We start from the raw sequence: 57,146 nt of genomic DNA, 5'->3' as shown, positions 1-57,146 counted from the left end.
TCGACCGGCTGGGCAAGGACGAGCGCAGGAAGATCCTCCTCCAGGCGCCCTGAACCTCACATCTGGATGGCCTTGACCTCCAGGTACTCCTCCAGGCCGAAGTCCCCCATCTCGCGCCCGACGCCGGAGTGCTTGTAGCCGCCGAAGGGCGCGAGCGGGTTGAACCGGCCGCCGTTCACGGCCACCTGACCGGTGCGCAGCCTGCGGGCCACGGCCAGCGCCTTCTCCTCCGTGCTCGCCCACACCGCCCCCGACAGCCCGTACGGCGTGCCGTTCGCGATCTCCACGGCCTCGTCCTCGGAGCCGAAGGGGATGACCGACAGCACGGGGCCGAAGATTTCCTCCTGCTCGATCGCCATGCCCGGGGAGACGCCCGCGAAGACGGCGGGCTCGACGAAGTAGCCGCGGTCCATGGGGTTGTCGGTGCCGCCGATCACCAGGCGGGCGCCCTCCTCCTGCCCCCGGTTGATGTACCGGATCACGCGGTCGCGCTGGGCGGCCGACACCAGCGGGCCGAGGCGGGTGCCCTCGGCGAACGGGTCGCCCGGCGTGTACGACGCGGCGATCCCGGCGGCCAGCCGCACCGCGTCGTCGTACTGGTCCCAGTGCACGAGCATCCGGGTCAGGGCCGAGCACGTCTGGCCCGAGTTGATGTAGGCCCCGGCCACGCCCGCCTTGACCGCCGTCTCCAGGTCGGCGTCGGGCAGGATGACGTTCGCGGACTTGCCGCCGAGTTCGAGCGCCACGCGCTTGACGGTCTCGGCCGCCAGCGCCGCGACCCGGCGCCCGGCCCGCGTCGAGCCGGTGAAGGAGACCATGTCGACGTCCGGGTGGGCGGCGATGGCCTCGCCCACGACCGGGCCGTACCCGCTGACCAGGTTGAACACGCCTGGCGGCAGCCCGACCTCCTGGAAGATCTCCGCCAGCGCGTACGCCGCGAGCGGCGCCACCTCGCTCGGCTTGAGCACGACCGTGCAGCCGGCCGCGAGCGCCGGGGCGGCCTTGCAGATCACCTGGTGCAGCGGGTAGTTCCACGGCGTGATGGCCCCCACCACGCCCACGGGCTCCCGGACGATCATCGAGTTGCCGACCTTGCCCGCGTCGAACTCGTAGCGGCCGAGCAGCTCGGCGTACGACGCGAGCACGCCCGCGGGCATGAGCGTCTGCACCTTCAGCGCCAGCGCCAGCGGGGCGCCCATGTCCGTGGCGATCGTCGCGGCGACGTCGCCGGCGCGCTCCTTCAGCAGCCCCGCCGCGGCGGCGAGAAGACCCGCCCGTTCCGAGGGCGACGTGGCGGACCACGACGGGAAGGCGGCGCGGGCGGCGGCGACGGCGGCCTCGACGTCCGCGGGCGTGCCCGCCGGAACCCGGTCCACCACCTCCTCCGTCGCGGGGTTGACGACGTCGATGCCCTCACCCGAGGAGGAGGGGACCCAGGCCCCGTTCACGAACAGCTGACGCATGTCCTTCATCCTCGCAAGTCAGCTGTCATATGGCGAGCGGCCGCACCCGCTCGATCTCGGTTCCCGTCAGGAGGACACGGAGACGTTCCGATCAGGTGAAGATCGGGTCGCGGGTCCGGGAGCGCTTCAGCTCGAAGAACCCGTCGGTCCCGGCGACCAGCAGCACGCCGTCCCACAGGCGGGCGGCGGCCTCGCCGCGCGGGATGGGCGACACCACGGGCCCGAAGAAGGCGTTCCCCTCCACGGAGATGACCGGCGTGCCGACCTCCTGGCCGACCAGGCCGATGCCCTCGGCGTGGGAGCGGCGGACGGCCTCGTCGTACTCGTGCGACTCCAGCGCGGCGGCCAGTTCCCGGTCGAGTCCGGCGGCGGCCAGGGCGTCCTCGATCGTGGCCCGGTCGCGCTCGCGGCCCTCGTCGTGGAAGCGCGTGCCGATCTGCGTGTAGAGCTCGCCGAGCACCTGCTCGCCGTACTTGTCCGCGGCGGCGGCGAGCACGCGCACCGGGCCGATCGTCTTCCGGGTGCGCTCGCGGTACTCCTCGGGGATGTCCTTGTCCTCGTTCAGCACGGCGAGGCTCATGATGTGCCACCGGACGTCGATGGGGCGGACCTTCTCCACCTCGAGGACCCAGCGGGACGTGATCCACGCCCAGGGGCAGGCGGGGTCGAACCAGAAATCGACCTGCGTTCGCTCGGACACTGTGCCACCCTCTCACCGGAATGTGATTCCATCGATCGTCAACCCTGGGACATTTCCTGCTATTCCAGGTAGGGCAGATCTCGAATCCCGAACTGTCGCCGTGACATGGCAGGATTCAGGCAATCCCTTTCGCGACGGGGCGGCGGGGATCGGGGGAGAGAATTCGCGATGAGGAGCAGGTGTGGCAGGCAATCTCACACGTGACGAGGCTCGGGAGCGCGCCCGGCTGCTCGAGGTCCAGTCCTACCGGGTCGAACTCGACCTGACCGAGGGCGACGAGCGCTTCGAGAGCATCACCACGGTCCACTTCACCTCCAGCCGGCCGGGGGCGGACACCTTCATCGACCTGCACGGCGCGCACGTGCGGAAGGTCGTCCTGAACGGCGGTGAGCTCGACGTCGACGCCTACGACGCCGAGAAGGGGCGCTTCCCGCTGCCGGGGCTCGCGGAGCACAACGAGCTGCGGATCGACGCCGACGCCGGCTACATGCGCACGGGCGAGGGCCTGCACCGCTTCGTCGACCCGGTCGACCAGCAGGTCTACCTGCACAGCCAGTTCGAGACGGCCGACGCGCACCGGATGTACGCCTGCTTCGACCAGCCCGACCTGAAGGCGACCTTCGAGCTCACCGTCCTCGCGCCGGCGAGCTGGGAGGTCGTGTCGAACGCCGCCCCCGACTCGGTCGAGCACCTGGAGGAGCACCACGGGCGCCACGGGACGCTCCAGGAGGCCCGTCGCTGGCACTTCCCGCCCACGCCGGTCATGTCGACCTACATCACCGCGCTGATCGCCGGGCCGTACGCCGTGGTCCGCGACGAGCACGACGGCATTCCGCTGGGCATCTACGTGCGCCGCTCGCTCGCCGAGCACCTCGACCCCGACAACATCTTCGAGGTCACCAAGCAGGGCTTCGACTTCTTCCACCGCGTGTTCGGCCTGCGCTACCCGTTCGCGAAGTACGACCAGCTGTTCGTGCCCGAGTTCAACGCCGGCGCCATGGAGAACGCGGGCGCCGTCACGTTCCTGGAGGACTACGTCTTCCGCTCGCGCGTGACCGACGCCATGGTCGAGCGCAGGGCCGAGACGATCCTGCACGAGATGGCCCACATGTGGTTCGGCGACCTCGTCACCATGCGGTGGTGGGACGACCTGTGGCTGAACGAGTCGTTCGCCACCTACATGTCGGTGCTGTGCCAGGCCGAGGCCACCCGCTGGGGACAGGGCGCCTGGACGACGTTCGCCAACGTGGAGAAGGCCTGGGCCTACCGGCAGGACCAGCTGCCCTCGACCCACCCGATCGCGGCCGACATCCCCGACATGCAGGCCGTCGAGGTCAACTTCGACGGCATCACCTACGCCAAGGGTGCGTCGGTGCTCAAGCAGCTGGTCGCCTACGTGGGCCTCGACAACTTCCTGGCCGGCGTCCGCGACTACTTCAACGAGCACGCCTGGGGCAACACCACCCTGCAGGACCTGCTGTCCGCGCTGGAGCGCACGTCCGGGCGCGACCTGTCCGCCTGGTCGAAGGAGTGGCTGGAGACCTCCGGGGTCAACACGCTGCGCCCGTCGTTCACGACCGACGGCGAGGGCCGCTTCCTGTCGTTCGAGGTGCTGCAGGAGGCCACGGCCGAGCACCCGACGCTGCGCTCGCACCGCGTCGCGATCGGCCTCTACTCGCTGCGCGACGGCGTGCTGGCCCGCACCCGCCGGGTCGAGCTCGACATCGTCGGCGCCCGCACGGCCGTCCCCGAGCTGGTCGGCGAGGTCCAGCCCGACCTGGTGCTCCTCAACGACGACGACCTGACGTACGCCAAGATCCGGCTCGACGGCCGCTCGCTGGAGACGCTGGTCAACGGCGGCATCTCGGCCTTCCAGGATTCGCTCCCCCGCGCCCTGTCGTGGTCGGCCGCCTGGGACATGACCCGCGACGCCGAGATGGCCACCCGCGACTACGTCCGCCTGGTGACCTCCGGCATCGACTCGGTCCGCGACATCACGGTCCTGCAGACCGTGCTGCGCCAGGCCCGCCTCGCCGTCCAGCAGTACGCCGACCCGGCGTGGCGCGAGACCGGCCTCGCCGAGCTGTCCGCCGCGCTGCGCGGCCTGGTCGCGGGCGCCCAGCCGGGCTCCGACCACCAGCTCGCCTATGTCAACGCGTTCACCGCCGTCGCCACCTCGCCGGAGGACCTCGCGTTCGTCAAGGCCATCCTCGACGGCGAGTCGGTCCCCGAGGGCCTGGCCGTCGACACCGACCTGCGCTGGACGCTCACCCACGCGCTGGTGTCGGGCGGCGTGCTCGGCGCCGCGGACATCGACGCGGAGCTCGCGCGTGACCGCACGGCCACGGGCGAGCGCTCGGCGGCGATGAGCCGGGCCGCGATCCCGACGCCGGACAACAAGGCCGAGACCTGGGCCGCGATCGTCGGCGGCAAGCTGAGCGGCGCGCTGCTGCGCTCGACCATCCTCGGCTTCATGGACCCGCACCACGTCGACCTGCTCGAGCCGTTCGGCGACAGGTACTTCGACGAGGTCGGCCGCATCTGGGGCGAGTGGACCTCCGACTCCGCGCAGAACTTCGCGATCGGCTGCTACCCGGCCCTGCTGATCCGCCCCGAGACGGTGGCGCGCACGCAGGACCGCATCAGCGCCGACCAGCCGCCGCACGCGCTGCGCCGGCTGCTCCTCGAGGGCGCGGACGGCGTGAGCCGCGCGCTGCGGGCCCAGGCGAAGGACGCCACGGCCTGACCCCGCTTCCTCAACGAGGGCCCGGCCTGCGCGCCGGGCCCTCGCGGCGTCTCCCGGGCGCCTGTTGGGAAGGTGTTGTGGCAGGTGAAAGCACCGCGCAAGCGCGGTGCAAGCCCCTCGCGGTGGGATGAGGACGCCGGGCATCCACACCGTGGGCCGCCCGGGTCCGCCGTCCCCAGGAGGCCACCGTGATCTCAGCACTCGTCGCCGGCGCCGTCGTGGCCGCCCTGACCGTGATGCTCGTCTCCGTCTACAACCGCCTGGTCCGCGGCCGCAACGCCGTGGACAACGCGTGGGCGCAGATCGACGTCCAGCTCAAGCGGCGGTACGACCTCATCCCCAACCTGGTCGAGACCGTGAAGGGCTACGCGGCCCACGAGCGGCAGACCCTCGACGCCGTGGTCGCGGCTCGCGCGCAGGCCATCGGCGCCCGCGGCCCGGCCGACCGCGCCGCCGCGGAGAACATGCTGTCGGGCGCGCTCAAGAGCCTCTTCGCCGTCGCCGAGGCCTACCCCGACCTCAAGGCCAGCCGGAACTTCTCCGAGCTCCAGGAGGAGCTCGCCGCGACCGAGAACCGGATCGCCTACTCCCGGCAGTACTACAACGACGCGGTGCTGACCTACAACAACGCGATCCAGACGGTCCCGGCGAACATCGTCGCGGGCATGACCGGGTTCATCCCCCGCGAGTACTTCCAGGCGCCGGGCGAGGAACGCGGCCCCGTCCAGGTCCGGTTCTAGCCATGGCCTGGTGGCTCGCGGCCGCCGGCGCCGCCGGCCTGTGGCTGCTGCTCCTTCTCGCGCTCGCCGTCGCGACGCGCAACCCCGAGGTCGAGGCCGGGCCGCCCACGGGCGAGCTGGCCGAGCAGTCCCCCGCCGTGGTCGACCTGATCACGGGCGGCTGGCGGCTGTGCGACGAGGCCCCGTCGGCGACCCTGCTGGATCTGGCCGCCCGGGGCGCGGTGCAGATCGAGGAGATCGGCCCGGAGCTGTCCCTCGTACGGCTGCGCCGCGACGAGCCGGCCGGTCTGCGGCCGTACGAGCGGCTGGTGCTCGAGCACGTCCGCTCACTGGCCGTCGACGGCGTGGTGGCGACCGGCGCGCTGGCCGAGGGCTCGCGCAACCTCGGCCGCTGGTGGAAGAGCTTCCGCAGGAAGGTCATCACCGACGCCCGCGAGCAGGGCCTGTCGCGGCCCCGGTGGAGCAGGGCGCACGCCGCGCTCCTGACGGCGGCGGCCGTCGTGCCGGCCGCCGCGACCGGGGCCGCGGTGACCTTCACCGACAGCAGGCACGAGGGCGGGCTGGGCGCGGCCATCGTGTCGTTCGCGCTGCTCGTGAGCCTGATGAGCAGGCTGAACGGCGAGCGCGGCACCGAGCGCGGCGCCCGGGCGGCGGCCCACTGGCTCGGCGTGCGCGAGCACCTGGCGGCCACGGGGCGGTTCGCCGAGCAGCCGGCGGCGTCGGTCACGATCTGGGGACGCCACGTGGCGTACGCCGCAGCCCTCGGCCTCGCCCCTCGGGCCGTGACCAGCCTGCCGGTCAGCACACCCGCCGACGACAGGCGGGCCTGGTCCGACTACGGCGGCATGTGGCACGTGGTTGAGGTGCGGTACCCGTCGCGGCTGCTGTGGGGCCGCAAGCCGCTGCCCACGATCGGCCGGGGCCTGGCCGCCGGGTTCTTCGCCGGCTTCTGGACCTGGATCCTGCTGATCGTCGCCTCCGCGTTCGACCTGTGGCCCGACGGGCTCGCGACGCCGGGGGCGCTGCTCGTGGGGGCCGCGATCGCCGCCCTGCCGATCGTCTACGCCGTCTCCGACCTCGGCACCCCGGCGACCGTCGAGGGCCAGGTCGTACGGCTGCGCCGGTTCCAGTCGGGGACGAAGGGCGACGACAACCCGAAGTGGACGTACTGGTGCGCCGTCGACGAGGGCCGCTCCCGGGAGGTGCGCGCCCTCGGCCTGGACGGGGAGATGTGGCACGGCCTGCACGAGGGCGACCGGGTGCGGGCGCTCGCCGGGCGGCGGCTGGGCTGGATCAGGCGGATCGAGGTCGTGGAGCGGTCGCGGACGGCGGGGGCCGAGCGCTACGACGACAGCGGCGAGCACCTCGTCGACGCCCCGGAGAACCTCGGGCAGGTCAAGGTCCTCCCCGGCCTCAGAACGGGCCGTGGCGGGAGCGACCTGCCGCGGCCCGCGGACCTCGTGACGCCGGCCGACCTCAAGCGGGCCCTGGGCATCGACGTGACCGGTCCCGTGTCCTACGACGGCCCGCCCCCCGCGCCGCCGTGGCTGGAGGTGGCGTCGTGCCGGTACGAGTCCGGGGCGGGCGTGCGGGTCGACGTCCACGCCGCCGCCGGGCTGCGGTCCCGCTACCTGATGGTCCTCGGCCACCTCGCGACCCGGACGCGGGGACGGCCGGTGCCCGGGGTCGGCACCGGCGCGATGCTGTACCCGGGCCTGGTGTCCGCCCAGACGGGCAGGGGCACCTTCGCCATCGCCGTCTCGTCCCCCTCCGGGCCGCCGCCGCCCGGCCCGCTCATCGACCTGGCCCGTACGGCGGCCGCCCGGCTGTCGGAGGCGTGACAGGGCCCGCCGGCTACCACACGGGCGGCCTGCGGTCCCCCCAGAACCCGCCCACGGACTGCTCCACCTGCGACGACAGCGAGATCAGCGTCCCCTCGTCGCCGAACCTGCCGGCCAGCATGACCCCGATCGGCAGGCCGTCCGGCGTCCAGTAGAGGGGCAGGTTGACCGCGGGCTGGCCGCTCACGTTGTACATCGCCGCGAACGGCGCGAAGCGCTTCATCCGCTCGAACGTCTCCTCAGGCGAGTCGACGTCCTCGAACCAGCCGACCGGCACCGGCGGCTGCGTGACGGTCGGGGTGAGCACCGCGTCGTACTCGTCGGTCACGAGCATCGCGAACCGGGTGGCGAGCTGCAGGGCCGACTGGGCCTGGAGGAACTCGGGCGCCGTGACGGCGTCGCCCCGCTCACGCAGCCAGGCGGTCAGCGGGCGCAACTTCGGCTCCAGCTCCGGGGCGACCGGATGCATGCAGGAGAAGCTGAACCACAGCTTCACGAACTCCGGCACCATGTCCGCGCCGAACGGCGCGGAGATCTCCACGACCTCGTGCCCGAGCGACTCCAGCACCGCCGACGCGCTCTCGTACGCGGCCAGCACGTCGGGGTGGACCTCGGCGCCCGGGACGACGGGGGTGGCGTACCGCGCGATCCGCATCCGGCCCGGCTCCCTGCCGACGTAGGCGGAGAACGAGCCCAGCGCGGGAGGCGGCGCCCAGTAGAGGTCGCCGGGGTTGTTGTGGGCCATGACGTCGAGCAGCGCGGCGGCGTCGGCCACGGTCCGGGTGATCGGCCCGTTCGTGGACAGACCGGCGAGGTCGGGCACGATCGGCGCGAACGAGATCCGGCCGCGGGTGGGCTTGATGCCGTACAGGCCGCAGACGGAGGCGGGGATGCGGATCGACCCGGCGCCGTCGCTGCCCTGCGCGGCGGGCGCGAGACCGGCGGCCACGGCCGCGGCGGCGCCGCCGCTCGACCCGCCGGCCGACCGGGACGGGTCCCAGGGCGTGCGGGCGGGCTCGTTCACATAGGTCTCGGTGTAGCACGGCAGGCCGAACTCGGGCGTGCTCGTCTTGCCCAGCATGATCGTCCCGGCGTCCCTCAGCCGCTCGACCACGCTGTCGTCCACAGGCGCCACGAAGCCCTCGTACGTCGCCGAGCCGAAGTAGATCGGCACGTCCTTGACGAGGTTGAGGTCCTTGATGGGGACGGGCACCCCGAGCAGCGGCGGCAGGTCGGCGGGGTCGGCGGCGCCGGCGAGCCGGGCCTCCTGCTCGCGGGCCTGTGCCAGCGCCCGGTCGGCCGTCACGGTGACGAACGCGCCGACGCCGGGGCCGAGCCGCTCGATGCGCTCCAGGTAGTGCTGCGTGATCTCGACGGGGGACAGTTCCCGCTTTCGTACGGCGTGGGCCTGCTCGAGAGCGGTAAGATCATGAATGTGCGCCACGCTACTGAACGGTAGGCCCCCTGGACGCAGATATCTAGAGAGGATACCCGTGTCCGGGCCCTGCGAATCGGCAGAAGCAGGCCACAAAAGTATGAACCATCCAACACTAGGCAAGGCACTGACGGCTCAACTACCGTGAGTGATGTGGATACCGGTCTAGCGCCAGAAGACGGTCACGATACGTCACCAATCTGGGTGAGTGACCACACGTCGGAGCGGGCGGAGAGCCCCTCGACGCCCGCTGACGCCCCAGCGTCTACGACGACGTACGCGCCAGTGGAACGCGCGTCCCTCCGCACGCTGCTGAGGGATCCGCGGTACCGCCATCTGCGCCGCCGCACGCTGGTCGCGGTCGCGGCCGCCGTCGTCTTCGGCGTGCTGCTGGGAAGCTGGCGGCTCGGCCTCACGGCGGGCGTCCTCGCGTTCATCGCCGACGCGATCTACCGCGCGCGGACGGTGTCGTCGGTGCCGGCCTGGCGGCGCGCCTCGGCCGCCGAGCGGCGCACCGAGGGTCAGCTCCGCAAGCTGGAGCGCAGCGGGTACCGGACGCTGCACGCGCGGGCCATCCCGGGCAGCGAGGCGCAGATCGACCACCTCGTCGTCGGGCCCACCGGCGTGTACGCCGTGGACTCCGAGAAGTGGGACAAACGGCTTCCCGTGCGGGTGCAGTCGCACCGCAAGCTGTTCCACGGGCCGTTCAACCAGAAGCCCAGGCTCGACGAGGCCCGGTGGGAGGCCGCCCAGGCCAGCGACCTGATCAGCAAGGCCCTGGGCCGGGAGATCACGGTCGTGCCCTCACTGGCGATCTACGGTCCGGCGATCCCCTGGCGCATCCTCAACATCCGTGACGTGGACGTGTTCTCCGGCGGGCTGGTCCGCAGGTGGATCACCAAGCGGGAGCGGTCCCTCACCACGGCGGAGATCGAGTCGATCCATCGGGCCGCCGAGCGGGTGCTGCCGCCGCGTTATCCCGAGTAGTGGACTGCCGGTCTCGGCAGGCGGGCGGTGGTCGTACCATTTGAAGACTCGTAGTCTTCGGATGGGAGTCCGCCCATGCCCGCCCTCAGGTCTCGTACGGTCACGCACGGCAGGAACATGGCCGGTGCCCGGGCCCTGCTCCGGGCCACGGGCGTAGCCGGCGGAGACCTCGGCAAGCCGATCGTCGCGGTGGCCAACAGCTACACGCAGTTCGTCCCCGGTCACGTGCACCTGCGCGAGGTGGGCGACGTGGTCTCGGCCGCCGTGCGCGAGGCGGGGGCCATTCCGCGGGAGTTCAACACGATCGCCGTCGACGACGGCATCGCGATGGGCCACGGCGGGATGCTCTACTCGCTGCCGTCCCGCGAGCTGATCGCCGACGCGGTCGAGTACATGGTCAACGCCCACTGCGCGGACGCGCTGATCTGCGTCTCCAACTGTGACAAGATCACGCCCGGCATGCTGCTGGCGGCCTTCCGGCTCAACATCCCCACCGTCTTCGTGTCCGGCGGCCCGATGGAGGCCGGCAAGATCCCGGGCAAGAAGCTCGACCTCATCGACCCCATGATCGCCGCGGCCGACGACAGCGTCTCCGACGCCGAACTGCTGGAGCTCGAGGAGAACGCCTGCCCGACCTGCGGGTCCTGCAGCGGCATGTTCACGGCCAACTCGATGAACTGCCTCACCGAGGCCATCGGGCTGGCGCTGCCCGGCAACGGCACGATCCTGGCCACCCACAAGGCACGCAAGACCCTGTTCGAGGACGCCGGCCGCGCGGTCGTCGACATCACCCGGCGCTACTACGAGCAGGACGACGAGTCGGTGCTGCCGCGCAGCATCGCCACCCGCGACGCCTTCGAGAACGCCATGGCCCTCGACGTCGCGATGGGCGGCTCGACCAACACGATCCTCCACCTGCTCGCCGCCGCCCGCGAGGCCGGCGTCGACTTCGGGCTCAAGGAGATCAACGAGCTGTCGCTGCGGGTGCCGTGCCTGTGCAAGGTCGCCCCGGCCACGGCGAAGTACCACGTCGAGGACGTGCACCGCGCCGGCGGCATCCCCGCAATCCTGGGCGAGCTCGACCGAGGCGGTCTGCTGCACCGCGACGTCCACAGCATCCACGCCTCCTCCCTGCAGGAGCACCTGGCCGCCTGGGACCCGAAGTCTCCGCAGGTCACCGACGAGGCCATGGAGCTGTGGCACGCCGCGCCGGGCAACGTCCGGACCGTCAAGGCCTACTCGCAGGACGCGCGGTGGGACGACCTCGACCTCGACCGCTCCGAGGGCTGCATCCGCGACGTGGAGCACGCCTACACCCGCGACGGCGGCCTCGCCGTGCTGTACGGCAACATCGCCCAGGACGGCTGCGTGGTGAAGACGGCCGGCGTGGACGAGTCGATCTGGCGGTTCTCCGGCCCGGCCGTGGTGTTCGAGTCGCAGGAGGACGCCGTCGACGGCATCCTGGCGAAGCGGGTCAAGGAGGGCGACGTCGTCGTCATCCGCTACGAGGGCCCCAAGGGCGGCCCGGGCATGCAGGAGATGCTCTACCCGACGAGCTTCCTGAAGGGCCGCGGGCTCGGCAAGGCGTGCGCGCTGATCACGGACGGCCGGTTCTCCGGCGGCACGTCGGGCCTGTCCATCGGCCACGTCTCCCCCGAGGCCGCCGAGGGCGGGATCATCGGCCTGGTCGAGGACGGCGACATCGTCGAGATCGACATCCCGGGCCGCTCGATCGAGCTCAAGGTGCCCGAGGACGTGCTCGCCGCCCGCCGCGAGAAGGTGGTGCGGGAGCTCGGCGGCTACCGTCCGCGCGACCGGCGCCGCCCGGTCTCCGCGGCGCTGCAGGCGTACGCCGCGCTCACGACCTCCGCCTCGACCGGCGCCTCTCGCGACCTGAGCCAGCTGTCCCGGTAGGGAGAGCCGGACCGGGCCGCATCCGTTGCGGTAGCGGGCGGCGCGACCGGCCGGCGCCTGGTTGGCGCCGGCTCCCGGTCGGTGCTGGGCCGGTCGCGCCGGTGGAGTGGCGGCGGCGGGACCTGGACGGGCTGGTGCGTTAGCCAGAACTGGCCGTCAGGACAGGCCTTTTTCCGAGAACGCGTTCGGAAAAATGTCGGTGCTCGTCGTTATGGTCGAGGTATGGCCAACGTCACACGGCACTCGCTGACAGCCGAGGAGCTCGCCGCCCTCGCGCTGTCGCTCGCCCACCTCGGGGCGGGCCCGCAGTCGGTCACGGCCCGCCGCGGGCTGCGCCACGCCTTCGCGCACCTCGACCTCAACGACGACGTCATCGCCACGACCCTGCAAACGCTGACCACTCCGCTGCCGACCGACGTCGCCCGGCGCGCCCGCGCCGTGGCCAACGCCATCACCGCCCGGCTCGTCGTCCGGATCCAGTACCACGACGCCGACGGCCGTCTCACGGTCCGCGACGTCGAGCCGGTGACCTGCCTGGTCCACGGCGAGTTCTGGTATCTGGTGGGCTGGTGCCGCATGCGCCGGGGAATCAGGGCCTTCCGCTTCGACCGCATCGTGGCGGTCGAGCCGACCGACCTGCCGAGCCGGCCGCATCTCCCCCAGCGCTACCTGCCCTTCCAGCGGCGGGCCCGTCCCGGCGCCGCCTCCGGCCCGGGCTCCGGCGGCGACTTCACCCCCGCCGTCGCCTGACGTGGTGAGCCTCGGCCCCGGGAAGCAGCCCCCTCCGGGGCCGGGCTCACCGCCCTCGGCGTTCCCCTCGCCCCCTACCGGGGAGACGGCGCCATCCAGGTCGCGTTTCCCGGGCCAGGTGTGCCGGGGCGGTCAACCGGCGCAGCAGCCGCCGCCGCAGCACCCGCCGCCCGAGGAGGCCCGGGGGGCGGGGCCTGCGCCCGCCTTGCCGGTGACGGCGACCGTCGACAGCAGCTTCACCGTGTCGTCATGCCCGGAGGGGCAGGTCGCGGGGGCGTTGGCCTCGGCCATGGGCCGGTTGAGCTCGAAGGTCGAGCCGCATGCGCGGCACCGGTAGTCGTAGCGTGGCATGCCCTCTAATGTACGGCCGGACCGCCGCCGGCCGCAGGGCCCCTCCCCTACGGGCGGACCGCGGTTTCAGGCGAAGTGGATCGTGGCGTAGTCGTCGACGGGGCGGTAGCCGAGCTTGCGGTAGATGGAGTTCGACGTGGGGTTGGCGAGGTCGGTGAACAGCAGCACCTCGTCCGCCCCCTCGTCCAGCGCCTTACGGGTGGCCGCGTGGGTGACGGCCGCGCCGTACCCGTGACGGCGCAGGTCGGGCGGCGTGTAGACGGGGCCGACGCGGGACATGGCGGCGATGGGCGCGGAGACCCCGGCCAGCGAGACGGGCCGGCCCTCGTCCTCCCACCAGAGCAGTTCCTCGCGGTTGACCCGCGCGGCGACGACGGGGGTGGGGTCGGCGCCCGCCTCGACGTGCGCCTCCTGCTGGAAGGCCCGGAACCAGCCGACGGCCTGCGGGATCTCGTCGGGCGGCACTGTCCGCGCCTTTCCGGGCGCGGCCGCCGCCTCCAGCGTGCCGAGCCGGAACAGCCGCTCCGACCTCCGCTCGCGCTCGGGCCGCCACCAGGCCCGCGCGAACGCCTCCGCGGCGGCGAGCGGGCCGCTCACCCCCGGGATCACCTGGTCCCGTTCGATCAGCGTGGCCGCCAGCGACGGCAGCGTCCCCAGCGGGACGTCGGCGAGGAGCAGCGGACGGGGCGGCGTGTGGAGGACGGCCGCCACCACGTCGCCGCCCTCCTCCAGCCACCCCAACAGCGGGTCCTCGACGAACTGGCCGCCGCGGATCCCGCGTGACACGGTCAGCGGGACCGTGTTGCGCACGGGATCGCGCAATAGCCAGGGCTCGGCCACCTCGGCGAACTCGCCGGGGTCCGACGTGAACCTCCAGGTCATGTCACATCAGGCCGCGGGTTCCAGGTAGGGCGCCCACTGAGGGTCTCCGTCGAGCTGCGCGCCGATGAGCCGCCAGTGGGCGCCGTGTGGCACCACCAGGGGGACGTGCAGCGTCCACCCCAGCTCCTCCAGCAGACGGTCGGCCTTTCTGTGGTTGCACGGCATGCAGGAGGCGACGCAGTTCTCCCAGGTGTGAGGGCCTCCCCGAGACCGGGGAATGACGTGGTCGATGGTCTCCGCCCGCTGTCCGCAGTAGGCACAGCGGAAGTTGTCCCGGCGCATAAGCGCGGCCCGGGTGAGCGGGATGCGCGTCCGGTAGGGGATGCGGACATAACGGCGAAGCCTGATCACCGACGGCACGTCCAGCGTGCGTGTGGCCGAGCGCAGAACCGCGCCGCGCCCGTCGCGGTGGACGACGTCCGCCTTCTCCCTCAGGACCAAGATCACGGCCCGGTGCAGGGAGAGCGTGGTCAGCGGCTCGTAGGTGGCGTTCAATAGCAGGACTTGGCGCATCAGCCGGCCTCCACAACTGCCTCGGCTGTGCGCCATGGTTGTGGTCCCGTCTGCTGGGACCCGGATGCTTCCGTCACAGGGACCTCCGCCGGACGGCCCAGCGGATCGTCACCACGGCACCGCCCTTCACCAAAGTGTGGCCTGTTGAGCGGCCTGTCCGCCACCCCATAATGAGGCCGATGGAGCGGGCAGCAGGGACGCCTGGTGCTTCTATGCCCAGGGGATCATCCCTTTACTCCCGTCTTGGCCGGGTACGGCCGAAGGGACGCCGCACTGCCCCGGCTGTTTTAAAGTGCCAGCATGACGCGACTGCCGTATCCGCCCGCCCGCCGTGACGAGATCGTCGACGTGCTGCACGGGACCCCCGTCCCCGACCCGTACCGGTGGCTTGAGGATCCGGACGCCCCGGAGACCAAGGAGTGGCTGGACGCGCAGGAGGCGCTGTTCCGCGGCGCCGAGCTCGACGGCCGCGAGCACTTCCGCGCCCGCGTCGCCGAGCTGCTGCGCTCGGGCTCGGTCGGCACCCCGGTCTGGCGGGGAGAGCGCCGCTTCTTCACCCGCCGTACCCCGGACCAGGAGCACCCGGTTCTGTACGTCGCGGACGAGGACGGCGAGCGCGTGCTGCTCGACCCGACGGCCCTCGACTCGTCCGGGCTGACGACGCTCGACTCCTACCAGCCGAGCAAGGAGGGCGACCGGCTGGCCTACCAGATCTCGGTGGGCGGCGACGAGGAGTCGAAGCTCTACGTCATCGACGTCGAGAGCGGCGAGGTCGTCGAGGGGCCGATCGACCGGTGCCGCTACTCCCCGGTCGCCTGGCTGCCGGGCGGCGAGGCGTTCTACTACGTCCGCCGGCTGGCGCCGGCCCTGGTCCCGGACGGCGAGGAGCAGTTCCACCGCCGGGTCTACCTGCACCGCGTGCGCTCGCCCGCCGACGACGACGTGCTGATCTTCGGCGAGGGGCTGGAGAAGACCAACTACTACGGGGTGGCGGTCTCCCGCGACGGCCGCTGGATGTGGATCTCCGCCGCCCGGGGCACCGCCCCCCGCAACGACCTGTGGCTGGGCGACCTGTCGGCGTCCGCACCCGAGGCGCCGGCCCTGGTCACGGTGCAGGAGGGCGTCGACGCGCAGACGGCGCTCCACGTGGGCCGCGACGGCCGGCTCTACGTCTTCACCGACCTCGACGCGCCGCGCGGCCGCGTCTGCATGACGTCGCCGTCGGAGCCCGGCGCGGACAGCTGGCGGGACCTGATCCCGGAGGACCATGAGGCCGTCCTGTCGGACTTCGCGATCCTCGACGACCTGCCCGAGCCGATCATCCTCGCCGGCTGGACCCGTCACGCCATCTCCGAGATCACCGTCCACGCGCTGGAGACGGGCGAGCGGACCGGCGAGGTTCCGCTGCCCGGGCTCGGCTCGGCCGGCGGCATCGTCGAGCGTCCCGAGGGCGGCCACGAGGCCTGGTTCAGCTACACCGACACCATCACCCCCACCGCGGTCTACCGCTACGACGCGCTTACCGGCGAGACCACCCTGTGGGAGGCGCCTCCCGGGGCGATCGAGGTGCCCGAGGCCCGGACCGAGCAGATCGTCTACCGGTCGCAGGACGGCACCGAGGTCCACATGCTGGCCATCTCACGCGAGGGCTCCGGCCCCCGGCCCACGATCCTCTACGGGTACGGCGGCTTCGGCATCTCGATGACCCCCGGTTTCTCGGCCACCGCGCTCGCCTGGGTCGAGGCGGGCGGGGTCTACGCGGTCGCGCAACTGCGGGGCGGCGGCGAGCAGGGCGAGCAGTGGCACCGCGCCGGCATGCTCGGCCACAAGCAGAACGTCTTCGACGACCTGCACGCGGCGGCCGAGCACCTCATCGCCACCGGCGTGACCAGCCCGGACCGGCTCGCCATCTCCGGCGGCTCCAACGGCGGCCTCCTCGTCGGGGCGGCGCTCACCCAGCGGCCCGACCTGTACGCGGCCGTCGTCTGCGCGGCCCCGCTGCTCGACATGATCCGCTACGAGAAGTTCGGCCTGGGCGCGACCTGGAACGTGGAGTACGGATCGGCCGACGTGCCCGAGGAGTTCGGCTGGCTGTGGGGCTACTCGCCGTACCACCGCGTCCGCGAGGGGGTCTCCTATCCCGCCACGCTGTTCGCGGTCTTCGCCTCCGACACCCGGGTGCACCCGCTGCACGCGTGGAAGATGGCGGCGGCCCTCCAGCACGCGCAGGCGGGCGACCGGCCGATCCTGCTCCGCAACGAGACCGAGGTGGGCCACGGCGCCCGGGCCGTCAGCAAGTCGATCGAGCTCGCGGCCGACCAGCTGGCGTTCCTGGCCCGGCACACGGGCCTTGGGGTCACCGGGGAAAGATGACGGTCTTGTGGCCGTCCAGCAGCACCCGGTGCTCGGCGTGCCAGCGGACGGCCCGGGCCAGCGCCTGGCACTCCACGTCGCGGCCCATGGCGGCGAGGTCCTCGGCCGAGTGGGTGTGGTTCACCCGGGCGACCTCCTGCTCGATGATCGGCCCCTCGTCCAGGTCGGCCGTGACGTAGTGGGCGGTCGCGCCGATGAGCTTCACCCCGCGCGCGTGCGCCTGGTGGTACGGCTTGGCCCCCTTGAAGGACGGCAGGAACGAGTGGTGAATGTTGATCATCCGGCCCGCCAGCTTGGCGCACAGGTCCTCCGAGAGCACCTGCATGTACCGCGCGAGCACCACCAGGTCGGCCTGGTAGTGGTCGACCAGGGCGAGGATCTCCGCCTCCTGCCGCGGCTTGGTCTCGGGCGTGACCGGCAGGTGGTGGTACTCCACGCCGTACGACTGGGTGAGGGGCCGCAGGTCGGGGTGGTTGGACGCCACGCCCGCGATCTCGATGGGCAGCAGCCCGGACCGCACCCGGTAGAGCAGGTCGTTCAGGCAGTGGTCGAATTTGCTGACGAGCACCAGCGCCCGCGTCCGTACGGCGAGGTCGAAGAGCTGGAACTCCATGCCGAATTCGGGGGCGAGCCCGGCGAAGGCCGCCCTCAGCTCGTCCAGCGACAGCTCCGCCGCGAACTGGACGCGCATGAAGAACCGCACCGCGACCGGGTCGCCGAACTGCTGGCTCTCGATGATGTTGCACCCGTGCCGGGCCAGCAGCCCGCTGACGGCGGCGACCACCCCGGGGCGGTCGGGGCAGGACAGGGTCAGCACATACTCAGCGCTCATGCGTCGATCCTCGGCGGGGAGTGTCGTTATCGCTCCAAGCGTAGGGCCACCGGCCGCGGGATATGGAGGCGATGATGGCGGACGGCCGTCCGGCGGCCCGGGTGCTGTGCGTGGACGGCGAGGGCCGGGTGCTGCTGCTGCGCTGGCACGACCCGGTCGCGGACCGGACGTTCTGGGAGCCACCGGGCGGCGGGATCGAGCCCGGCGAAACGGATCTCGACGCGGCCCGCCGCGAGCTGTGGGAGGAGACCGGGCTGCCCGGCGAGGCGGTCGAGGACCTCTGGACGCCGGTCGCGCGGGACTTCCACTGGCTCGGGGTGCACTACGTGAAGACCGAGCGCTTCTACCTGGCCCGCTTCGACGCCACGCCGCCGGTCGCGTCGGCCGCGCTCACGCCCGGTGAGCGCGGCACCTACCGGGGCCACGCCTGGCACCCGCGCGCGGCTCTCGCCGCTCTTCCCGAGCCCGTCGAGCCTCCCGGCCTCCCCCGCGTCCTCGACGTCCTGCTCCGCGGCGCGTCCTGACGTCCGGCCAGGCCATGATGAGGCCGGCCGGGCGCCCTGGGGTCAGCCGCCGTCGTGGTGTTGGACCGGTCGGCCGTGTCGTGACGTCCGGCCGACCGTCCCAAGGGTCAGCCGGCCTTGTCGTGGCGTTCGAGCGCCTGGCTGATCTCGGCGTCGTCGGGCGCGAGCGCGTGGGCCCGGCGCAGGTCCTGCTCCGCGTCGAGGTCCCGGCCCAGCACCGCCAGGGCCGTCGCCCGGTTGTAGTAGAGCGCGGCGTCCTCGCCGAGTTCGAGGGCCCGGGTCAGGTCGTCGACCGCCCCGGCGGCGTCGTCGGTCTCGAACCGCAGGATCGCCCGGTTCGCCCAGGCCGAGCCGAGCGCGGGGTCGGCCGACAGGGCCTCGTCGAACGCCGCCCGCGCCTCCGCGAACCGCCCCGCGGCCGTCTCCAGCTGTCCGAGCACGCCCAGCAGGTGGGCGTTGCCCGGGTCGAGGCCGAGCCCCGTCTCGACGTCCCGCCTGGCCGCGTCGTGCTCGCCGAGCATCTCCAGGACCCCGGCCCGGTTCACGTACGCGTTGACGTACTCGGGGTCCAGCTCGATCACATGGTCGAGGTCATCCCTGGCCCGGGCGAGGTCGCCCTCGGCCAGGCGCAGCTCCGCCCGGTTGTAGTACGCCTCCGGCAACGGCGGGCTCACCCGGATCGCGGTCTCGTAGTCGGCCAGCGCCTCGTCCGCCCGGCCCAGCTCCAACAGGAGGTTCCCCCGGTCGAGGTAGTGGTCCGGGAAGGCCGGGTCGATCGCGATGGCCCTGTCGAGGTCGCGCAGGGCGTCGGCGGGCCGGCCGGTCCTGGCGAGGAGCTGGGCCCGGTTGGCGAACAGCACCATCCGGTGCACCGGGTGCGCCTGCGGCGGCAGGTCGCGCTCGGCCAGGTCGATGGCCGACTGCACGAGGTCGAGGGCCCGGGCGACCCTGCCCTCGCGCAGCTCGATCAGCGCCCGCCCGTTCTGGTCGAACCCGAGCTTGAACGCCCGCTGCCGCCGGTCCGGCAGCAGGGTCGAGATCGCGATGGCCTCGTTGATCCATCCGCGCGCCCTCGGGAGGTCCCGCTCGGCCGGCACCGGGTTGCGCGCGTCGAGCATCGCCGTGCCGTACGCCGACGCGGCGTGGACCGCGGGGTCGACGCTCACCCGCCGCGCCCGCTCGTACAGCTCCAGCGCGCGGTCCCGGTGGCCGAGGCCCGCCAGCGCGGTGGCCGTGCGCTGGGTGAAGCGCCACCACAGGTCGGAGCCGGGCTCGGCGAGCCGCAGCCCGCGCAGGCCCAGGTCGGCCACGGCCTCCAGGAAGCCCTCGGCGACACAGTGGTCGACGGCGGCCCACAGCGAGCGCAGCGCGGCCGCCCGGTCGCTGCCGTGCTCGCGGTGGTACGGCAGCGCGCCCAGGTCGTACTCCGGGCCCAGCTCCGCGGCCCGCGCGTCGTGCAGGCGCGCCCGCTCGCCGGGGGGCAGCGCGCGGTACGCCTCGTGCGCCACCGGGTCGTCGCCGGTGCCGTCCGATGCCACGTAACCCCCGGCGTCCCCGTCCGGCGTCTCCCGGACGGGCGCGTCGACCGGCCGCGCGGCCCCCCAGGGCGGCTCCGGCGACCCGACCGCCAGCGTCAGGTCGCTCACCCGGCGGCTCAGCACGCGCAGCAGCTCGCGGTCGGTGGCGTCGGCCTCGTGCAGGTTGTCCACCAGCAGAGCGCGCGGCCCGGGGAGGCAGTCGCGGACGAACTCGGCGATCCCGTTGGCGACACGGAGCGTGCGGCGCGGGGCGGGCACCAGGATGCGCTCGTCCTCCGGCAGGCCCGCCTCGATCGTCTCGCGGCGGGCCAGAACCAGCGGACGCAGGTCCGCCGCGGCGGACCGGATCTCGATGTCGTGCGTGGCCACCAGCTCAGGGGAACGCTCCAACGCATCCGGAACCAGCGCGCGCAGGATCGCTCCGCCCACCGTGTAGGGACCACGCAGCCGCCGATGCCCGTTCACCACGGGCGTCAGGAGGGGAGGCAGCTCCAATGTCCGGAGCGCCGCCACGCGGTCACGGGAGAGTCTCCCCCTGACCCAGATGTGACGAGGCCGGTCCCTCACCCCTTGTGGATGACGCTGGAGGCGCCGGTGAGCTTCGCGGTGCCGGGCTTGCGGATAATGATCTTCTTCATTGCGGCTCTTCCCCCACTCGGGCGAACAGGACAAGGCACAAGTATTGATTCAGATCAGCTATCCGCCAAGGCCTGGAAGCACTATCTACCGGGAGAAAAGCGGTGAAACTACACCATTTAGGGGTTTCTCCAGATAAAGGACGACCATGTCCCCGCGCGCTTCGCGCCGTAACTCCCGCCAGCCCGATTTTCGGTACAGCTCCAGGGCCGCCACCTGTCGCAGGGTGGTGTCCCCGCAGAGCAGGGAGTAGCCGAGCTCCCGGGCCCGTTCCTCCAGCACCTGCATGATCTGCGCGCCGTAGCCGCGTCTCTGGTGGTCGGGGTGGACGCGCAGACGGCACATTTCGGCCGTCCGGTCGTCGATCCTGCGCAGCCCGCCCATGGCCACGATTCCGGCCTCGGGCAGCTCGCCGACGAGGAACTCGCCGCGGGCCGCCAGGTAGATCTCGGTGATGCGCGGGAAGTCGTCGTCGTAGTAGACGCCGTCACCCGGCGAGATGCCGACCTGCGCCAGACCGACCTGGTGCAGGGACCACACGGCGTCGAGGTCGGACCACCGGTATCGGCGGATCCGCAGCGTCGGGGTCACGCCCGGCTCGCCTTCCCCGGTGGCCGCGCGGACGACGGGGTCTCCCTGTGCCGGCACGCGACCGCCCGGCACCCGGCCTGTGGCCGCCGGCGCCGGGCCTCCCGCCATGGATCCTCCTCGCACCCGCTCTCCTCGCCCTGACTCACGCGATGTCCTCGCCCAGCTTCGGCGGCACCGCCAGCGGGCCCGGCTGCAGCGCCTCACGGAAGGCCTCAAGCCGAGGGGTGTCGCCGTACTTGGCGTGGATGTCCTTGACGAGCTCGTACGCGGGCTTGAGGATCAGCTCGGTCCGGTACTCCTTGTCGACCATGTCCAGGGCCTCCTGTCCCATCTGGAGGGCCGCCTCGACGTCGCCCTCGATGAGCCGGCACCGGGCACGGTCGAACCGGATGAGCGTCTGGTCGAGCAGGTCCTCGTTGGAGTACTTCCCGAGGGCCTGCTCCAATATCACGTCGGCCTCAAGTGTCTGCCCGAGCTTCACCAGGACGTCACCTTGGTAGAAGTACAGCTGCCGCTCGGTGTAGCCGAAGGCCGCGTCCTCCTGGTCGTTCGCGCTCATCTGCTGGAAGGCGGCCCTGGCCCGGTGGAGGGCCCGTTTGGCCTGCTCCACGACCTCGTGCCGGGCGCCGTTGTTGCCCGCCAGCATGGCGAGAGCCCGGGCCTCGACCACGGGGGCCATGGTCCGCGCGGCGCACGGGGTGTGGCCGGCGAGGTCGCGGCTCTTCTTGGCCAGCGTGAGCGCCTCGCGCGGGTCGCCGTAGTAGAGCGGGACGAGGGCCTCGCGGGCCGTCACCCAGGCGCGCAGCGCGCGGTCGCCGGTCTCGTCGGCGGCGGTGCGGCCGGTGCGGAAGAACGACCGGGCCAGGCGCTGGTCGCCGAGGTCTATCATGATCATCCCGGACAGGCCGGCCAGCTGGGCGGCCATCCGGCACAGGCGTTCCTGGACGTCGATCGGCTGGCGGCGTTCGAGGGCCTTGCGCACGGCCGAGAACTCCAGCATCACGTCGCACAGGAGCCGTAGAGGGGGGGTGTTCATGTACTGACGGCCGAAGCCGTTCGTGGACTGCTCCCACTGGTCGAGCATCGCCGGTGAGACGGTGGCCGTCACCATCGTGTCGTCCATCCGCCGCCGCAGGTTCTCGACCGCGCCGAGCACCTGGCTGTCCAGGCTCGCGGCCCCCGCGGTGCCGGCGAGGAGCGTCAGCAGCGTCCTCCGTAGCACGTTCTCGTCCTCCTCTCCCCCGTTCGCGGAGGGGTAGCCGCTGTCCAGTGGGACCGGCGCTTCACGCGGTTCGGGGGAAGTGTCAGGTCTGTCGTCTTGTGGGTCTCCGCCGCCCAGGACGCCCGTGACCACGTGTCCGCGGCCGCAGATACACGGACCGTCGAATCCAAGGGCCAAGGGTTCGACCCGGTAGACCGAACACAGGTAGTGGAGATACTCCGGACCGGGGCGCTTCATGCCCGACTCGTAAGCGGACAGTAGCGTCTCCCCGATGCCGGGGACGGGCTTTCCGTCCCTCTCGAAGAGGGCGCGGACCTGCTCGATGACATCGGCGAGGGCGATGCCGTTCGAGAGGCGATGGGCCTTGATCCTAGTGGTCCCGAACTGTGTCTCGCAGACTTCATGGATTTCTTCGGCGATCTGAGCCAGGCTCCGCCCGGTCGCGAGTCCACGCGCCCTGACTCGCCGGGCGATCTCCGTCTCCCTGTGTTGCCTGCCGGACATTCCGGCCCCTCTCTCGAGCCGGCCGCACTCGCAGCCCACGTGTATCCCGACCGGTCCCGTTCGGCGACGGAGAGTGACCCTGTCGTCGCACTCCGCCGACACCATAATGATGGACCACGCTTGGCCCGGCCAAGTACCCACTTTGAACGTGCTGACTAAGGATCGTCTCCTGATAGGGGTTTTCTTTCAACCAACTTGGGTTTTCCTCCACCGGCCGGTGTTCACACCGCGTTGACCGGATGAGTTCAGTGAGTCATCTTTGGCGGACCAGGACGAACGAGCAGGGGTTCCAAAGCAGACATTCAGGCCTCAGGCAAATGAAGGAGGAACTCAAGGTGGGGGAGGACGATTTCCGGCGATTGGAGCGTCTGGTGGCCGAGCTCGACGCCCGCGGCCTGATCGCGCGGGTCGTGCGCGCCCCGTCGGGCCGGGCGTACGTACGCGTGATCAACCCGAACGCGACCAGCCTCACGGAGAACGTGGTCTGCCAGTCGTCCGACTACTGGTGGTCCTGGGGTGAGCGCATGCACCGGGCGGACGACCCGGCCGGCGCCGCCACCAAGGTCGCCCGTGTGCTCGCCGCGGTGAGCGAGTAGGAAAGGCGGCGAACCGGGTGAAGTGCAGTAACCGCGGGAACGCCGCACCCACCGCGGCCTCTCGGGGCCGGTGGGATGCCCGGTGCGGAGCGTTCCTGGGCCGTGCCGCCACGGCCCGCCGGGAACGCTGTGGCATCCCGCCGGCCCCGCGATCGGGCCGGCCACCGTACCGCGCGGGCGCATCCTCGCCGCGCCGCCCCTCCACCGCCGGCCGTCACAGGTCGGCCGCCTCCGAACGGCTCGGCCGGGCACCTCACCACCTCCCTTCTTCACCGCGGACCCGCCGTCCGCGCCGTACGGCCTGAGATCCGCCGCGTGCGGGACGACGGTCCCGCACGGGCGTACTGAAAGGACTCCGTCCGGGCCCGCCGCGCAGGCGGGCACCGGGCGGGCACCGGGGGGATCCCCCTCTCGGAGAACGGTCAGGGACACGCTTCCGGGTGCGTGCCCCGGCCCTGCCACCCGTCACTGGAGCGCTCTCGGCCCGCCCTCCGCGGCCCCGGGCGGAAAGCGCTCCCGTCTTCCCCGGCGATGTGACGGAGGCCGGTTCAGTCGGCAGTATGGGCTAGGTTTCTCACCTGCCCGCCCACAGAGCCGATCCGAGGGGGATCCACCTCGTGTTGCCGCTGACGCCCGCGACACCCGCTCCTTCGCCCGATGTGACGTACCACCCCGAGCAGACCTTGCAGGCGGCGGTTCTGGCCTGCGAGAAGAACGAGGGTCTGATCTGCACGATCATCAACACGTCGTTCCCTCAGGCGAAGCTGCCGACGTGGGTGCCGGTGGTGGCGGGAGTCGTGGACGTCCTGCTGGTCCTCGCCCTGATCCTCGCCGGGGCGCTCATCGTTCGGAAGGTGACGCACCGGCTGATCACCGGGCTCACGCTCCGCGCGAGCGAGGGCGTCCTCCCCGAGCGGCTGCGCAACAGGGCCTTCATGTCAGGCACGGGGAACGGGGAGGCCGCGACTGCGATCCTCACCGAGCGCCGCAGGCAGCGGGCCGAGACGATGGGGTCGGTGCTGCGGAGTCTGGCGTCCGTCCTCATCCTCGGCACGGCGGCGCTCATGATGCTGCAGCGGCTGGGCCTTCCCCTCGCGCCGCTGCTGACCAGTGTGGGCATCCTCGGCGTCGCGGTCGGCTTCGGGGCGCAGGAACTCGTCAAGGACTTCATCGCCGGCATGTTCATGCTGCTGGAGGACCAGTACGGCGTGGGCGACGTCATCGACACGGGCGTGGCGACGGGCACCGTCGAGGCGGTCACGCTGCGGATCACCCGGCTGCGGGACGCCGACGGCAAGGTCTGGTACGTCCGCAACGGGACGATCAGCCGGATCGGCAACGAGTCCCAGGGCTGGTCGCGGGCGCTGGTCGACGTGCCCGTTCCGTACGCGGCGGACATCGCGACCGTGCGCGACCTGCTCAAGAGCATCGCGGTGGACCTGTGGGAGGACCCCGACTACCGGGACGTCCTGATCGTGGAGGAGCCCCAGGTCTACGGCCTGGAGCAGGTGTCGGGCACCTCGATCATCTTCCGGGTCAGCGTGAAGACCGCCCCCGCCCGGCATCTGGAGGTCGCCCGGGAGCTGCGGCTGCGGGTGAAGCGGGCCTTCGACGAGAAAAGCCTCACATTCGCGGCCTGACCCTACCGTCCGGTAACTGTCCTAGGCTGAAACGGTGACGAGCGAGGAGACCCTGTCCTTCTACGAGGCGATCGGGGGCGAGGAGAGCTTCCGGCTGCTGGTCCACCGGTTCTACGAGGGCGTCGCCGAGGACCCGCTGCTGCGTCCGCTCTACCCGGAGGAGGACCTGGCGGGCGCCGAGGAGCGGCTGCGCATGTTCCTCATCCAGTACTGGGGCGGCCCCAACACCTACAGCCAGCAGCGCGGCCACCCCCGCCTGCGCATGCGGCACGCGCCGTTCGTCATCGGCGAGGCCGAGCGCGACGCGTGGCTGCGGCACATGGGCGACGCCGTACGGTCACTGGAGCTGCCTTCCGAGCGCGAGGAGCAGCTGTGGAAGTATCTGGTCTACGCCGCCCACAGCCTGGTAAACGCATAAGTCACGACGTCAGCGGGCAGCCAAGAACCCATGGAAACGACCCCCTGGTGGCGCGACGCCGTCGTCTACGAGATCTATGTCCGCAGTTTCGCCGACGCCTCGGGTGACGGTACGGGTGATCTGGCCGGGATCCGGAGCCGGTTGCCGTACCTGGCTGAGCTCGGCGTCGACGCGATCTGGCTGACCCCGTTCTACCCCTCCCCCATGGCGGACGGCGGGTACGACGTGGCCGACTACCGCGACGTGGATCCCCTGTTCGGCACGCTGGCGGACTTCGACGCCCTGGTGTCCGACACGCACGCGCACGGCCTCCGGCTGATCGTGGACATCGTGCCGAACCACAGTTCGTCCGCGCACCCGTGGTTCCAGAAGGCCCTGGCGTCCCCCAAGGGCTCGGAGGAGCGCGACCGCTACATGTTCCGGGACACCTCCCCGTCCGCCGCCCAGACGGGCCGCAAGGAGCCGAACAACTGGCTGTCCACCTTCGGCGGCCCGGCGTGGACCCAGGTGCCCGACGGGCAGTGGTACCTCCATCTGTTCGCGCCCCAGCAGCCCGACTTCAACTGGCGCAACCCGGAGGTCCGGGAGGAGTTCCTCGACATCCTGCGGTTCTGGCTTGAACGGGGCGTGGACGGCTTCCGCATCGACGTCGCCATGGGCCTCATCAAGGCGGAGGGCCTGCCGGACACCGATCCCGGGTTCCGCTCCCGGTCGCCCATCTGGAGCCAGCCGGAGGTGCACGACATCTACCGGGATTGGCGCAGGGTGCTCGACTCCTACCCCGGCGAGCGCGCGGCCGTCGGCGAGGTCTGGACCGACTCGGCGGAGGATCTCGCCCTGTACGTCCGGCCGGACGAGCTGCACCAGAGCTTCAACTTCGCCTGGCTGGAGGCGCCCTGGTCGGCCACCGCGTTCCGCAAGGTGGTCGACGACACGCTCCGCTCGATGTCCTCGCCGACCTGGGTCCTGTCCAACCACGACGTCGTCCGCCATGTCACCCGGTACGGCGAGGGGTCGCTCAACCCGTCGGCCGGTGTCGCTCGGGGACGGGCCGCCCTCCTCGCCATGCTTTCCCTCCCCGGGTCCGCATATCTCTACCAAGGGGAGGAACTCGGACTGCCCGAGGTGAAGAATCTTCCCCCGGAGGCGCGGCAGGACCCCATCTTCAGCCGCTCCAACGGCGAGGTGCTCGGACGCGACGGCTGCCGGGTGCCGCTCCCGTGGTCCGGCACCCAGGCGCCGTACGGCTTCGGGCCGGGCGGGTCGTGGCTGCCGCAGCCGGCCGACTGGGCGGACCTGACGGCCGAGCGCCAGGCGGCCGATCCCTCCTCGACGCTCTGGTTCTACCGGCACGCCCTCGCCACCCGGCGCGAGCTCCGGGGGACGCTGCCCGGCACGATCAGCTGGCAGGACGCCCCCGGCGACGCCCTGTTCTTCCGTCGAGGGCCGCTGACCTGTGTGATCAACTGCGGCGAGGAGGCCGTCCCGCTGCCGCCGCACGACCGGGTGCTGATCTCCAGCGGCCCGCTCGACGGGACCACGCTTCCCCCCGACACCGCCGCCTGGCTCGTCCAGGAATGATCCCGCCGTCCCTCAGCCGGGCCGGTCGGATCCCCTTCGGGTTCCGGCCGGCTTCGTGACTCCGCTCGCGGCCGCAGGGGCGGCGGGTGGTGGATGTGGCGGCTGGACGCCGATGCGGGGGGAAAGATCATCCCTGGGCGCTGACAGCCGCCTGCCCGACCGTCTCGGGGGTACGGTCCGGCCGTCCCCGCACGGCGAAGACGCCGATGGCGAACAGCGCCGCGAAGAAGACGCCGTCAGGCACCAGGAACCAGGCCCCGGGGAGCCCGAGAGCGCCGAGGATGCACGAGACGATCAACGCGACTCCGATCCACCACGGCAGCGTCCGCGCCCTCAGCACAGCGATGCCGAGGCAGATCGAACCGACGACCAGCGCCAGGAGCGCGACACCCTCGAAGACCGCGAAACCCGGCGGTTCCTGTGCCGGTATGCCGCCGTGGCCGACCAGGTACGGCTTGACGAACGCCTCAGTGGTGCCCTCGCCGACGTTGAGCATCACCAGTGCGGCGAATATGCCGGCGTAGCCGACGATGTGCAGCTTCGGCGCACGCCCGGCGAAGGTGAGGATCACCGGCAGCCCCAGCGCGATGACGACGTCCCCGACCAGCGCGATCCCCTCGAACAGCGGCCAGTTCTGGTATCGGAACACCTCGTCGCCGCTGCCCGGCGCGAGCAGGTTGGCGGCGAGGTAACCCGCCAACGCGACGATCGTGCCGACGACGAGCGCCCCTCCGGCAAGGCGTCTCACGTTCACGGTCATGGTCTCCTCCATGGTCTGCAGCGCCGGGCGCTGTGCGCGATGCCGTCCGTCGGCGGCGCGTCCTCAGCGTCGGCCCTGCGCACCCGCGGCGTCGTCGTACCGGGGTCGGCACCGGTCGATACCCCGGTCGCGAACCACGGCGCCGGAAATGCGACCTGCGGATGACGCCACGCGAGCGTGCCCGTAGGTAACTTGCGGGTGTGATGGACGTGACAGACCCGGCCCAGGCCCGGGTGGAGTCGCCCGCGCGTGCGTGGCTGCGGCACAGGGCGGCCGGGCTGCTCCCCGACGCGTTGCTCGCCCTTGCGATCACCGGCTTCGCCCAGGCCGACCTCGCGTTCCATCTCGACAACTCGACGCCGTACGGCCCGACGCCGGCCGTGGTCGCCTCCACGCTGGTGGCGACCATGATCCTGGCGTTGCGCCGGGTGACGCCGCTCGCCACCGCCGTGATCCTCGCGGTCGCGATCGCCGGGCCGATGCTGGTGACGCCGCTGACGGTCACGCTGTGGGGCGACTTCCTGCCGATCCTGGTCGCCACCTACTCGGTGGCCCGGCACAGTGTGCCGGCGCGGGCCTTCATCGGCGTGGCGGCCGTCGGCGCCGGCTTGGTCGTCGTGTTCCTGCGCAACCCGGAGTCCGGCACCGTCGGCAACATCCCGTTCGTCGCGGTGCCGCTGGCGGTGTGCTTCGTCGCCGGCCGGGTCCTGCGTGCCCGCGCTCACAGCCACTCCGACGACCGCGCCCGGGCCCGGCGGCTGGAGGCCGAGCGCGAGGAAGCGATCCGGGTCGCGCTCGCCGACGAGCGCGCCCGCATCGCGCGCGAGTTGCACGACATCGTCGCCCACTGCGTCAGCGTCATGGTGGTCCAGGCGGGCGCCGCCGAGGCCCTGCTCGACCGCGACCCGCAGAAGGCGCGAGCACCGCTGCGCTCGGTCCAGGAGACCGGGCGGCAGGCCGTCGGCGAACTCGGGCGCATGCTCGGCCTGCTGCGCGGGGAACGGGCCCGGCTCGCGCTCAAGCCGCAGCCGGGGACGGCCGACCTGGCCGAACTGGTCGACCACATGACCGCGATCGGCCTGCCGGTCGAGCTCACCGTGGAGGGCTCGGGCCGCCCGCTCCCACCCGGCGTGGACCTGACCGTGTACCGGATCGTGCAGGAGGCGCTCACCAACGTGCTGAAACACGCCGGGCCGACCACCGCGCACGTCAGGTTGCACTACGACGACCAGTCCGTACGGGTGAGCATCCGCGACACCGGGCGAACAGGCGGGCCGGGCAGGGCCGACACCAACCGGGTCGGGCACGGCCTGATCGGGATGCGCGAACGGGTCGGGCTCTACGGTGGCTCGCTCGAGACAGCGGACACGCCCGGCGGTGGCTTCACCGTGACCGCGCGGTTGCCGCTGGAGGCGGGCCAGCGATGATCAGGGTCTTGCTCGTCGACGACCAAGCCCTCGTGCGCGGCGGTTTCCGCTCGATTCTGGAGGGCCAGGACGATATCGAGGTGGTCGGTGAGGCGATCGACGGCGTAGAGGCCATTGACCGGGGGTCCGTGCTGCAGCCCGACGTCATCCTCATGGACATCCGCATGCCGCGCCTGGACGGCATCGAGGCGACGCGCCACCTTCTGAACGGCGGCACCTGCCGGGCGCGCATCCTCATGCTCACGACGTTCGACGAGGATGAGTACGTCTACCAGGCGCTGCGAGCCGGGGCGAGCGGCTTCCTGCTGAAGAGCGCGCCGCCGCGCGAACTGGCCGGGGCCGTCCGCACGGTGGCCGCGGGCGAGGCACTACTCGCACCGGAGATCACCCGGCGAATGATCGAGGACTATGTGCGCCGCCCCCGGCCGGGCTCCGACCACCCAGCCGGGCTCGAGACGCTGACCCCGCGCGAACTCGAGGTGTTGAGGCTCATCGCCCGAGGCCGCTCCAACGCGGAGATCGCCGCGGAGCTCTACCTCAGCGGGCCGACGGTCAAGACCCACGTCACCCGCATCCTCGCCAAGCTGGGTCTGCGCGATCGAGTCCAGGCCGTGGTCTTCGCCTACGAATGCGGCCTCGTCCATCCCGGCCGCTGACCACCGGCCCCGCCACTGCGCCGGGGACGCCCGGTACGGCGGAGCCGGCCGGATCCCCTTCGGGTTCCGGCCGGCTCCGTAGTCTCGCTTGCGCCCCTGGGCGACGGGGTCGCTAGTCGCGGGTGAGCTTGCGGTAGGTGACGCGGTGGGGACGGGCGGCGTCGGCGCCGAGCCGCTCGATCTTGTTCTTCTCGTAGTCGGCGAAGTTTCCCTCGAACCAGAACCAGTTGGAGCCCTCTTCCCACGCCAGGATGTGGGTGGCGATGCGGTCGAGGAACCACCGGTCGTGCGAGGTGATCACGGCGCAGCCCGGGAAGTCGAGCAGCGCGTTCTCCAGGCTGGACAGCGTCTCGGTGTCGAGGTCGTTGGTGGGCTCGTCGAGCAGCAGGACGTTGCCGCCCTGCTTGAGCGTCAGGGCCAGGTTGAGCCGGTTGCGCTCGCCGCCCGACAGCACCCCCGCCGGCTTCTGCTGGTCGGGGCCCTTGAAGCCGAACGCCGCGACGTACGCCCGGGACGGCATCTCGACGTTGCCGACCTTGATGTGGTCGAGCCCGTCGGACACGACCTGCCAGACGTTCTTCTTGGGGTCGATGCCGCCGCGGCTCTGGTCGACGTAGGAGATCTGGACGGTCTCGCCGACCGTGATCGCGCCGACGTCGGGGGTCTCGTCACCGATGATCATCCGGAACAGCGTGGTCTTGCCGACGCCGTTGGGGCCGATCACGCCGACGATGCCGTTGCGGGGCAGGTCGAAGGACAGGTCGTCCATGAGCAGCCGGTCGCCGAAGCCCTTGCTGAGCTTCTCGGCCCGGATGACCGTCGTGCCCAGGCGCGGGCCCGGCGGGATCTGGATCTCCTCGAAGTCGAGCTTGCGGTACTTGGCGGCCTCGGCGGCCATCTCCTCGTAGCGCTGGAGGCGGGCCCGGCTCTTGGTCTGGCGGGCGCGGGCGTTGGAGCGCACCCACTCCAGCTCCTCCTCCAGGCGCTTCTTGCGCTTGACGTCCTTCTGACCCTCGACCTTGAGGCGGGCCGCCTTGGCCTCCAGGTAGGTGGAGTAGTTGCCCTCGTAGGGGAAGCAGCGGCCGCGGTCGAGCTCGAGGATCCAGTTGGCCACGTTGTCCAGGAAGTACCGGTCGTGGGTGACGGCCAGGACGGTGCCGGGATACTTCTCCAGGTGCTGCTCCAGCCACTGGACGCTCTCGGCGTCGAGGTGGTTGGTGGGCTCGTCGAGCAGCAGCAGGTCGGGCTGCTCGAGCAGCAGCTTGCACAGGGCGACGCGGCGGCGCTCGCCACCGGACAGCTGGGTGACGTCGGCGTCGGGGGGCGGGCAGCGCAGCGCGTCCATGGCCTGCTCGAGCTGGCTGTCGAGGTCCCACCCGTTGCGGTGGTCGAGCGCCTCCTGGAGGCGGCCCATCTCGTCGAGCAGCTCGTCGCTGTAGTCGGTGGCCATCTGCTCGGCGATCTCGTTGAACCGGTCGAGCATCGCCTTGGTCTCGGCGACGCCCTCCTCGACGTTGCCGAGCACGGTCTTGGACTCGTTGAGGGAGGGCTCCTGCTGGAGGATGCCCACCGTGAAACCGGGCATCAGCCGAGCCTCGCCGTTGGACGGCTGCTCCAGGCCCGCCATCATCTTGAGCAGCGTCGACTTGCCCGTGCCGTTCGGGCCCAGGACGCCGATCTTGGCGCCCGGCAGGAACGACAGCGTGACGTCGTCGAGGACAACCTTGTCGCCGTGCGCCTTGCGCACGCGCTGCAGCGTGTAGATGTACTCCGGCATGCTCTCAAGCCTAGGGGATCGCGCCGGTTGCGCCGTCCGCTCTTCGGGGAGGCGGGGCGACCGGCACGGCCGGAAGGCAGATGCGGTCCCTGCCCAGTTCCTTGGCGCGGTAGAGGGCGAGGTCGGCCGCCGCGAGCAGCTCGATCAGGTCCTCTCCGTGCACGTTCATGATGGCGACCCCGGCCGAGACCGTGACCGTGACCATGGCCTGCTCCGCAGAGACCGCCATCCGGCCGACCCGCCGGCGGAGCCGCTCGGCCACCCGGCGGGCCTCGGTGACGTCGGCGCCCGGCAGGAGGACGACGAACTCCTCCCCGCCGAAGCGGCCCACGACGTCGTACTCGCGGAGCTGGCTGCGCAGCGTGGTGGCCACCTGGATCAGCACCTGGTCGCCGACGAGGTGGCCATAGGTGTCGTTGACCCGCTTGAAGTGGTCGATGTCCACCAGGACGAGCGCGAGCGGCACCCCGGTCCGCTGGGCCCGGATGATCTCCGTGTCGGCCTCGCGCTGCCAGGCCGCCGCGTTGAGCAGGCCCGTCTTGGGGTCGGTGCGGGCCGCCGCCTGCAGCTGCGCGTGGAGGAGGCTGCGCTGGAGCAGCACGACCGGGGGCAGGACGAGCAGCAGCAGCGCCAGGTTGAGCCCGCAGACGACCGCGACGACCACGCCGAGGCACAGCTCGACGGCGTCGAGCAGGACCCGCTCGCGGTCCCACAGGACCTCGCCCCACCGGCCCTCGGGGTCGGCCGCGTGCGCGGCGACCGCGATCAGCGCGGTGTTGAGCACGGTGAACAGCACCGCGCAGGCCGCGGCCACGGCGATCGGGCCGCCGCTGCCGCCGTACAGCTCGTCGGGGTCGTGGACCCAGCGGTGGAACACGGCCGAGGCGGCCCCCGCCGCCAGGCCGATCGCGGCGGCGCTGAACACCCGCCGGTACACGACGGTCGCCCGGACCCGCAGCTGCAGCAGGATCTGCAACGGGATCGGGGCCAGGACGGCGTAGAGCGGCGGCAGCAGGAACGCCGCCGGGAGCCACCACGCCGACAACAGGTCGCGGGACACCCCGGCCGGCATGCCGAGACGCCGGGTGGCCTCGATGCAGACCGCTCCGCAGCCCGTGAGGGCGGCGAACATGACCAGATCCGGCACGACGAGGGGGGTCTGGCGCGCGAGGACCACGATCACCGCGATCGCGAGCGCGACGACGGCGCCGAGGTAGACGACCAGGGTGGCCGGCTGGGCCAGCAGGGGCCACCGGCCGCGCGAGTAGATCGGGTCACGCGTTCTGGCCGAGGTCTGACTGGGCGCCGTCATTCCGTCCCCCAACGCAACCATAAACAGCGTCTCACGATGTGTAACACAATAGTTGCGGAGTGTGCGGCGCGCGACGGGAACCGCTACCTTTACACGGTGGCCATCTGGATCTGATGGCCTACGAGCGGGTCTACGGCGATTTGCGCGGCGACCCGCTCTGGTGGGAACCCGCTCCCCGGAGCGGGACGTTGGGAAAGGAGCAGCCATGGTGCGGGGCATCATCTGGACCTGATCAGGGTGCTCTTGTAACGACGCGGGCCTCGCCATCGGCCGACCCCGGACTCCCGTCCCGGGAGGCCGGCACCAGACGGCCGATGCCCCTCCACCGCGTGCCCGCCCGCCGCACCCGTCACCCGCACCGGCGCCTCCTTCCCACCCAGGATCTTCCGAGTCCCCTTGCTCCCTTGTCGCCTCTCCGCGACCCTGCAAGCTCGCCGCCCCCCGCTTGACGCCGCTCCTCGGCCTCCCCAGCGCCTCGCCGCGGCCCCTACCTATGCCGGGGCCGACGAGCCAGAAGTTCCGGGCGGCCGGGTCTGGCGGGCCGGGCTCGGCCGCCCGCCAGAACCGGGGGCTCAGGCCGCCAGAACCGGGGGCGCCTCAGGCCGCCAGAACCGGGGGCGCCTCAGGCCGCCAGGGCGCGGGGAATCCAGGGAACCCCGTCGTCCTCGGCGTCGTCCGCCGTCTCCCCGGCGCCGGCCGTCCCGGCCGGGGCCGCCGGCCCGTCCCCCGCCTCGGCCCCGTCCGCATCCCGCCGGTCGCCGGGCGCCCGGCCGGCAGCCGCCGCGATCTCGCCCGCGGACGGCCCGTCTCGGTCGTCGTCGCCGTCGGCGAAGCCGTCGTCGGCCCCGCCGTCCCCGGGGACGCCGAAAGGCAGCCGCAGCTCGTCCACCGAGCGGGGAGCCGCAGGAGTGGCAAGCTCCCACTCCTTCGTCGCGTCCTCCATGCCCTGGCGGTCGTCGTCGGTGGGCGCGGCCCCGGCGAACGCCCGCAGCGGCTTCTCGAAGCTCGTGATCCCCCACTTGAGGTCGTGGCCGACCGAGCTCGCCTCGATCTCGGCCCAGAACCGCTGCTCCCCGTCGCGCTCGAACTGCTTGATGCGCAGCTTGCCATAAACGACGACCGGGTGGCCCTTCCTGATCGACTGGTGGACGTTGTCCCCCAGCCCCCGGTAGCAGCGGACCGTGTAGTACGTCGTGTCCCTCGTCTGCCAGGTGTTGGTCTGCTGGTCGAGGACCCGCCTGTTGACGGCCATCCGCAGCGAGGTGACGCGGGATCCGTCCCTGAACTGGTACTGCCTCGGGTCGTCGGTGACGTTCCCGCTCAACGTGACGTGGATGTCGCTCATCGCCTGTGCCTCCCCGGCCCGGACACTCGCCGGGCTCGGACGACACACTGGCCTCCGCGGCACGACCGCCACGGCGCCGAACGCGATTCTGTGGACAGCTACCGGCGAGCGGCCGCCATGGCCCCGAAGAACTCGTTGTACCGGTTCAGCTCGCGTTCGACCGGCGTGACCACCATGTCCTGGGCCACCGCGCCGACCCGGCGCCGCATGTCGCGTTCGAGCCGGTCGCGCTCCTTGCCCGCCCCCAGCACCACGAAGTTCCTGCTCGCCACCGCGGACAGCAGTCCGAGCCCGAGGACGCTGACCATCATCAGCCCCACCCACGGCAGCACCGCCACGTCGCCGAGGATCTCGGCCGGGGGCCGTCCCGCCTTGAACACGCCGTACGCGAGGATCGAGCCGGCCCAGGCGAGCCCGGCGACGAACATGGCGACGAGCAGGTACTGCCAGATCTTCAGCAGCCACCACCAGCCGGGCACCCGGTCGAGCGGCGGGGCGACCTCCGCGAGCTCCTTCGACAGCGCCCCCGACAGCTCCGGCGAGCGCGACCGGGCGGCCTCGCGCACGCCGTTCTGCCACACCTCCGGCATCCCGCCGGACAGCCCGTCGCCCAGGGCCTGGACGGCGTTGTCGACCTCGGCGGGCTGCGCGCTGACCGAGCTGCCGACCAGGGTGCGGATGTCGTCCTTGACCCCGCCGAGCCGCAGGCTGCTCAGCGGGTCGGGCCGCAGCCTCGCGGCCCAGCGGGCGTACGGCCAGCCGACCCAGTCGACCGAGCGCACGCCGTACACGTTCTCCATGGCCTCGCCCAGCGCCGAGACGCCGACGGCGTCGCAGAGCGCGTCGGTCAGCCCCGCGCGCCGGGCGCCGTCCACGGCCGGCTCGACGTGCAGGACCTCGGGCATCTCCTTGGCCAGCCGTGCCATCAGGCGGTCGAGGTCGGCCTCCAGCCGCTGGTAGGCGGCCCGCCGGGCGGCGACCGAGTCGGCCAGCACCGCCTTGAGCCCGTCGATCCCCTTGCCGGTGGTGGCGGACGTCGCGACGACCCGGGGGTGGGCGACGCCCTCCCGGCGCAGCAGGTCCTCCAGGTCGGCCACGCACTCGGCCTGCTCCTCCGGCGTCAGCCGGTCGGCCTGGTTGAGCACGAAGACCGTGACGTCGTCGTGGCCGGTCAGCTCCGCGACGTACCGCCGGTGCACCGAGGCGTCGGCGTACTTCTGCGGGTCGAGCACCCACACCACCAGGTCGGCCACCTGGATGAGCCGGTGCGCCTCGGGGTCGGTCAGCGCCCGGATCGAGTCGTGGTCGGGCAGGTCGAGCAGGATCAGCCCGTGCAGCCGGCCCTCGCCCCTGTCGAGCGCGCTCGCGCGGGCGAACCGGTGCCGCCACTGGATCTGCAGCCAGTCGAGCAGCGGCGCGGCGCCGTCGAGTCCCCACACGCAGGCGTGCGTACGGGCGGTGGTGGGCCTGCGCACCCCGATCGGCGACAGCTCCAGCCCGGACACGGCGTTGAACAGCGAGGACTTACCGCTGCCGGTGCCTCCGGCGAGGGCGACCACGGTGTGCTCGGGCGACAGCTTCAGCCGGTCGCCCGCCCGCAGGAGCAGCTGCGCGGCCTCCGTGAGCAGAGCCGGCTCGACCCGGCCGGAGCCGAGCTCGACGATCCTGGACAGGGCCGCGAGCCGGGACCCCAGCCCGAACTGCGCCTGGGCGGTGCTGACAGCGCTCATCGATTCCCCACCGTCGTTGCGTGAGTGCCCGCGCGACGGTCCGGTTCCGTCATCGCGCGACCTCGAGGTTGTACGTCGCCTGGTACAGGCGGGTGGCGGCGGCCTCGTCCGGGATGCCGGCGCTGTCGAGAGCGTCCACGTACCGGAGCGTCTCCTCGTCGAACAGCAGGCCGATCCGGGCGCGCAGGTCGCTCCTGGCCTTGGCGCTGATGCTGCGCAGCGACTCGGCGCCGAGCAGGCCGCGCAGCAGCCGCTGGGGCAGCGCGCTGGTGCCCGAGCCGACGGACACGTCCGCCGTGCCGTAGCCGAGCAGGCCGACCGTGAAGATCAGGGACAGCGACTCCACGTCGAACGAGATGATCTTGGCGACCGAGCGCTTCGTCACGCCCTCCGTGCGGATCAGCTCGGTCACGTGGTCCTGCCAGGAGGTGATGGTGCGGGAGGTCCTGCGCATGACCTCCTCCGAGGGGCGGCCGAGGCCCGGCGTCGCCGCGAGCCGGTCGCCCGCGCCCGCCCGCTGCCGCCACCGCGCGACGACCTCCTCCGCGGCCCGCTGGGCGGCCGAGGTGATCACGGACTCCAGGCCGGTGCGTAAGGAGGCCTTCAGTGCCCGTACGCGCTCCGGTCCCTGGTGCGAGCCCTTCGACCCGCGGCGCAGCTGCAGGGTCCGCATGAGGTCGCCCGATCCGGCGAAGTCCTGCCAGCGGGCCAGCACCTCGCCGCGCAGCAGCGAGCCGTTCCTGGTGGCCTCGTCGATCTCCGCCAGCGCGCCCGTGTACGCCGCGTCGACGTCGGAGCGCAGGTCGGCCCGCAGCGCCACCTGGGTCTCCAGGTGCCGGGCCAAGGCCGGCAGGCGGCTCCGGAAGCTGTTGAGCACGCCGTTCAGCGTCGCCTGCACGGCGGCCGTACGGCGCTCGTCGTCCACGGACAGCTCGGCCAGCCACATCCGCAGCTCGGTGATCTCGATCTCCGGCAGACGGCCGTCGCGCACGCTCGTCTCGTTGACGACGAAGCGCTCGACCTCACCCATGCCGTACTCGTCGAGCATCCGGCCGAAGTGCTTGACGATGACGTCGCGCGACCTCGACGGCACCCGGGACAGCACGATCACCAGCCGGGCGCCGCGCTCCTTGGCCCGCCGCAGCAGGCCCCAGGAGGGCGCGTCGGCGTACCGGGCGGCGGTGGTGACGAACACCCACAGGTCGGCCGCGTCGAGCATGCGGTGCGCGGAGTCGTGGTGCGCCTCGACCACCGAGTCGATGTCGGGCGTGTCGAGCAGGGCCACGCCCTGCGGCAGCCGGGGGGTCGGGACGACCACGACGCTGTCGGTCCCGGCCCCGTCCGCCGGCTCGTCGAGCCGGTTCAGGCCGCCGAGCAGGTCGCCCTTGGCGAACCAGTCGCGGTCGTCGGGGTGGCAGGCCAGGACGGGCACCGACGTCGTCGGCCGGCGTACGCCCGTGGCCGTGACCTTCTGCGCGGCCAGCGTGTTGACCAGGGTGGACTTGCCCGCGCCGGTGGAGCCCGCCACCACGATCAGGGCGGGGGCCGTGCTCATGTGGACGCGGGGGATGACATAGTCGTCGATCTGGGCCAGCACGGCCGCCTGGGCCTTGCGCGCCTCGTCGGACCCGGGGACGTCCAGCCCGAAGTGCAGGCCCTTGACGGCGACGCGGAGCTGGTCGAGGGCCTTGGTCAGCGCCTCGGATACCGGGTCGGGCAGCGGCATCTCGCGGATCCGGCCGGTGCTCCCGCCCGTCTGGCCTGCCGGGGCGCCGCCGTCGTCCCCGGCCGTCTCGTTCTCAGCCGTCTCAATCTCAGCCGACTCGCCCCCGGCCGTCTCGCTTTCTGCGGCGTCGCGGCCGGTGCCGACCTCGTCGTCGCCATCGCGGCCGGGGACCTCGTCGCCGTCGCCCGCCGGCGCGGCCGCGTCTCCGGCGGCGTCGTCACCGCTGCTCGCGGCGGTCTCGCTCTCGGCGGCGGGCGCCGTCCCTGTCTCCGCGGCCGGTATGTCCGCGCCGTTCCCGGCGTCCCCTCCGCCGCGGTCACCGCCGCTCCCGCCAGCGTCCTCAGGCCCGGCCGCGGCGACCTCGGGACCGGCCGCGGCGTCGGCGCCGGCCTCCGGTACGTCCTCGTCCCCAGCCTCCGCCCCGGCGTCCGCGGCGGACCCGTTTGGCGCGGGGCGGCTCTGGGACGTTCCACCGTCGTCGCCGTCCGCGGAGGCGGGATCGTCGCCAGAGCCGGCGGGCTCGGGGGCCGGATCGCCGTCCTGGATGGGACGGAACGTGATCGTCTGCTCCCCCGGCGACTCGGGCTGCTCCTCGATGACCGGCTCCTCGGTCACGGCGTCGCCGGATTTCCTGGCGGGCTTGTGGTCGGGGGTCTTCCTGGCTGCCGATTTCACGGGACCCGCTCCGCTCGCACCATTTCGATCTCCTGGCCGACTGTGACGACCTCACCGACGATCACGATCGCCGGGGGCCGAACCCCGGCCGCGGTCACCCGTTCCGCCACCGTGGAGAGCGTGGCGGTAACAGCTCGCTGGGTGGGAAGAGTACCGTCCTGTACCACCATTACGGGAGTTTCCGGCGAACGTCCGTCTCGGAGCAGGGTCTCGGCGATCTCCCGGATGCGTTCGACCGCCATCAGAAGTATCAGGGTTCCCTTTGATCTCGCCAGTCCCGGCCAGTCGACCGTCGACCTCGGGTCGTCCGGCGCCACGTGGACCGAGATCACGTGGAACTCCTGGCTGACCCCGCGATGGGTCACCGGGATCCCGGCCGCACCGGGGACGGCGACCGCGCTGGTGATGCCGGGAACCACGACGACGGGGATGCCGGCGCGGGCGCAGGCGATCATCTCCTCGCCGCCGCGGCCGAAGACGAACGGGTCGCCCCCCTTGAGCCGGACCACGAACTTGCCCTGCCGGGCGTGCTCGACGAGCAGCTCGTTGATCCGCTCCTGCGACAGCGACCGGCCGTACGGGACCTTGGCGGCGTCGATGAGCTCGACGTCCGCGGGCAGCTCGTCGAGGAGGGCGCGGGGGGCGAGCCGGTCGGCCACGACCACGTCGGCCTGGGCCAGCAGCTGGCGCCCCCGGACGGTGATCAGGCCCGGGTCGCCGGGGCCTCCGCCGACGAGCGCGACCCCCACGGGCTTGGTGCGGTGGCGCCGGGCCTCGACGGTGCCGTCGCGGAGCGCCCCGACGATCGCGTCGCGGATGCCGGCGGCCCGCCGGGGGTCGCCCCCGGCGGTCACGGCCACGCCGACCTCGTCGACCCTGCCGCTCGCCGGGGTCCACGCGGCGCTGGCGTCCTTGTCGTCGGCGCGCACGCACCAGATCCGCTTGGCGTCGGCCTCGGCGGCGACGGCGGTGTTGACCTCCCGCTGGTCGGTGCAGGCGTGCACCAGCCAGGCGCCGTCGCAGTCGCCCACCTGGTACGGCCGGCGCTCCCAGGTCACCCGGCCGTCGGCGATGAGGTCGTCGAGCGCCGGGGTGACGCCGGGCGAGATCAGGGTGACGGAGGCCCCGGCGTCGAGCAGGGCGGGGACGCGCCGCTGGGCGACGCGTCCGCCGCCGACGACGAGCACACGCCTCCCGTTGAGGCGGAGGCCGAGCAGGTAGGGCGCCATGACCCCAGTCTCCCTAATGCGTCAAGCGTGCCTTGTTAGGACGCAAACCTACCCGGTGGTCTCCGGGGGCATTCACCAGATGAGACTTATCCGTCCTGGACGGCTCAGCCGTCCTTGTCGGCGACGCCCGCGGAGTCGAAGGTGGCGACGTCGTGCATCACGCGGACGGCGGCGCTGACCAGCGGGTGGGCGAGCAGGCCGCCGGTCCCCTCGCCGAGACGCAGTTCGAGGTCGACGAGCGGGCGCAGCCCGAGGTGCGTGAGCGCGGCGGCGTGGCCCGGCTCGGCCGAGCGGTGCCCGGCGACGCAGTGACCCACCGCGTCGGGCGCGAGCGCGGCGGCCACCAGCGCGGCCGACCCGGCGATCACGCCGTCGAGGACGACCGGCACCCGCGCCGCCGCCCCGCCGAGGACGAACCCGGCGATGGCCGCGTGCTCCAGGCCGCCGACCGCGGCGAGCGCCCGCAGGGCCGCGTCCCGCCCCTCCTGTACGGCTCCCGCCTCCGGGATGCCGTTGACGCGCAGGGCCCGCCGGACGACCTCGATCTTGCGGAGGTGGGTCTCGTCGTCGATGCCCGTGCCGCGCCCGGTGACCGCGGCGGGCTCCCGGCCGGCGAAGGCGCAGACCAGCGCCGCGGAGGCGGTGGTGTTCGCGATGCCCATGTCGCCGGTGATGAGACAGCGGTTCCCGGCCGCGACCAGGTCGCGAGCCGTCCGCACGCCCACGGCCAGCGCCTCGGCGGCCTGGTCGGGCGTCATCGCGGCGCCCTGGGACAGGTCGGCCGTGCCGTACGCGACCTTGCGGGAGACCAGGCCGGGGGCGGGCGGCAGGTCGGCCGCCACGCCGACGTCGACGACCGTGACGGAGACGCCGGCCTGCGCGGCGAACGCGTTGGCGACCGCCCCTCCGGCGGTGAAGTTGGCCACCATCTGCGCGGTGACCTCCTGCGGCCAGGGCGACACCCCCTGGGCGTGCACGCCGTGGTCGGCCGCGAAGATGGCGAGCGCGGCCGGGACCGGCATCGGCGGCGGGCAGACCCCTGCGATCCCCGACAGCTGGACCGCCACGTCCTCCAGGACGCCGAGCGAGCCGCGCGGCTTGGTCAGCCGGTCCTGGTGGGCGCGGGCCTCGGCGATCGCGCGGGCGTCGATCGGCCGGATCGCGTCGATCGCCTCATCGAGGGGGGTCATCGGTCACTCCTTAGACGGCGCTGGGGACTCCTGGCTGGGCGAGGGGGCCGGTCCCCACGCCGCCGGGCCCATTGTCCAGCTTCGCCTCCATCTCCGTTTCGATCTCGGCCTCCACGGCCTCGAGATCGGCCTCCAGGCCGGGGTCGACGTCCAGGCCGCCGTCGAGGTCCGGGACCGCCTCCCGCGGCGACACGGGGACGCCCGTGCGGATCTCGCGGACGGCCGGGCGCGGGCGGACCCGGGCCGGTGCCGAGGACACGCCGGCGCCCGCCAGGGCCTCCTCGTACCGGTCGATGACCACGTCGGCCAGGCCCTCGCAGTCGCCGATGACCTCGGCGCAGCGGATGTCGAGCCCCTCGTGGTTGGCGCCGTACGCGAGGGCCTGGGCCCAGATGCGCTCCAGCACGGCCCCGGCAAACAGCACGTACGGCAGGACTATCACGCGCTTGGCCCCGAGCCTGCGGCAGCGCTCCAGGCCGCCGGGCACGCCGGGCCGGGCGTGGGAGACGTACGCGGTCTCGACCGTGAGCAGGTCGGGGACGTGGGTCTCCCAGAACAGCCGTGAGACCCGATGGACCTCGGCGTTCACGGCGGGGTCGGTGGACCCGTGACCGACGAGCACCACGGCGGTCTCGTTCGGGGCGATCTCGACGGGCGGCTCCTCGGTGACGAACCGGGGCATCTCGGCGCGGGCGTCTGCGAGCCGCTCGGCGAGCAGGCGCAGCACCCGGGGGTCGGGGCCGAGCGAGCGGCCGAGGTCGTACTCCAGCGTGGGGTGGCGCTCCTGCTCCAGCGCCATCGTCCCGGGAACGTCCCCGAGCGCGTTGCGGTCGCCGGTGAGGCTGAGCGGCACCGCGATCAGGTGGTGATGCCCCCTGGCCACGAGGGAGGCGATCGAGTCGGCGAGCGGGGGGCGCGCGTTCGTGATGAAGCCGCCGCTCACCTCGGCGGGCAGCCCGTCGAGGCGGCAGCGGAGGCGGTGCACGAACCGGCCGAACTCGGCCACGCCGGTCTCATCGTGGGTGCCATGGCCGATGAGCAGCAGCGGCGGTTTCATCTAGCTGATCTCCCATGCCTTGACCTGCGAGTTCCTGATCCGGCTTGGCGAGGATAGCCCCGCAGGCCCAATCATGGGCGTCCCTTGACCCTCCAGCCCAGGTGAAAGGGCAATTCTTTACCTATTGCCATGAAATTTCCCCGTTCAGGACGCTATAGATGATCGCGTCGGCCCGGCCGCCCGCGACCGGGAGGGCCTGGCGCAGGATGCCCTCCTCGATGAACCCGGCCCTCCGCGCGACCGCCTGGCTGGCGAGGTTCCCCCGCGCGACCAGCAGGTGCACCCGGTGGAACCCGAGGCTGAACAGGTAGGCCGCGACCATCCGCGTGGCCTCGGCGGCATACCCGTTCCCCCGGGCCCACGGGGCGAGCCAGTACCCAAGTTCGGCGTCGCCACGCTCGTGGTCCTCCCGCTGCACCCCGATCGCCCCGGCCAGGCGCCCCCCGTCGCGCGGCTCGATCGCGAAGTGGCCACCATAGCCCGGCCCCGCCGAGTGCGCGAGCCGCGTGCACCACTCCAGCGCCCGCTCCAGGGTGTAGCCGGCGGCCCACGTCATCCAGCGGTTGATCTCGGGGTCGTCGCGCACGGCGTCGACGATGTCGAAGGCGTCGCGCCGGGCGAAGGGGCGCAGCACGAGGCGGTCGCTCTCGATGCGCCGCTGGAGCCCCGGGCGGCCGTCGCCCTGCAGCAGGCCGAAGACGAGCAGGTCGTGGGGGCCGTCGTCCTCGAACCCGGCGCCGCGCAGCAGTCCCTCGCGGGTGAACCCCGCCTTCTCCGCGACCCGGACCGACGCCACGTTGTCGGCGTTCGCCCGCAGCTCGACCCGCCGCAGCACGCCCTCGCCCAGCAGCCGTGAGGTGAGCCCGCGGACGGCCTCGGTGGCGTACCCCCGCCGCCGGTGCGCCGGGTGGACGCCGTAGCCCACTTCGGCCGTGCCCGCGCCCCACTGGGCCTTGAACAGGCTGATCGAGCCGACCACACCCTCCTTGGAGAACATCGCGAGATGGATGCCCTGGCCGGACCGCCACAGCTCGTGGACGCCGTGGGACAGCCACTGCCCGATCCCCGAGGCGTGGCCGGGCGCGCCGGGCGGCAGCGCCGTCGTGTGCGCGCCGTCCGCGATCACCTGCCGGACCTCGGCGACGTCGCGGGGGCCGAACGGCCGCAGGACCAGCCGCTCCGTGGTGATCGTCAGCTGCTCGTCGAACACCGCATCACTCCATGAACTCGGCGGATCCGTCGCCCGCCATCGGTAGAGCACCGTACGCCCTTCTGCCGGGGTCCATGTTTGGGGCAGAGGGGCCGGGTACGAGCCACGACAGTGACCCTAATCGGGAGGTGAGGTCATGAGCATCCAACGCGGGAGCGACAAGCACGGCCCCCGTCTGGACGAGGAGCAGAAGCACGAGACCCAGGGCATCGTGCAGGGCGCGGGCAGCAGCCGGGCCGAGGAGTGGCGCGAGCCCGAGCCCACCCAGCAGCCGGAGGACGACCTGACCCCGCACCGGCGGCAGCCGCCCGGCCGCGAGCCCGGCACCCCCGCCGGGATCACCCCCGCCGACGTGGAGCGCCGCAGCAACCTGGCCAAGTGGCTGAGCGACGCCGGCTACCCCGCCGGGCCCGGCAAGCTGCTCGCCCACGCCGAGGAGCGCAACGCCCCCGACGCCGTGACGGACGCCGTGCGCCGCCTCCCGGACAGGGACTTCCGGAACGTCGGGGAGGTCGCCGAGGCGCTCGGACTGGGGTTGGAACGTCAGCGCTGGTAGGGAGGGCCGTTGAGACTCGATTTCATCCGGGGGCTCTACGACGGGCCCGGGCCGTTCGCCTCGGTGTACCTGGACACCGACCGGTCGTTGGAAGGGTCGGCCAACGTCGTCCAGCGGCGCTGGGCGGTGCTGCGCGAGCGGCTGGCCGTGGCCGGGGCCACCGCCGGCGTCCTGGAGGCGATCTCCGAGCTCGTGCTCGACCCGGCGCGCACCGCGCCCGGGCGGGCCGTGTTCGCCCGCGGCGGGCAGGTCGTGCTGACCGAGCCCCTGGCCGCGCCGCCGCGCCGCGAGACCGCCCGCTGGGCGCCGCTCCCCCACGTGGTGCCGCTGCTCGCCCAGCGCGGGGAACGGGTGCCCCACATCAGGGTGCTGGCCGACCACGCGGGGGCCGACGTGGTCGTGGTCGCCGGGGGCGGCCGGCGCGAGCTCACCGTCGAGGCCGCCGAGTGGCCGATGCAGAAGACGGGGCAGGGCGGCTGGTCGCAGTCGCGGTACGAGCGCGACGTCGAGGAGACCTGGCGCCGCAACGCGGTCGCGGTCGCGGAGGTCGTCGACAAGGAGGTCCACGGGACCGGCGCGGAGGTCGTCGTGCTCGCGGGCGACCCGAAGGCGCGCGGCCTGGTCGTCGACCGTCTGTGCAAGGAGACGCTGCGGCGGCTCGCGGTGGCCGAGCACGGCAGCCGGGCCGCGGGCGCCGCCCCCGGCCCGTTCGAGGCCGAGGTGGAGCGGGCGTGCGCCGCTTGGCTCGACCGGCGCCGCGACGAGCTGCTGGACGCCTTCGCCGGTGGGAACGCCGTGGCGGGGCTGCAGGAGACGGCGCGGGCCCTGCGGGAGCGGCGGGTGGGGACCGTGCTGCTGCGCGACGACCCCTCGTCCACGGCGACCGTGTGGGCCGGGCCGGAGCCCACCCACCTGTCCACCGATCGGGCCGACCTGCTGACGTGGGGGGTCGCGGAGCCCTTCGAGGAGCGGGCCGACGCCGCGCTGGCCCGGGCCGCCGCGATGACGGACGCCGAGATCCGGTTCGTCGACCACATCGACTCCCCGGACGGCGTGGGCGCCCTGCTCCGCTTCTGAGCGGCCCGTGCGGGGCCGTCAGGTCAGGATCAGCACCTCCAGCGTCCGGGGGCCGTGCACGCCCTCGACGCGGTTCAGCTCGATGTCGCTGGTCGCCGAGGGGCCGCTGATCCAGGTCTGCGGCCGTACCGGGTCCAGCCGGGCGAGGGCGTCCGGCACGCCGGGCGCGATCTGTCCGGCCCGCACCAGGCACAGGTGGTAGTCCGGCACGAGCGTGAGCGCCCGGCGGCCCTGCCCGGGGCCGGCGTCGAGCACGATCGTGCCGGTCTCCGCCACGGCGACCGCGCACGTGGTCACCACCCCGTCCACCGCGTCGAGCGCGGCCGCGGTCAGGGGCGGGTCGTCGGTGACCCACTGGACGTCCGGGGCGGTGAGCAGCGCCCGGGGGAAGCCGCCGGGCACGACGACCCGGCCGGCCCGGCGCTCGGCGAGGGACCGGGCGACCTGCTCCGCCGCCTCGGACTCGGGCAGGACGCGCACGACCGCCCGGTAGTCGCGCACCCGCTCGGCGAACAGGTCCACCGCGCCGTCCGCCGGCAGGGCCCCGGGCCCCCGGTAGCCGCGGGGGATCTCGGGGTCGGGCGCGCCGGCGACCGCCGCCCGCACCCGGGCCAGGACGCGTTCCCTGGAGCTCATCGGCGGCCTCCGTCCGTCCGGTTCCACCAGTCGCGGAAGGACTCCTCGGGGATCGGCGGGAGGTCCCGGGTGTCGGTCCAGCCTCCCAGGGGGCCGGGCAGCCGCCCGGGGGCGAGCTTTCTGAGCCTGCCGCCGAGCCGCTGCATGCGGGCGAGCCGGCCCGATCGCTCCAGGACCCATCCCGCCGCCGCCATGCCGGTCCGCTCGGCCAGATGGTGACGGCCCTTCCCCCGCAGCTCGACCAGGACGGAGGGGATGTCGATGGCCACCGGGCAGACCTCGTAGCAGGCGCCGCACAGCGAGGAGGCGTACGGCAGCGAGCGGTCGAGCTCCGACCCCATCCCGCGCAACTGCGGGGTGAGGATCGCCCCGATCGGCCCGGGGTAGACCGAGCCGTACGCGTGGCCGCCCACCCTCTCGTACACGGGGCAGACGTTGAGGCAGGCCGAGCAGCGGATGCAGCGCAGGGCCTGACGGCCGACCTCGTCGGCCAGCACGCCGGTCCGCCCGTTGTCGAGCAGGACGAGATGGAACTCCTGCCCCTCCGTGGCCCCCGTCCACATCGAGGTGTACGGGTTCATCCGCTCGCCCGTCGAGCTCCGCGGCAGGAGCTGGAGAAAGACCTCCAGGTCGCGCCAGGTGGGCACGAGCTTCTCGATACCCAGCACCGTGATCAGGGTCTCGGGCAGCGTGAGGCACATCCGGCCGTTGCCCTCGGACTCCAGCACCACCAGCGTGCCGGTCTCGGCGACCGCGAAGTTGGCCCCGGAGATCGCGACCCTGGTCGACAGGAACCGCTCCCGCAGGTGGAGGCGGGCCGCCTCGGCCAGCGCGGCCGGGTCGTCGGACAGGTCCTCCGGCGCCGGGCGTCCCCAGCCGGCCATCCTCCGGGTGAAGATCTCCCGGATCTCCGACCGGTTGCGGTGGATGGCCGGCACCAGGATGTGCGACGGCCAGTCGTCCCCGAGCTGCACGATCAGCTCGGCCAGATCGGTCTCGTACGCGGTGACGCCCTCGGCGAGCAGGGCCTCGTTGAGCCCGATCTCCTGGGTCGCCATCGACTTGACCTTGACGACCTCGGTCTCGCCGGTCGCCTTGACGATCCCCGCGACGATCCGGTTGGCCTCGGCCGCGTCGGCGGCCCAGTGGACGTGCCCGCCCGCCTTGGTGACGGCCTCCTCCAGCTGGATCAGGTAGGTGTCGAGGTGCCGCAGCGTGTGGTCCTTGATCTCCTTGCCCGCCCGGCGCAGCTCCGCCCAGTCGGGCAGCTCCGCCACCACGCCCGCCCGCCTGGCCCGGATCGTCCGGGTGGCCTTGCGGAGGTTGAACCGCAGCTGCGAGTCCCGCAGGGCTTTGGCCGCCCGCTCGGGGAAGCCCTCGTCCCCGGAGCGGGGCGCGGCGCCCGGCATGCCGAGGAAGGTGCGGCTCATCGGGCGGCTCCCGGACGCCGGGCGGACGCCGCCCGCTCGGCGCCGTCCCGTGTGGCGGCCTCGGTGGCGGCCTCGGTGGCGGCCAGGATCTCGGCCAGGTGCATCACCCGTACGCCGGTCCGCTGGCGGCCGAGCGTGCCGCCGATGTGCATGAGGCAGGAGTTGTCGGCGGCGCACAGGACCTCGGCGCCGGTGTCGAGCACGTTGCGCACCTTGTCGGCGCACATGGCCGCCGAGACGCCGGCGTTCTTCACCGCGAACGTGCCGCCGAAGCCGCAGCACTCCTCGGCGTTCGGCAGGGGGACCAGTTCCAGACCCCCGACCTGCCGCAGCAGGGCCAGCGGGCGGTCGCCGAGGTGCAGCCCGCGCAGGGAGTGGCACGTCGGGTGGTAGGTGACCCGGTGCGGGAAGTACGCCCCCACGTCCGTCACGCCGAGCACGTCGACGAGGAACTCGGTCAGCTCGTACGTCCGGGGCACCAGCTCGTCCACCGCCGCCCGCAGTCCCGGCGGCGCCTGCGGCCCTCCCGTCAGCCGGGGGTACTGCTCGCGCACCATCGCCGCGCAGGACCCCGAGGGCATCACCACGGCGTCGTACCCGTGGAAGGCGGCCACCGTCCGGCGGGCGAGCCGGGCGCCCTCGTCGCGGTACCCCGTGTTGACGTGCATCTGCCCGCAGCAGGTCTGCGCCATCGGGAAGTCCACGTCGACGCCCAGGCGGCGCAGCAGGGTCACGACCGCCCGGCCGGTCCCGGGGAACAACGTGTCGTTGACACAGGTGACGAACAGGGCGACCCGCACGAGCCCTCCCGCGAGTATGGTCAGACCAAATATGGTCAGACCATACAACGGACGCCGTCGCCCGCACCACGGGGCACCTGAGGAGCAGCAGATGACCGACAGCGACGGGGGGCGCCGCCCGCGCGCGTTCGAGGAGGTCCTGGCCCGCATCGAGGAGCGCATCCTGGCCGACGGGCTCACCGCGGGCGACCGCCTCCCGGGCGAGCGGCAGCTCGCCGAGCAGCTCAAGGTCGGCCGCTCGTCGGTGCGCGAGGCGCTGCGCGTGCTGGAGACGCTGGGCGTCGTCTCGTCGCAGGCGGGCCGGGGGCCGGACGCCGGGGCCGTGCTCACCTCGCGGCCCGGCAGCGCGCTCACCGACCTGGTCCGGCTGCACCTCGGCCTCGCCGCGCTCTCGATGCGCGAGGCGGTCGACACCCGGCTGATGATCGAGCAGTGGTCGGTCGTGCGGGCGGCGCGCTCGGGGGCGGGGCTGGAGGAGATGGCCCGCGCGCTCGCCGCGATGGACGAGGCCACGAGCCCCCATGCGTTCGTCGAGCACGACGTCGCGTTCCACCTGGCGATCACCGAGGCCTCGGGCAACCGCCTGACCGCCGCGATCATGCGCGCGCTCCGGGAGGCCGTGCACCGCTACGCGGTCGACGCGGTCGTACGGCTCGGCGACACCGGCGACCTGCAGGCCGACCACCGGCGGATCCACGCGGCCGTCCGGGACGGCGACGCGGCCGGGGCGGCCGACGCGATCGCCGACCACCTGGCCCGGGCCTACCCGCCTGGTCAGCCTGGCTAGAACGTGTTCTAATCTCGGTGTGGCTGACGATCTGAGACTCGGGCTCAACCTCGGGTACTGGCAGCGCGACCCCGTCGACGCCACCGACCTCGTCCTGACCGCCGAGCGGCTGGGCTACGAGTCGGTCTGGACGGCCGAGGCGTACGGCAGCGACGCCTTCACCCCCCTCTCCTGGTACGGCGCCCGCACCAGCAGGATCAAGCTCGGCACGAGCGTGGCCCAGATGTCGGCCCGCCCGCCGGTGACCACCGCGATGACCGCGATGACGCTCGACCATCTCACCGGCGGACGGCTGATGCTCGGCATCGGCGCGTCCGGGCCGCAGGTCGTCGAGGGCTGGTACGGCCAGCCGTTCGGGCGGCCGCTCGCGCGGACCCGCGAGTACGTGGAGATCATGCGGAAGGTCTGGCGGCGGGAGGAGCCGGTCACCTCCCCCGGCCCGCATCACCCGCTGCCGCTGCCCGGCGGGCTCGGCAAGCCGCTCAAGCTCATCACCCACCCCCTGCGCGCCGACATCCCCCTCTACCTGGGCGCCGAAGGACCCAAGAACGTCGCGCTGGCCACCGAGGTCGCGCAGGGCTGGCTCCCGCTGTTCGCGCACCCCGAGAAGATGCGGACGATGTACGGCGAGGCCCTCGCGGGCGCCGCCCCCGGCTTCGACATCGCGGCCATGGTCCTGGTCGTCGTCACCGACGACCTGCGGTCCGCGCTCGACGCGGTCAAGACCATGCTCACGCTGTACATCGGCGGCATGGGCGCGCGCACCCGCAACTTCCACGCCGACATCGTCGGCCGGATGGGGTACGCCGAGGCCGCGGAGCGGATCCAGGACCTCTACCTGGCCGGCCGCCGCGACGAGGCGTTCGCCGCGATCCCCGACGAGCTGGCCGACGGCATCGCGCTCCTCGGCCCGATCGGCCGCATCCGCGAGCGGCTCGACCTGTGGCGCAAGAGCCCCGTGACGAACCTGCTGGTGATGGGACCCCGCGACGAGCCGGCGCTCGCCGCGATCCGCGACCTCGTGCTGGGCTGAGCGGTCAGGCGACCCGATCCGCCCGGCTCTGCGCGTGCGCGCAGACGGCCCGCGCGAAGGCGCGGACCAGCGGGTGCGGCGGCCGCTCGGCCAGCTCCGGCTGGAAGAGCGTCAGCAGGTAGAAGGGGTGGCCGGGCAGCTCGGCCGCCCTCACCTCGCCCGCCTCGTCGTACCCGGTGAACCGCATGCCGTGGGACTCCAGGACGTCGAGGTAGGCCGGGTTGGGGCCGAAGGAGCAGAAGTAGCGCTCGACGGTCGTGTCCACGCCCGTGAGGCGCTCGAACAGCGAGCCGGGGACCGTCCGCACGGCCGCCTCGTGCCCCGCGAGCGAGCAGCTCAGCGGCTGGATCAGCGGGTCGGGCGCGGCCGGGTCGTTCTCCGCGTGCGCCGCCGCCAGGCCGCACACGTTCCTGGCGTACTCCAGCAGCGCGTGCTGGAAGCCCGCGCACGTGCCCAGGAGCGGGATCCCGCCCTCCCGGGCGGCGCGGGCCGCGTCGACGGCACCCCGCTCACTGCGGTACGGGCTGCCGGGCAGGATCCACACGCCGTCGAACCCGCTCAGCCCCGACGCCTCGTCGGTGGGGATCCAGTAGGCGTCGAGCGTGAGACCGTCCCGCTCACGCAGGGCGTCGAGGATCAGCGGGATCCGGGTGTGGGAGCGGACGCTGGGCGATCTGTCGCCGACCAGGGCGATGCGCGGTGCCATGCCGTCCATGCTGACGACGAGGCGAGGTAACCACAAATGATGATTTCTGCTCCGTCGATAAGCGATGCTGATGGACGTGGATCCGCATCTGCTGCGCACGTTCGTGACCGTGGTCCGCGAGGGGTCGTTCTCCGCCGCCGCCGACCGGCTCGGGTACACGCAGCCCGCGGTGTCCCAGCAGATCGCGGCGCTGGAGGCCGACCTCGGCGTCCCCCTGCTGCTGCGCCGCCCGGTCCGGCCGACGCGGGCGGGCGAGCGGCTGCTCGAGCACGCCGGTCCGCTCCTGCTGCGCCTGCGGGCCGCCCGGGCCGACGTCGCCCGGGTGGTGGCCGAGTCGCAGGTGGTCACCGTGGCCGCCTCGCCCCTGGCCGTCACCCCTGCCACTGCCGCGGCCCTGGCCAGGGCGGCCGCCGGCCCGGCCCCTGAGGGGTCCGCGGACAGCCCGGCCGCGGCGGGGACGGTCACCGTGCGGACGGCCGATGCCGGCGCGGCGGTGGCGCTGGCGGCGTCGGGCGAGGCTGACCTGGCTCTGGTGGACGGCCCCGCCGCGCCGAGCGACCCCCTCGCGCTGCCGGACGTGGGCCCGCTCACCTCCTCGGGCGTCGGCGAGGAGCCGCTGGTCGTGGTGCTCCCGGAGGGACACCCGCTGACCGGCCGTCCCGGGCTGCGGCTGGACGCGCTGGCCGACGCGCTGTGGGTGGACGCCCCGGGCGTGCTGCCGCTCGACCGGCTGCGCGCGGTGGCGCGGATCGACGGGTTCCGGACCGGGATGCGCTACGAGGGACACGACGTGGCGACGCTGGCCCGCCTGGCGGCCGCCGGGCACGGCCTCGCCCTGCTCCCCCGCTCGGCCGCGGCCTGCGGAGCCGTCGTGCCGCTGGCCTGGCCCCGGCTGGTCCACCGGATCGAGGTGCTGCACGGGTCCCTGCCCGACGGCCCGGCCCGGCGGGTCGTCCACGCCCTCACCGCCCGCTGACCTCCCGTACGGAGGATGGTCGTACTGCGCCGATCGACGGCTGATTAACGGAAGCGCGGACGGGATAGGACTCAGGCGTGACGAGCGCAGCCAGGGGGGACCGCATGCGGTCCCTCTCGTCTTCGGGGCCGTCGCCGGCGGTGGGCCGGGCGGCGGCGGGGGTCTACGCGACCCTGTCCGCTCAGGTCGTCGCGGTGGCGGCGCTGGCCGTCTTCGAGCAGGTCAGAGGCCGCCGGCTGGCCCGGCAGATCGCGTCGTTCGGCGCCGACCCGCACGCTCCCGGCGCCAACCTGGTCGTGGGCGCGGCGACGGTCTTCGCGGTGCTGATGATCGTCCTCGTGGCGGCGACGACGGCCGCGGCGCTGGCCTACCTCACGTGGCTGCGCCGCGTGCGCCCCGCGACCCCGGGAGTCGTGCTGGCGGCGGCCTGGCTCGTGCCGGGCGTCAACCTGGTGGCCCCTCCCGTCCTGGCCGACCGGGCCTGGCGCGACGCCGGCCCTGAGGGCGCCCCCGGTGATCGCGGCCGGTGGCTCGTGCTGCTCGCCTGCTGGTGGCTGAGCTGGCTCGCGGCGCTGTCCCTGCTGGTCGTGCGGCCGGAGCGGCTGAACGCGCTGACCGGGCTGGGGCTGCCCGAGCTCGCCGCCACGGCGGTCGCCGCCCTCCTGTGCGCGGCGACCGTGCGCGAGGTCACGGCCAGGCACGCGCCCGCCCTCCCGCCGCGCCGCGGGAGTGGCGGGAGGACGGCCACGCCGGGCGGAGGCGCCGGCAGGGGCTCCGTGGCGGAGCCGCCGTCCCGCGGCGGGCGGTACCGCGAGACGGCGGCGGCTCAGCGGCCGGAGGTGGGGCCCGAGCTTCCGGAGCTGGCGTGCCAGAGCCGGCGCTGGGGCTCCCCGGGCCGGCCGAGGAACCGGCCTTCGCGGGCGGCGGGCGGAGCGCCGTTGTCCGAGTAGGGCGACACGCGGAACCCGTTGCCGTACTCGATCGGCCGTCCGCCCACCCCGCCGCCGGGCGCGGGGGTCTCGCTCAGCGCGGCCCGGACCGCGTCGATCCCCTGGGTGCGCCACAGCCAGTCGAGGTCCACGAGGTTCCAGCAGTGCAGGGCGCGCAGCGAGACCGCCCTGCCCCCGGTGCGCCGGACCACGCCTCTGGCGACCAGCATCCACGAGCCGAAGACGGTCGCCGCCGTGTGCCCCTGCACCGACTCGAAGAACGTCAGGTCGACCGGGCCGGTCGAGTCGTCCAGGGTGGCGAAGATGACCCGCTGGCCCGACCGCACGGCGGGGGTCTGGGTGGCCACCTTGACCCCGGCCACCAGGATCTCGGCGCCGTTCCTGCACGTCAGCAGGCCCCTCGCCCGGGTCACGCCGATCGCGTCGAGCAGGTCGTCGTGGAAGGCCATCACGTGGCGGCTGACGTCCATGCCGAGGATCGCCAGCTCGGCCTCCACGGCCTCGGCCTCGGTCATCTCCGGCAGCTCCCCCGGCGTGACCCGGTCGGTGAACTCCATGGGCAGCTGGACGGCCGACCCCGCCGTCACGCCGGTCGCGGAGGCCCGCTCCAGCGCGCCGACCTGCGCGACCAGGTCGCGCCGCGTCAGCTCACCCGGCCGCCACCGCGGCTCCCCCGGCCGCAGCCCGTGCAGCGCGTCGAACCCGCCGACCTCCACGATCCGCTCCGCCACCGGCCGTGAGGGGCGGGCCCGCTCCCAGAAGTCGGAGAGTGAGGTGTAGGGCCGGCCCGCCACCATCCGGGCCACCTCGGCGTCGCTGATCCCCTTGACGGCCGAGAACGGCACGCGCAGGCCGTACCCCCGGCCGAGCTCGTCCACGCGCAGCTCGCCGGGCCGGCGCGGCGGCACCGGGCCGGTCCGCTCCACCAGCCAGCTCTCCCCCGAGCGGTTGACGTCCAGCGGCAGGATCTCCACGCCGCACTGGCGGGCCTCGTCGAGGATGACCCGGTTGGGGTACATGCCGGGCTCGTGGGTGAGCACGCCGGCGAAGAACGCCGCCGAGTGGTGCCGCTTCAGCCAGGCCGACTGGTAGGTGGGCAGCGCGAACGCCGCCGCGTGCGCCTTGCAGAACCCGAACCCGCCGAACGCGTCGAGCACGTGCCATGCCTGTTCCACCGTCGCCTCGGGGAAGCCCTTCTCCCGGGCGAGCGGGACGAACCAGGCGCGGACGGCCTCGCGGCCCTCCGGCGTGCCGAGGCCGCGGCGGGCCCGCTCCGCCTCCGACAGCCCGCACTCGGTCATGACGTCGATGACCTTGAGGACCTGCTCGTGGAAGACGACCACGCCGTTGGTCTCGCGCAGCGCCTCCCGGAGGCTCTCGTGCGGATACTGCGGCGCGCGGAAGCCGTGCCGGGTCTCCAGGTACGGCGTGACCATGTCGGAGTTGACCGGCCCCGGCCGGAACAGCGAGATGTCCACGATCAGGTCGTGCATGGTGCGGGGCTCCAGCTTCGCCACCAGCTCCCGCTGCCCGGGCGACTCGATCTGGAAGCACCCGAGCGTGCGGCTGACGCGGATGAGGTCGTAGGTCTCGGCGTCGTCGTGCGGCACCGCGTCGAGGTCGATCCGCCGGCCGTCGACCCGCTCGATCTCCTGGAGGGAGTAGGCCAGCGCGGACTGCATGCGCACGCCGAGGACGTCGAGCTTGAGCAGCCCCGCCTCCTCGACGTCGTCCTTGTCGAACTGCGACATCGGGAAGTCGAGCAGGCTCCGCTCGACCGGCGTGCGCTCGCGGAGCGAGGAGTTGCCGACCAGCACGCCGCAGGGGTGCAGGGCGATGTGCCGGGGCAGCCCGTCGAGCCGTTCGGCCAGCCGGAACACGGCCTGCAGCGACCGGTCGTTCAGCCCGCTGTCCCGCAGCTCGGGCAGGTCGGACAGCGCGGCCCTGATCTGCTTGGCCCGCACCTGCGGGAACGCCTTGGCGATGACGTCGATCTCGTGCGGCGGCAGGCCCATCGCCGACCCGACGTCCCGGATGGCGCTGCGGGCGCGGTAGGTCTCCATCATCGAGACGCACGCCACGCGGGCCTCGCCGTACCGGTCGAGGATGGCCCGATAGCAGTCGAGCCGGCGGGCGGACTCGACGTCGATGTCGATGTCGGGCAGCCCCCGGCGGCCCTCGGACAGGAAGCGCTCCATCAGCAGGCCGTGGTCCAGCGGGTTCACCTCGCCGATGCCGATCAGGTAGTTCACCAGGCACCCCGCGCCCGAGCCTCGGATCGCGCAGCGGACGCCCAGCGAGCGGATCATGTCGGTGATCCCGGAGACCGCCACGAAGTATCCGGACAGCCGCTTCCTCTCGATCACCGCGAGCTCGGCGGCCAGGCGGTCCCGCGCCTCGCGCGACCGGTCCAGGCCACGCCGGCCGAGCCCGTCCTCGCACCTGCGCCTCAGCAGCGGGACCGGGTCGGCGTCCGTCTCGGGCAGGTGGAGCCGGGGGTCGACGGGATCGAGGAGGGGGACGACCGCGACGGGGTCGAGCGCGCACCGCTCCGCGACGCGGCGGGTCTCGGCCAGCAGCCGCTCCGCGCGGCCGGAGTCGCCGCCGCAGATCCGGGCGGCGATCCGGGCCATCTCGGCGCCGTCCTTCAGGTACGCGTGGGCCGTCGGGTGGTCCAGGTGCCGTCCGTCGAGGGGCACGAGCTTGCGGGCCGCGTCGAGCACGTCGCCCACCTGGTGGTCGGCGGCGTCCAGGTAGCGGACCGCGTTGGTCAGCACGACCGGCACGCCCATCGAGTCGGCGAGCCCCGCCATGCGCGCGGCGATGTTCGCGTCGCGGTAGCCGAACAGGTCGGCGACCTCGATCACGAGGTCGGGCACGACCGAGCGCCACGCGGCCAGCAGGGAGCGGGCCTGGTCGTCCCGCCGCTCGGCGACGGCCCGCCCGACGCCCGAACGGGGGCCGAGCATGACCACGAGCAGCGGCTCGCCGTCCGGGCCGGTCGCGTGCTCGGCCACCATCCCCGGCGTGACGTACGGCTCGCCGCGCTCCCCGGCGTGGTGGGCGGCCGTCACGAGGCGGCACAGGGCCCCCCAGCCGCCGGAGCGGGCCAGCACGACGATCCGCGGGGGGTCGCCCCGCCTGCCGCGGCTCGCGGGGCCGCCGTCGAGCGCGAGGTCGACGCCGACGATGGGGGCCAGGCCCGTGCCGTGGCAGGCCCGGATGTGCTTGATCGCGCCGTACAGGCCGTCCCTGTCGGTCAGCGCCAGCGCGTCCATGCCGTGCTCGGCCGCCCGGCGGACCAGGGCCTCGGGGAACGCCGTGCCGTACCGCAGCGAGAAGGCGGACGCGGTGTGCAGGTGTGTGAACGACGCCATCAGCCCGGCCTCCCCTCCGCGCGGACCGTCTCCGCCGCGCGTGCCGGCCCGCCCGCGGCGGCGGGAACCTGGAGCGTTCCCATCAATCCCATGCCCTCAGCAGGAGCCAGCCGTCGCCGGCCGTGTCGAAGCGCAGTTCGTACGTGCCGACCTGCCTGCCCGAGGCGGCCTCCACGCGCCAGAAGCGCCGCTCACCGGGATCGGCGTCGGAGGTCTTCCACCACTCGCGGGCGACGACCCAGTGGTCCTGCACCTCGCGGACGGCGTAGAGGCGGTCGCGCCAGACGAACTGAGCGGGCTGACCGTCCCGGACCCACACCTCGATCGGTTCGCCGTAAAGTCTGCTCAAGGCCCCTTCTCCCTTGTGGCTGCGTGGCCACCCGGGGGAAGACGGGCGGATAATTCGGTCAGAATTGCCGCTACTTCGAACATACGTTCCCAGCAGCCCGAACGCAAGTTCCGAGTCCCATCCGGACGCAACCGTCCTCCAAACGACTCACAACCGCGTGCCGCGACGATCCCGGCAGACGGACGAACCCGCGTCCGCCTGCACGGAAGGGATGAGGCGATGGCGGTTGACACGCAGGTACGGCCCGCGATCTTCGTGGGTCAGGAGCGGATGAGGCCGGCCCCGGCCCCGGATCTCGCCCGGTGGGAGCGCGACCTGATCGAGCGGCTCGCGCTCGACCGCGCGTACGACATCGAGGCGTGCCCCGACCTGCACCCGGACGAGACCATCAGCGGCTCGGGTGACGGCTGGGACGACTGCGACTACATGCCGGCCCGAGGCTAGTGAGGGGGTCGCGCTCATGCGTGTCCAGGAGAAGGCCGTGCGCATCGGCGTCGTCACGCATGAGCGCGACCTGCACGCCCACGCGGTGAAGGCGGAGCTCGAGCGCCGTCACCCGGCGACCGTCCACATCTTCGAGAGCGACCGCTTCGGCCGCGAGCCCGGTCTCAGCTGGTCTCCCCAGGGGCTCGTCCGCCCCGTGTTCCCCGCCGCCGACGGGACGGCCGTGGATCTCGGCACCGCCGACGTCATCTGGTTCCGGCGACTCGGCAACCCCCGCACCTCGGCCAATCCCGAGGTGACCGACCCCGTCGACCGCGAGCTCATCGACGTCGACACCGCCACCGCCGCGCTGGGCATGCTGCTGTCCGAGTTCAGGGGCCGGTGGGTCGACCACCCCGGGTCGTTCTGGGACGCGCAGAACAAGATCGTCCAGCTCCGCGCGGCCCATGATCTCGGGGTGCGGATCCCGCGGACGCTGGTGAGCCAGTCGCCGGAGCGGGTGCGCGAGTTCTGCGCCGCCCATCCGGGAGCCGTCGTCAAGGCCGTCCACGGGGTGATGCGGGCTCCGGTCGCCACGGCGACGGTGAGCGAGGAGCTGCTCGCCGGCGACGCGTCCATCCGCCTGTGCCCGGCCATCTACCAGGAGTTCGTCCCCGGACGGCGGCACGTCCGCGCGCAGGTCTTCGGGGACCGCGTGCTGGCCGCGCTCCTGGAGTCCGACGACCTTGACTGGCGGCCGAACCTCGACATCCCGGCGCAGGAGCACCGGTTGCCGGGCCGCGTCGAGGACGACCTCCTGACGATCCTGCGGCGGCTGAACCTGCGGATGGGGATCTTCGACCTCAAGCTCACGGACGAGGGCGAGTACGTCTGGCTGGAGCTCAACCCGCAGGGCCAGTGGCTCTTCGTCGAAGGCATGACGGGGCTGCCGCTGATCGAGGCGTTCTGCGACTTCCTCTACGGCGAAGCCGCCGGATGAACCGGAGGGTGCTGTCGCTGTTCCGGCCGTACGCCGGGCGGGTGCTCCTGATCACCGGCCTGATCGGGCTCTCGGCCGGCCTCGGCACGGCGGTCCCCTTCCTGACCCGCGCTATGGTGGACCAGGGCCTGCTGGCGCCCGGCGGGCCGCGGGCCGGGCTGCTCGCGGCCCTGCT

General features: G+C 72.9%; 48 protein-coding genes (1 of these 48 only partly in view). 22 read left to right on the top strand and 26 right to left on the bottom strand.

Going from position 1 to position 57,146, the window contains the following annotated elements; translation table 11 throughout:
- Positions 1 to 53 carry the end of a peptide deformylase gene (gene def / locus MPTA5024_RS34260; protein ID WP_036331916.1) on the top strand. It extends 436 nt beyond the left edge of the window, so only the last 53 of its 489 coding nucleotides appear in the window; its start codon lies off the left edge, out of view; its stop codon occupies positions 51 to 53.
- A gap of 3 nt (positions 54 to 56) precedes the next feature.
- On the opposite strand, the gene MPTA5024_RS34255 is transcribed toward def, so the two are convergent.
- The gene (locus MPTA5024_RS34255) at positions 57 to 1,463 is read right to left on the bottom strand and encodes an aldehyde dehydrogenase family protein (protein ID WP_036331915.1); all 1,407 of its coding nucleotides are present in this window, start codon (positions 1,461 to 1,463) and stop codon (positions 57 to 59) included.
- A gap of 91 nt (positions 1,464 to 1,554) precedes the next feature.
- Positions 1,555 to 2,163: a mycothiol-dependent nitroreductase Rv2466c family protein gene (locus MPTA5024_RS34250; RefSeq protein ID WP_036331914.1), complete on the bottom strand. Its 609-nt coding sequence runs from the start codon at positions 2,161 to 2,163 to the stop codon at positions 1,555 to 1,557.
- A 181-nt stretch (positions 2,164 to 2,344) separates the two neighbouring features.
- Between MPTA5024_RS34250 and pepN the strand changes: the two genes are divergently transcribed.
- The 3 genes from pepN to MPTA5024_RS34235 all read left to right on the top strand — a co-directional run bounded on the left by pepN (position 2,345) and on the right by MPTA5024_RS34235 (position 7,490).
- Positions 2,345 to 4,909, top strand: coding sequence for an aminopeptidase N (gene pepN / locus MPTA5024_RS34245; protein WP_036331913.1), 2,565 nt, complete (start codon positions 2,345 to 2,347; stop codon positions 4,907 to 4,909).
- Positions 4,910 to 5,097: 188 nt separating this feature from the next.
- Positions 5,098 to 5,649, top strand: coding sequence for a LemA family protein (locus MPTA5024_RS34240; protein WP_036331912.1), 552 nt, complete (start codon positions 5,098 to 5,100; stop codon positions 5,647 to 5,649).
- 2 nt (positions 5,650 to 5,651) lie between these two features.
- The gene (locus MPTA5024_RS34235; protein ID WP_036331911.1) at positions 5,652 to 7,490 is read left to right on the top strand and encodes a DUF2207 family protein; all 1,839 of its coding nucleotides are present in this window, start codon (positions 5,652 to 5,654) and stop codon (positions 7,488 to 7,490) included.
- Between the two features lie 13 nt (positions 7,491 to 7,503).
- Here MPTA5024_RS34235 and MPTA5024_RS34230 read toward each other — a convergent pair whose 3' ends face one another.
- Positions 7,504 to 8,934, bottom strand: coding sequence for an amidase (locus MPTA5024_RS34230; RefSeq protein ID WP_036331910.1), 1,431 nt, complete (start codon positions 8,932 to 8,934; stop codon positions 7,504 to 7,506).
- 276 nt (positions 8,935 to 9,210) lie between these two features.
- Between MPTA5024_RS34230 and MPTA5024_RS34225 the strand changes: the two genes are divergently transcribed.
- The 3 genes from MPTA5024_RS34225 to MPTA5024_RS34215 all read left to right on the top strand — a co-directional run bounded on the left by MPTA5024_RS34225 (position 9,211) and on the right by MPTA5024_RS34215 (position 12,576).
- Complete coding sequence (locus MPTA5024_RS34225; protein ID WP_232326761.1) at positions 9,211 to 9,912, top strand: nuclease-related domain-containing protein; 702 nt, start codon at positions 9,211 to 9,213, stop codon at positions 9,910 to 9,912.
- 75 nt (positions 9,913 to 9,987) lie between these two features.
- The gene (gene ilvD, locus MPTA5024_RS34220; RefSeq protein WP_036331905.1) at positions 9,988 to 11,826 is read left to right on the top strand and encodes a dihydroxy-acid dehydratase; all 1,839 of its coding nucleotides are present in this window, start codon (positions 9,988 to 9,990) and stop codon (positions 11,824 to 11,826) included.
- 222 nt (positions 11,827 to 12,048) lie between these two features.
- A complete protein-coding gene (locus MPTA5024_RS34215; protein WP_051458999.1) occupies positions 12,049 to 12,576 on the top strand; it encodes a helix-turn-helix transcriptional regulator in 528 nt (175 codons plus the stop codon).
- A gap of 132 nt (positions 12,577 to 12,708) precedes the next feature.
- Here MPTA5024_RS34215 and MPTA5024_RS34210 read toward each other — a convergent pair whose 3' ends face one another.
- From MPTA5024_RS34210 to MPTA5024_RS34200, 3 genes are all read right to left on the bottom strand, one after another.
- Complete coding sequence (locus MPTA5024_RS34210; protein WP_036331904.1) at positions 12,709 to 12,927, bottom strand: FmdB family zinc ribbon protein; 219 nt, start codon at positions 12,925 to 12,927, stop codon at positions 12,709 to 12,711.
- A gap of 66 nt (positions 12,928 to 12,993) precedes the next feature.
- Entirely contained in the window at positions 12,994 to 13,809 is an 816-nt protein-coding gene (locus MPTA5024_RS34205) for a GNAT family N-acetyltransferase (RefSeq protein WP_036331903.1), read from the bottom strand.
- 6 nt (positions 13,810 to 13,815) lie between these two features.
- On the bottom strand, positions 13,816 to 14,322 hold the full coding sequence (locus MPTA5024_RS34200) for an HNH endonuclease (protein ID WP_036331902.1): 507 nt from the start codon (positions 14,320 to 14,322) through the stop codon (positions 13,816 to 13,818).
- Between the two features lie 300 nt (positions 14,323 to 14,622).
- Here MPTA5024_RS34200 and MPTA5024_RS34195 point away from each other — a divergent pair, with 300 nt between their 5' ends.
- The gene (locus tag MPTA5024_RS34195; RefSeq protein ID WP_036331901.1) at positions 14,623 to 16,695 is read left to right on the top strand and encodes a prolyl oligopeptidase family serine peptidase; all 2,073 of its coding nucleotides are present in this window, start codon (positions 14,623 to 14,625) and stop codon (positions 16,693 to 16,695) included.
- Here the strand turns inward: MPTA5024_RS34195 and purU are convergent.
- Complete coding sequence (gene purU / locus MPTA5024_RS34190) at positions 16,679 to 17,527, bottom strand: formyltetrahydrofolate deformylase (RefSeq protein ID WP_036331900.1); 849 nt, start codon at positions 17,525 to 17,527, stop codon at positions 16,679 to 16,681. The genes MPTA5024_RS34195 and purU overlap by 17 nt on opposite strands.
- A 74-nt stretch (positions 17,528 to 17,601) precedes the next feature.
- Here purU and MPTA5024_RS34185 point away from each other — a divergent pair, with 74 nt between their 5' ends.
- On the top strand, positions 17,602 to 18,051 hold the full coding sequence (locus tag MPTA5024_RS34185; protein ID WP_084370241.1) for an NUDIX hydrolase: 450 nt from the start codon (positions 17,602 to 17,604) through the stop codon (positions 18,049 to 18,051).
- Between the two features lie 107 nt (positions 18,052 to 18,158).
- Here the strand turns inward: MPTA5024_RS34185 and MPTA5024_RS34180 are convergent, their stop codons facing one another.
- The 3 genes from MPTA5024_RS34180 to MPTA5024_RS34170 form a co-directional block, all read right to left on the bottom strand.
- Positions 18,159 to 19,958: a tetratricopeptide repeat protein gene (locus tag MPTA5024_RS34180; RefSeq protein WP_232326760.1), complete on the bottom strand. Its 1,800-nt coding sequence runs from the start codon at positions 19,956 to 19,958 to the stop codon at positions 18,159 to 18,161.
- Positions 19,959 to 20,312: 354 nt separating this feature from the next.
- Positions 20,313 to 20,816, bottom strand: a complete 504-nt coding sequence (locus tag MPTA5024_RS34175) for a GNAT family N-acetyltransferase (protein WP_036332186.1) — start codon at positions 20,814 to 20,816, stop codon at positions 20,313 to 20,315.
- Between the two features lie 142 nt (positions 20,817 to 20,958).
- Positions 20,959 to 22,038 (bottom strand): XRE family transcriptional regulator, encoded by a 1,080-nt coding sequence (locus MPTA5024_RS34170; RefSeq protein ID WP_232326759.1) that lies wholly within the window; start codon positions 22,036 to 22,038, stop codon positions 20,959 to 20,961.
- Positions 22,039 to 22,859: 821 nt separating this feature from the next.
- Between MPTA5024_RS34170 and MPTA5024_RS34165 the strand changes: the two genes are divergently transcribed.
- The 4 genes from MPTA5024_RS34165 (at position 22,860) to MPTA5024_RS34150 (ending at position 26,777) form a co-directional block, all read left to right on the top strand.
- On the top strand, positions 22,860 to 23,138 hold the full coding sequence (locus MPTA5024_RS34165) for a hypothetical protein (protein ID WP_232326758.1): 279 nt from the start codon (positions 22,860 to 22,862) through the stop codon (positions 23,136 to 23,138).
- A gap of 617 nt (positions 23,139 to 23,755) precedes the next feature.
- Positions 23,756 to 24,778, top strand: coding sequence for a mechanosensitive ion channel family protein (locus MPTA5024_RS34160; protein WP_036331896.1), 1,023 nt, complete (start codon positions 23,756 to 23,758; stop codon positions 24,776 to 24,778).
- 34 nt (positions 24,779 to 24,812) lie between these two features.
- On the top strand, positions 24,813 to 25,196 hold the full coding sequence (locus MPTA5024_RS34155) for a globin (protein ID WP_036331895.1): 384 nt from the start codon (positions 24,813 to 24,815) through the stop codon (positions 25,194 to 25,196).
- A gap of 30 nt (positions 25,197 to 25,226) precedes the next feature.
- Positions 25,227 to 26,777, top strand: coding sequence for a glycoside hydrolase family 13 protein (locus MPTA5024_RS34150; protein ID WP_036331890.1), 1,551 nt, complete (start codon positions 25,227 to 25,229; stop codon positions 26,775 to 26,777).
- A gap of 127 nt (positions 26,778 to 26,904) precedes the next feature.
- Here MPTA5024_RS34150 and MPTA5024_RS34145 read toward each other — a convergent pair whose 3' ends face one another.
- Entirely contained in the window at positions 26,905 to 27,537 is a 633-nt protein-coding gene (locus tag MPTA5024_RS34145) for a hypothetical protein (RefSeq protein WP_157099870.1), read from the bottom strand.
- 203 nt (positions 27,538 to 27,740) lie between these two features.
- Between MPTA5024_RS34145 and MPTA5024_RS34140 the strand changes: the two genes are divergently transcribed.
- Positions 27,741 to 28,964 (top strand): sensor histidine kinase, encoded by a 1,224-nt coding sequence (locus MPTA5024_RS34140; RefSeq protein ID WP_036332184.1) that lies wholly within the window; start codon positions 27,741 to 27,743, stop codon positions 28,962 to 28,964.
- The gene (locus MPTA5024_RS34135) at positions 28,961 to 29,620 is read left to right on the top strand and encodes a response regulator (protein WP_036331888.1); all 660 of its coding nucleotides are present in this window, start codon (positions 28,961 to 28,963) and stop codon (positions 29,618 to 29,620) included. Before MPTA5024_RS34140 ends, MPTA5024_RS34135 begins: the two co-directional genes overlap by 4 nt.
- A 112-nt stretch (positions 29,621 to 29,732) precedes the next feature.
- Here the strand turns inward: MPTA5024_RS34135 and ettA are convergent, their stop codons facing one another.
- The 9 genes from ettA to MPTA5024_RS40355 all read right to left on the bottom strand — a co-directional run bounded on the left by ettA (position 29,733) and on the right by MPTA5024_RS40355 (position 42,871).
- Positions 29,733 to 31,397 (bottom strand): energy-dependent translational throttle protein EttA, encoded by a 1,665-nt coding sequence (gene ettA / locus MPTA5024_RS34130; protein WP_036331887.1) that lies wholly within the window; start codon positions 31,395 to 31,397, stop codon positions 29,733 to 29,735.
- A 10-nt stretch (positions 31,398 to 31,407) separates the two neighbouring features.
- Entirely contained in the window at positions 31,408 to 32,709 is a 1,302-nt protein-coding gene (locus MPTA5024_RS34125; protein WP_036331884.1) for a GGDEF domain-containing protein, read from the bottom strand.
- 622 nt (positions 32,710 to 33,331) lie between these two features.
- Positions 33,332 to 34,054: a single-stranded DNA-binding protein gene (locus MPTA5024_RS34120; protein ID WP_051458997.1), complete on the bottom strand. Its 723-nt coding sequence runs from the start codon at positions 34,052 to 34,054 to the stop codon at positions 33,332 to 33,334.
- Positions 34,055 to 34,152: 98 nt separating this feature from the next.
- Positions 34,153 to 35,784: a GTPase family protein gene (locus tag MPTA5024_RS34115; RefSeq protein ID WP_036331883.1), complete on the bottom strand. Its 1,632-nt coding sequence runs from the start codon at positions 35,782 to 35,784 to the stop codon at positions 34,153 to 34,155.
- A gap of 49 nt (positions 35,785 to 35,833) precedes the next feature.
- Positions 35,834 to 38,185: a dynamin family protein gene (locus MPTA5024_RS34110; protein ID WP_232326757.1), complete on the bottom strand. Its 2,352-nt coding sequence runs from the start codon at positions 38,183 to 38,185 to the stop codon at positions 35,834 to 35,836.
- A complete protein-coding gene (gene cobA, locus MPTA5024_RS34105; RefSeq protein ID WP_036331880.1) occupies positions 38,182 to 39,414 on the bottom strand; it encodes a uroporphyrinogen-III C-methyltransferase in 1,233 nt (410 codons plus the stop codon). The genes MPTA5024_RS34110 and cobA overlap by 4 nt, the downstream gene beginning before the upstream one ends.
- A 104-nt stretch (positions 39,415 to 39,518) precedes the next feature.
- Positions 39,519 to 40,604, bottom strand: coding sequence for a nicotinate-nucleotide--dimethylbenzimidazole phosphoribosyltransferase (gene cobT, locus MPTA5024_RS34100; protein ID WP_036331878.1), 1,086 nt, complete (start codon positions 40,602 to 40,604; stop codon positions 39,519 to 39,521).
- Between the two features lie 10 nt (positions 40,605 to 40,614).
- Positions 40,615 to 41,661, bottom strand: a complete 1,047-nt coding sequence (locus MPTA5024_RS34095) for a sirohydrochlorin chelatase (RefSeq protein ID WP_198167551.1) — start codon at positions 41,659 to 41,661, stop codon at positions 40,615 to 40,617.
- A gap of 121 nt (positions 41,662 to 41,782) precedes the next feature.
- On the bottom strand, positions 41,783 to 42,871 hold the full coding sequence (locus MPTA5024_RS40355; RefSeq protein ID WP_051458996.1) for a GNAT family N-acetyltransferase: 1,089 nt from the start codon (positions 42,869 to 42,871) through the stop codon (positions 41,783 to 41,785).
- 136 nt (positions 42,872 to 43,007) lie between these two features.
- Here MPTA5024_RS40355 and MPTA5024_RS34085 point away from each other — a divergent pair, with 136 nt between their 5' ends.
- A complete protein-coding gene (locus MPTA5024_RS34085) occupies positions 43,008 to 43,427 on the top strand; it encodes a DUF2795 domain-containing protein (RefSeq protein ID WP_036331877.1) in 420 nt (139 codons plus the stop codon).
- A 9-nt stretch (positions 43,428 to 43,436) separates the two neighbouring features.
- Positions 43,437 to 44,504: a baeRF2 domain-containing protein gene (locus MPTA5024_RS34080; protein ID WP_036331876.1), complete on the top strand. Its 1,068-nt coding sequence runs from the start codon at positions 43,437 to 43,439 to the stop codon at positions 44,502 to 44,504.
- An 18-nt stretch (positions 44,505 to 44,522) separates the two neighbouring features.
- Here the strand turns inward: MPTA5024_RS34080 and MPTA5024_RS34075 are convergent, their stop codons facing one another.
- From MPTA5024_RS34075 to MPTA5024_RS34065, 3 genes are read right to left on the bottom strand one after another with little or no spacing between them, the layout of a single operon-like run.
- A complete protein-coding gene (locus MPTA5024_RS34075; RefSeq protein WP_036332180.1) occupies positions 44,523 to 45,140 on the bottom strand; it encodes a LutC/YkgG family protein in 618 nt (205 codons plus the stop codon).
- Entirely contained in the window at positions 45,137 to 46,570 is a 1,434-nt protein-coding gene (locus MPTA5024_RS34070) for a lactate utilization protein B (protein ID WP_036331875.1), read from the bottom strand. Before MPTA5024_RS34070 ends, MPTA5024_RS34075 begins: the two co-directional genes overlap by 4 nt.
- Entirely contained in the window at positions 46,567 to 47,370 is an 804-nt protein-coding gene (locus tag MPTA5024_RS34065; protein WP_051458995.1) for a (Fe-S)-binding protein, read from the bottom strand. The genes MPTA5024_RS34070 and MPTA5024_RS34065 overlap by 4 nt, the downstream gene beginning before the upstream one ends.
- Positions 47,371 to 47,461: 91 nt before the next feature.
- Between MPTA5024_RS34065 and MPTA5024_RS34060 the strand changes: the two genes are divergently transcribed.
- The gene (locus MPTA5024_RS34060; RefSeq protein WP_036331874.1) at positions 47,462 to 48,157 is read left to right on the top strand and encodes a FadR/GntR family transcriptional regulator; all 696 of its coding nucleotides are present in this window, start codon (positions 47,462 to 47,464) and stop codon (positions 48,155 to 48,157) included.
- 19 nt (positions 48,158 to 48,176) lie between these two features.
- On the top strand, positions 48,177 to 49,190 hold the full coding sequence (locus MPTA5024_RS34055) for an LLM class F420-dependent oxidoreductase (RefSeq protein ID WP_036331870.1): 1,014 nt from the start codon (positions 48,177 to 48,179) through the stop codon (positions 49,188 to 49,190).
- A gap of 4 nt (positions 49,191 to 49,194) precedes the next feature.
- Here the strand turns inward: MPTA5024_RS34055 and MPTA5024_RS34050 are convergent, their stop codons facing one another.
- Positions 49,195 to 49,896 carry a CTP synthase C-terminal region-related (seleno)protein gene (locus tag MPTA5024_RS34050; protein ID WP_198167550.1) on the bottom strand — a complete coding sequence of 234 codons (702 nt, stop codon included), beginning with the start codon at positions 49,894 to 49,896 and terminating at the stop codon, positions 49,195 to 49,197.
- 76 nt (positions 49,897 to 49,972) lie between these two features.
- On the opposite strand from MPTA5024_RS34050, the gene MPTA5024_RS34045 reads away from it, so the two are divergent.
- The gene (locus MPTA5024_RS34045; protein WP_036332178.1) at positions 49,973 to 50,872 is read left to right on the top strand and encodes a LysR family transcriptional regulator; all 900 of its coding nucleotides are present in this window, start codon (positions 49,973 to 49,975) and stop codon (positions 50,870 to 50,872) included.
- An 826-nt stretch (positions 50,873 to 51,698) separates the two neighbouring features.
- On the opposite strand, the gene MPTA5024_RS34035 is transcribed toward MPTA5024_RS34045, so the two are convergent.
- Together MPTA5024_RS34035 and MPTA5024_RS34030 are read right to left on the bottom strand one after the other, a co-directional pair.
- The gene (locus tag MPTA5024_RS34035) at positions 51,699 to 55,199 is read right to left on the bottom strand and encodes a DNA polymerase III subunit alpha (RefSeq protein WP_036331862.1); all 3,501 of its coding nucleotides are present in this window, start codon (positions 55,197 to 55,199) and stop codon (positions 51,699 to 51,701) included.
- Between the two features lie 82 nt (positions 55,200 to 55,281).
- Complete coding sequence (locus tag MPTA5024_RS34030) at positions 55,282 to 55,548, bottom strand: DUF6504 family protein (RefSeq protein WP_036331860.1); 267 nt, start codon at positions 55,546 to 55,548, stop codon at positions 55,282 to 55,284.
- Between the two features lie 219 nt (positions 55,549 to 55,767).
- Between MPTA5024_RS34030 and MPTA5024_RS34025 the strand changes: the two genes are divergently transcribed.
- Positions 55,768 to 55,992, top strand: coding sequence for a hypothetical protein (locus MPTA5024_RS34025; RefSeq protein ID WP_036331858.1), 225 nt, complete (start codon positions 55,768 to 55,770; stop codon positions 55,990 to 55,992).
- A gap of 16 nt (positions 55,993 to 56,008) precedes the next feature.
- Entirely contained in the window at positions 56,009 to 56,971 is a 963-nt protein-coding gene (locus MPTA5024_RS34020; RefSeq protein WP_051458993.1) for an ATP-grasp domain-containing protein, read from the top strand.
- The last annotated feature ends 175 nt before the right edge of the window (positions 56,972 to 57,146 follow it).

It is taken from the genome of Microbispora sp. ATCC PTA-5024 (assembly GCF_000511135.2).
Classification (GTDB): Bacteria; Actinomycetota; Actinomycetes; order Streptosporangiales; family Streptosporangiaceae; genus Microbispora; species Microbispora corallina.
This window is presented reverse-complemented; position numbering and strand designations above follow the sequence as displayed.

What these genes read in the sequence shown, in the direction of transcription:
- cobA (WP_036331880.1), bottom strand. Translation starts at nt 39,414, where the DNA reads ATGGCGCCCTACCTGCTCGGCCTCCGCCTCAACGGGAGGCGTGTGCTC.
- MPTA5024_RS34025 (WP_036331858.1), top strand. Translation starts at nt 55,768, where the DNA reads ATGGCGGTTGACACGCAGGTACGGCCCGCGATCTTCGTGGGTCAGGAG.
- MPTA5024_RS34195 (WP_036331901.1), top strand. Translation starts at nt 14,623, where the DNA reads ATGACGCGACTGCCGTATCCGCCCGCCCGCCGTGACGAGATCGTCGAC.
- purU (WP_036331900.1), bottom strand. Translation starts at nt 17,527, where the DNA reads ATGAGCGCTGAGTATGTGCTGACCCTGTCCTGCCCCGACCGCCCCGGG.
- MPTA5024_RS34150 (WP_036331890.1), top strand. Translation starts at nt 25,227, where the DNA reads ATGGAAACGACCCCCTGGTGGCGCGACGCCGTCGTCTACGAGATCTAT.
- MPTA5024_RS34140 (WP_036332184.1), top strand. Translation starts at nt 27,741, where the DNA reads ATGGACGTGACAGACCCGGCCCAGGCCCGGGTGGAGTCGCCCGCGCGT.
- ettA (WP_036331887.1), bottom strand. Translation starts at nt 31,397, where the DNA reads ATGCCGGAGTACATCTACACGCTGCAGCGCGTGCGCAAGGCGCACGGC.
- MPTA5024_RS34115 (WP_036331883.1), bottom strand. Translation starts at nt 35,784, where the DNA reads ATGAGCGCTGTCAGCACCGCCCAGGCGCAGTTCGGGCTGGGGTCCCGG.
- cobT (WP_036331878.1), bottom strand. Translation starts at nt 40,604, where the DNA reads ATGACCCCCCTCGATGAGGCGATCGACGCGATCCGGCCGATCGACGCC.
- MPTA5024_RS34060 (WP_036331874.1), top strand. Translation starts at nt 47,462, where the DNA reads ATGACCGACAGCGACGGGGGGCGCCGCCCGCGCGCGTTCGAGGAGGTC.
- MPTA5024_RS34035 (WP_036331862.1), bottom strand. Translation starts at nt 55,199, where the DNA reads ATGGCGTCGTTCACACACCTGCACACCGCGTCCGCCTTCTCGCTGCGG.
- MPTA5024_RS34070 (WP_036331875.1), bottom strand. Translation starts at nt 46,570, where the DNA reads ATGAGCCGCACCTTCCTCGGCATGCCGGGCGCCGCGCCCCGCTCCGGG.
- MPTA5024_RS34050 (WP_198167550.1), bottom strand. Translation starts at nt 49,896, where the DNA reads ATGGCACCGCGCATCGCCCTGGTCGGCGACAGATCGCCCAGCGTCCGC.
- MPTA5024_RS34095 (WP_198167551.1), bottom strand. Translation starts at nt 41,661, where the DNA reads ATGAAACCGCCGCTGCTGCTCATCGGCCATGGCACCCACGATGAGACC.
- MPTA5024_RS34135 (WP_036331888.1), top strand. Translation starts at nt 28,961, where the DNA reads ATGATCAGGGTCTTGCTCGTCGACGACCAAGCCCTCGTGCGCGGCGGT.
- MPTA5024_RS34085 (WP_036331877.1), top strand. Translation starts at nt 43,008, where the DNA reads ATGAGCATCCAACGCGGGAGCGACAAGCACGGCCCCCGTCTGGACGAG.
- MPTA5024_RS34255 (WP_036331915.1), bottom strand. Translation starts at nt 1,463, where the DNA reads ATGCGTCAGCTGTTCGTGAACGGGGCCTGGGTCCCCTCCTCCTCGGGT.
- MPTA5024_RS34185 (WP_084370241.1), top strand. Translation starts at nt 17,602, where the DNA reads ATGGCGGACGGCCGTCCGGCGGCCCGGGTGCTGTGCGTGGACGGCGAG.
- ilvD (WP_036331905.1), top strand. Translation starts at nt 9,988, where the DNA reads ATGCCCGCCCTCAGGTCTCGTACGGTCACGCACGGCAGGAACATGGCC.
- MPTA5024_RS34165 (WP_232326758.1), top strand. Translation starts at nt 22,860, where the DNA reads ATGAAGGAGGAACTCAAGGTGGGGGAGGACGATTTCCGGCGATTGGAG.
- MPTA5024_RS34235 (WP_036331911.1), top strand. Translation starts at nt 5,652, where the DNA reads ATGGCCTGGTGGCTCGCGGCCGCCGGCGCCGCCGGCCTGTGGCTGCTG.
- MPTA5024_RS34125 (WP_036331884.1), bottom strand. Translation starts at nt 32,709, where the DNA reads ATGACGGCGCCCAGTCAGACCTCGGCCAGAACGCGTGACCCGATCTAC.
- MPTA5024_RS34145 (WP_157099870.1), bottom strand. Translation starts at nt 27,537, where the DNA reads ATGACCGTGAACGTGAGACGCCTTGCCGGAGGGGCGCTCGTCGTCGGC.
- MPTA5024_RS34020 (WP_051458993.1), top strand. Translation starts at nt 56,009, where the DNA reads ATGCGTGTCCAGGAGAAGGCCGTGCGCATCGGCGTCGTCACGCATGAG.
- MPTA5024_RS34120 (WP_051458997.1), bottom strand. Translation starts at nt 34,054, where the DNA reads ATGAGCGACATCCACGTCACGTTGAGCGGGAACGTCACCGACGACCCG.
- MPTA5024_RS34075 (WP_036332180.1), bottom strand. Translation starts at nt 45,140, where the DNA reads ATGAGCTCCAGGGAACGCGTCCTGGCCCGGGTGCGGGCGGCGGTCGCC.
- MPTA5024_RS34215 (WP_051458999.1), top strand. Translation starts at nt 12,049, where the DNA reads ATGGCCAACGTCACACGGCACTCGCTGACAGCCGAGGAGCTCGCCGCC.
- MPTA5024_RS34200 (WP_036331902.1), bottom strand. Translation starts at nt 14,322, where the DNA reads ATGCGCCAAGTCCTGCTATTGAACGCCACCTACGAGCCGCTGACCACG.
- MPTA5024_RS34205 (WP_036331903.1), bottom strand. Translation starts at nt 13,809, where the DNA reads ATGACCTGGAGGTTCACGTCGGACCCCGGCGAGTTCGCCGAGGTGGCC.
- MPTA5024_RS34210 (WP_036331904.1), bottom strand. Translation starts at nt 12,927, where the DNA reads ATGCCACGCTACGACTACCGGTGCCGCGCATGCGGCTCGACCTTCGAG.